Origin of the sequence: Lentzea sp. NPDC005914 (assembly GCF_040629405.1) — a bacterium.
GTDB lineage: Bacteria > Actinomycetota > Actinomycetes > Mycobacteriales > Pseudonocardiaceae > Lentzea.
This window is the reverse complement of sequence record NZ_JBEXVQ010000017.1, coordinates 57,672-114,089: the sequence shown is the minus strand read 5'-3', so window position 1 is coordinate 114,089 and position 56,418 is coordinate 57,672. Positions and strand designations below refer to the sequence as shown.

Below are 56,418 nucleotides of genomic sequence, written 5' to 3'. Positions count from 1 at the left end.
AGCGTCGCCGCGGGCTCATGTCAGCGGTTGCCCAGCACGGCGTGGACCTGGTGGATCTCGGACCGTTCGCGCCGCGCTACGAGGGCGGGTTGCAGGCGGCTGATCTCGCCGTGGCGGCCGACACGACCGCGATCGTGGCTTACAACGACATCATGGCGCTCGGCGTGCTGGCACGCCTGCGGGACCGCGGGATCTCCGTTCCCGGCGACGTGTCGGTGACGGGGTTCGACGACCTGACGTACGCGGCGCTGTGCTCGCCCGCGCTGACAACGGTGGCAATGCCTGTGGCGCAGGCAGGACGCACGGCCGTGAACCTGTTGCTGGACTGGCTCGACTCGGACAACACGGAAGTTCCGCAGATAGTGGCGGAAACCCAACTGATCGTGCGCGGCACGACGACGCCGCCGCGCAAATAGGGCTGGAGATGCAAGGCGGCCCCGGCAAGGGCGTCTGGGGGGAGTACGCCGTGAGCCGGGGCCGCGAAGCGGCTGGGCCCGAGGGGGGAGGGGGCCTAGCGCCGCTTGGTTCTCCACTTTGCCCTGCCCGGACCGAATCCGCCAGGGTGGATGTACCTGTTTTTGGATTTCTCGTACGTACGGGTTACTCGTAGAGCCCTTCGTACAACCCAGAGTGAACGCGGTGCACCACGTTGCGCTTGACCTTCAGGGTGGGGGTGAGCTCGCCCTCCTCCTGGGACAGATCCCGGCTGAGCAGGCCGAACTTCTTCACCTGGGAAACACTGGCGAAGTGCGAGTTCGCTTCGTCAACAACTTCCTGCACGAGCGTTCGCACGTCCGGGTGACCCACCAAAGATTCGACATCGCCGGGCAAGCCGCGCGCGGTCGCCCACGGCACGATCTCGTCGGCGTCGAGTGTGAGCAGAGCCACACAGTAGGGCTTGCGGTCGCCGAACAGGACCGCGTGCGAGATCCAGCGGGACTGGCGCAGCACGTTCTCCACGTTGGCCGGCGCGATGTTCTTGCCGCCCGCGGTGATGATGATGTCCTTCTTGCGCCCCGTGATCGTCACGAAACCGTCCGCGTCGATCTCGCCGAGGTCGCCGGTGTGCAGCCAGCCGTCCTGGATCGTGGCCGCGGTCGCCTCGTCGTTGCGCCAGTAGCCCGCGAAGACGTGCGGGCCGCGCATCAGGAGCTCGCCGTCCTCCCCCAGGGACATCTCCAGGCCCGCCACACCGGACGCTCCCACCGAGCCGAGCTTGAAACGTTCCAACGTGTTTATCGTTCCCACAGCGGTGGATTCGGTCATGCCGTAGCCCTCCAGCACCGGCACGCCGGCCGCGTGGAAGAACTGCAACACCTCACGTGAGATCGGCGCGGCACCGGACAACGCCTGCACGAGCCGGCCGCCGAACACCGCGCGCACCTTGGCGAACATCGCGTCGACCTGCTCGAACGCCGCGGCCATCTCGGCGGAAACGGGCTCGCCCACCGCACGCCGGCGCCGCACCTCGAGGCCCAGGGTCACCGCCTGACCCAGCTGCTCCGGCGGCACCGCGGCCGTGACGAACGTGTAGATCTTTTCGAAAATCCGCGGCACGGAAGGCAGGAAGGTCGGGCGGACCTCCGCCAGCTCCGGCACGATCGCCGTCATGTCGCCGCCGAAGTAGGCGAGCGCGCCACCGCGGTACATCGTGCCGAACATGACGATCTGCGCGAAAACGTGCGCCAGCGGCAGGAACAGGTAGACGGTGCCGGTCATCGCGTCGATGCGGGCTTCCTCGGCGACACGGCACAGCGCGACCCAGTTCGCGTTGGTCAGGATGCAGCCCTTGGGCGGACCGGTGGTGCCCGAGGTGTAGATGATCAGGCTCGGGTCCTCGGGCTTGATCGCGGCACGGCGCGAGTCCAGCTCCTCCGCCAGCGGTGAGGTGCGGCCGGTGTCCTGCAGTTCGGCCACGCTCGGCCGGTCGCCCGCCGGGTCGATGGTGAACACTGTTCGCAGTTCAGGAAGTTCTGCTTGAACGACCTCGACCTTGACGCACTGCGACTCGTTCTCGGCCACCACGATCGACGCGCCGGAGTTGCCCACGACCCAGGCGATCTCTTCCGACGTGCTCGACGGGTAGATCGGCACGACGATGCCGCCCGCCGCCAGCACCGCGAGCTCGACCGCCGTCCACTCAGGACGCGTGTTCGCGAGCACGCAGACCCGGTCACCCGGCTTCAGTCCGGCGTGGACGAACCCGGACGCCAGGTCCAGCACCTGCTCGGAGACCTCGGCGTAGGTCTGCTCACGCCACTCGCCGTTCTGCTTGAACCGCCACGCCACCGCGTCCCCGTAAGCCTGCTCCGCGAGGAACGGCAGGTCGGCTATCCGGCGGACGGATCGCACCGCGTTGGGGCTGGTGACTCCGGCGGTCATGGCGGCTCCTAGTGACAATTGTGGCAACCTCGGGGGGATCTTCAGGCGGGCACGACCTGCACTCGGGTGCCGTTCAGCACGGCGGTGCCCGAGAGCGGGTCGATGCGGAGGTCGTCGGTGAGGAGGTTGACGTTCACGCCGGCGTGCTCCCGGGCGACGGTCAGCTGCGTGCCGGGCTGGTCGTGGCCCCAGCCGTGCGGCATCGAGACCACACCGGGCGCGATGTCGCCGGTGACCTCGACCAGCACCTCGATCTTGCCGACGCGCGAGGTGACCTGAGCCGTCGCACCGTCGACCAGGCCGATTCGCGTGGCGTCGCCGGGATTGACCAGCAGCGTGCACAACGGCTTGCCCTTCACCAGCGCGGGCACGTTGTGCATCCAGGAGTTGTTGGTGCGCAGGTGCCTGCGGCCGACGAGCACCATGTCGGTCTCGGGCGTCTCCAGCGCCATCAGCACGCGCGGCAGGTCGTTCATGATCGGCTCAGGCGTCAGCTCGATCTTCCCGGAGACGGTGCGCAGGATCTCCGGCAGCCGCGAGGTGAGCGGGCCGAGGTCGATGCCGTGCGGGTTGTCGAGCAACTGTTGCAGCGAAACCCCGTACGGGCCGGTGCGGAGTTTGAGATCCAGCAACCGTTCCTCGCGCGTCTCGCCCTCGGGCTCGAAGTCGACGCCGAGCTGCTGCTTGAGCCCGGCCAGCTGCATCGCGGCGATGGCGCCGAGATCGGCTTCCGGACCCAGACCGCTGAAGATCGTGGCGAGCCGGAAGAAGATGTCCGTCTCGTCGACCCTGCCCTCCTCCAACGGAATGGCCGCGCGCGAGTACTTCACGACGTTGCGCACCGAGTTGTTGAGGAACGCGATGTCGTAGTGGTCGCGCCGGGACGGTGGCGGCGTCGGCAGGATGACGTCCGCGTGCCGGGTGGTCTCGTTGAGGTACGGGTCGACGCTGACCATGAAGTCCAAACCGGACAGCGCTTCGTTCACCCTCGCCGAGTTCGGCAACGACAGCGCGGGGTTGCCGCCGATCGTGAACAGCGCCCGGACCTGTCCCTCGCCGGGCGTCTCGATCTCGTCGGCCATCGTGACGGCCGGGTACTCCCCCATCACCTCGGGGTGTCCCTTGACCCGGCTGTGCCAGCGGCCGATGCCGAAACCCTTGCCCCGCCCCGGTCCGCGCTTGCTGTGCGCGGGCAGCGGCCACATCACGCCGCCGGGCCGGTCGAGGTTGCCGGTGAGGATGTTGAGCGTGTCGACCGCCCACGACGCGACCGTGCCGAACTCGACGGTCGTCGTGCCGATGCGTCCGTACACAGCAGCACGTTCCGCACTGGCCAACTGCTGTGCGAGTGCACGAATCGTGTCAGCCTCAACGCCCGTGCGTTCCGCAACGGTTTCGGGGCTGAACGGCATGACGCGCTCGCTGATCACCGTGTGGTCCGTGACGTGCTCGGCGAGTTCCTTGAGATCGACCAGGTCCTGCCGGAACAGCTCGTGGATCAACGCCAGCAGCAGGAACACGTCCGTGCCCGGTCGGATCACGATGTGCTGGTCGGCGGCCTGCGCTGTGCGGCTGCGACGCGGGTCGACGACGACGAACTTGCCGCCGCGCTTCTGCAGGTCCTTGAACCTGCCGGGCGCGTCCGGGACCGTCCACAGACTGCCGTTGGACGAGAACGGGTCCGCGCCCAGCACCAGCATGAAGTCGGTGCGGTCGATGTCGGGCACCGGGATCGAGAAGATGCTGCCGTACATGTGGCCGACCTGGACGTGCTTGGGCATCTGGTCGACCGTGCTGGCGGTGAAGACGTTGCGGCTGTTCAGAGCCTTGCGCAACGGCCCGGCGTAGAGGCCGCCGGCCAGCGAGTGGACCACGGGGTTGCCCAGGTACATCGCGATCGCATTGCGGTCGGGAAAGTCCTTCAGCCGCTCATCGATGTAGCGGAACGCCTCGTCCCAGGTCGCCTCCTGGAACTCGCCGTCGCGCTTGATCAACGGCTTGCTCAGGCGGTCCGGGTCGGCGTCCAGCGTGCCGAGCGACGCGCCCTTGGGGCAGATGAAGCCCCGGCTGAAGTCGTCCTCACGGTCGCCGCGCACCTTCGTGATGCGGTCGCCCTCGACCGTCAGCTCCAGCCCGCACGTCGCTTCACAGAGCGGGCAGGTCGTGAACACGGTCCTCATGGGTCCCCTTAAGCAGCTTGTTACCAACGAGTACTAGTCCTCTGCCATCGGACGCAATCGCCCAGCCGAGGTCAACCCGAACAGCTCACTGACAGCTCTCGCGATCATGTCGGGTCGTTCGAGGGTGTGCTCGAAACGGAACCCGATGACCGCGCGCGAGCCGCCGAGCAGACCGGTCAGCTTGATGGATTCGTCCTGGTCAGCGCCGTAGCAGACGACCCGGCCGAACGGCGCGAGGGCGTCCAGCGAGGCCTTGAGCGCGCCACCCGGATCGAGCACCACATCGACCTGTTTGCCCTCGTTCGCGCTCACCAGGCGTTCCGCCAGACCGTCTTGATCGGCGTCGACGGCCACGTCCGCGCCGAGCTTCATCGCCCTGCGCCGGCGGGACTGGCTGGAGTCGGTCGCGATCACGCGTCCGGCGGCGAAACTGCGCGCGAGCTGGACCGCGATCGCGCCCACCTCGCTCGCGGCGTCGTGCACGACGATCGACTCGCCCGGCCTGAGGTGCGCGCACGTGCGGAGGAGGTGCCACGCGGTGGTGCCCGCTCTGGCCAGCGTCAGCGCCTGGGCGTCGGTGACACCCGCGGAGACCGGGAGGTGGAGACGGCCGGCGACCACCACCACGCGACGTCCGCCGTCCTCGACCCGGACCTCGTCGGCCGCCTCGGCTGTGCGCATGTAGCCCATCTCACGTTCTGCGGCTCGTGGGCTGTAGTGCGGCTTCCACGACAACTAAGAATCGGCGCTGCTCAGAGACCTGTAGTACACGAATGCGAGCTTGGCGAGCGAGGTCAGTTCCGGCGATCCGGTCTTCTCGACGAACGTCAGCGCGAGGTCGACGCGGCGGTGGATCTCGGACTCCGCCCACTGCCGGGCGCCGGTCCGTTCGACGAGGGCGGTGGCGCGGCGGGTCTGGGTCTCGTCCAGTTCGACGCCGTGCGCGTAGAGCTCGGCCAGCTGATCTCCCGCCGCGGTCCCGGACTGCAACGCGCGGAGGATCGGGAGGGTCTTCTTGAGGCGGGAGAGGTCGGACCCGGTGGGCTTGCCGGTCGCCCGCTCGTCGCCCCAGATGCCGAGCAGGTCGTTGGCGAACTGGAAGGCGATACCGATCTCGATGCCGAAGTCGTCGAACGCCTGCACCACGTCGTCGCCGGCACCGGCGTTGAGGGCGGTGAGGGCGCAGGCGCAGCCGAGCAGGACGCCGGTCTTGCCCGCGGACATCCTCAGGCACTCGTCGAGACCGACCTCCTGGCGCTGTTCGAAGTCGATGTCCATGCTCTGGCCTTCGCACAGGTCAGTGACGCACCGCGCGAGCCGGCCGACGCCGTTGAGGTCCGCCAGGGTCTCGATCCCCAGCGCGCACAACGCGTTGCCCGCCAGCAGTGCTTCCGAGGTGCCGCAGACCGTCCACAGCGCGGGCCGGCCGTGCCGTTCGGTGTCCTGGTCGTGGACGTCGTCGTGGATCAGCGTGAAGTTGTGCACGAGCTCGACGGCGGCGGCCACGGTGAGCGCCGTGGTGAGGCCGGCGCCGACGGCTCGGGCGGTCGCGAGCACGAGCGCGGGCCGCACGGCCTTGCCCGTACCGCTCGCCGGGTCGTCCCAGCCGAAGTGGTGGACGGCACGCTGCCTCAAGGTGGTGGGCAGGGTGTCGACGCGTTGCCTGAGCACGGGCTCAACAGCCCGGCGGGCGTCGTCGAGCAGAGCCACCTTCACCACGTGTTCACGCCCGGCAGCGCGAGATCCGTCAGCACCTTCAGCGCCTCCGCACCCGTCTCGTGGAACGGCGCGTCCACGAGCACGTCGAGCGCCTGCTGCCTGCGGTTCACGATCATCTGCCGTACCTCGGTCACCGCACCAGTCTCGGCGATCAACCGTTGCGCGGTGCGCACACCCTCGTCGTCGAGGTGCCTGTCCCCCACCAGGTGCATGAGCTGGTCGCGTTGGGACGGCGTGGCGCGCTCGATCGCTCGGGCCAGCACGACCGTCGGCTTGCCCTCGCGCAGATCGCCGGGGCGGGTCGGCGGGTACCGGACGGGATCACGTCCTCAGGTCGTCGAGCAGCTGGAACGCCTCCCCCAGCGGCTGCGCGCAGGCGGTGCAGGCGGCCAGCACGTCGTCGTCCGCCCCCGCCATCGCCGCGCCGATCCGCAACGGCCTGTGCACGGTGTACTGCGTGGTCTTGTAGTGGATCACCTCGAACGGCTGCGCGGCGCCGCACAGGTCGAGCAGCTGTCCGATCAGCACGTCCTCGCGCATCTGGTGGACCTGTTCGAGCGCCGCCGCGCCGAGCCCGCCGAGCAGCTGCGCCGACCACGCCTCGCACAGGTCGCCGAGCAGGATCGTGGTGCTGACCGCGGTCCAGTCGACCTCGCCGAGGCCGTTGGCGCCACAGTTCGGTTGATCCACGAACGCGCGGGAGCGTTGCGGGATGCCGTCGCGTCGCTGCGGGAGGGCGATCCGGTGTTCCGTTGCGCCACAGCGGTGTGTGACTGGGTGGCGGGATCGAACCACTGGCACGCGGGCGGAACTGACCGGTATGGACCAGCGGAGTGAGTCCGAGTGGGTACGCTCTGTTGCGAGGTCTGGCGGACACGTGTGCACGGGTGGAGCATGTGCCGGTGAACGCCGCACTCCGCACCACCATGACGATCCTCGCGGTCGCGGTCGCCTACTACGCGACGGCGAAGGTGGGGCTGGTCCTGGCTCTGGTCAAGGGCCAGGTCACTCCACTGTGGCTGCCGACGGGGATCTCGGTGGCGGCACTGCTGATGTCGGGCCGCAAGATCTGGCCGGGCATCGCCCTCGGCGCGCTGACCGCCAACATCTCTCTCGGCGCGGGCCCCGCCGGGCTCGTGCTGATCACCATCGGCAACACCGCCGCGCCGCTGGCCGCCTGGTACCTGCTGACCGGGTTCGGGTTCAGACAGCAGCTGGACCGGTTGAAGGACGCACTGCTGCTCGTCTTCGCGGGCGCGCTGGGCGCGATGCTGATCAGCGCGGCGGTCGGCACGGCGGCGTTGAAGCTCACCGGCCTGATCCCGTGGCACGAGATGCCGGCCGTGATGGCGGTTTGGTGGACCGGCGACGCGATGGGCGTCCTGGTGTTCACGCCGTTGCTCTTGACGCTCCCCCGGACCTGGCACGTCTCGCCGCGCCGGCTCGTGGAGGCCGCGGGAGTGCTGATCGCCACGGCGGTTCTCGCGTCCTTCGTGACGATCTCGGAGACACGTCTGCTGTTCCTGGTGTTCCCGATGCTGATCTGGGCGGCGCTGCGGTTCCAGCACGCGATCGCCGCCCCGTGCGCGGTGATCATCTCCGTGGCCGCGGTGATGGCCGCCGCGAGCGGTCACTTCACGCAGAACGACCTGCTGACCACGATGATCGTGCTGCAGGCGTTCAACGGTTCGGTGGCGCTGACCGGGCTGATCCTGAGCGCCATCACGAGCGAGCGGAACCAGGCCCGTCAGGCCATCGAGCGCGCGTGCGAGCAACTGGCCGAGACCGTGACGCGCTACCAGGAGGACGGAGTGCGCACACGGCTCGGCCGGATGGCGCCGCCCACCTAGCGCTGCTGCATCGCGTCCAGCACTCGGGCCAGCTCCAGCCGTGACGACACGTGCAGCTTGGCGTAGATCCGCGACAGGTAGACCTCGATCGTCCTCGGGCTGTAGTGCAACGCGGCGGCGATGTCCCGGTTGCGCATTCCTTGCTGCACAAGGCGAGCGACGTTCTCCTCGGCCTCGGTCAGCAGGCCCGGCGCCTTCGAGCGGGCCCTGGGCACCTTGGCGCCCAGCGTCCTGAGCCGGTTGCCCGCCTGACGGCGCAACCCGTGCGCGCCGAGCCGTTGGAAGGTCGTGTAGGCCTCGACGAGCGTGGGCACCTCGTCCTTGGTGGCCTCGCCGAGTGCGAGCTGCGCGCGGGCCTTCTCGAACTCCAGCCCTCCCAGTGCGGCCTCGGACACGGCTTCCCGCAACAGGTCCGTGTCCTGCCGGACCACGCCGGTCACCCGGCGGATCGTGGTGCGCGACCACGGCGACACGCGCGTCGCGGACACGGCGGACAGCCGGTCCAACGCCTCCAGAGCCTTGTCGGAGTGGCCTCGTTCCAGGTCGAGCTCGACCATCCGCGCGACCAGGACGCACGAGTAGGCGGCTTCCAGGCGTGAGCCGATCGCGGTGCCCAGCACCGCGTAGGCCTCGTCCGCCTCGCCGCGCGCGATCAGGTATTCGGCCAGGGCCGCGGCGTGCAGCTTCGAGATGTTCACCGACCGCGGCGCGGGCAGGGAGGCCAGCCGCGCGGCGACGTCGAGCTCACCGCGCCAGGTGCGGATCGACAGTTCGATCGCGTGCAGGACACCGAGGGCCTGGTCGGCTTGGGCGGCCTCCACGTCCGGGAGCCAGCGGCCGATGCCGTCCAGAGCCGCGTCCCAGCGGCCGCCCAGCCAGTCCAGCGCCACGCGTGAGGCGGCGCGTTCGGCCCGGAATCCGTGCGAGCCGACCTGGTCGACCAGTTCCTCGGCCCGGCGGACCCGCCACGACGCGTCGTGCACGAGGCCGGCGAGAGCGGTGATCGACGCGCAGACGGACAACGCCTGCAGTTCGAGCATCGGCTGGCCGTCGCTGTAGGACAGCGCGCGGTTGGCGTACTCGACGGTGCGGTCGTGCAGGAAGAGCAACGAGGAGAGCATGGCCAGGTGCTCGAAGACGATCACGCCTTCGGCCGGCGAGCTGATCGGGAGGGCCTCGATGCGGGCCACCTCGGACACCGCGTCGGCGTGGCGGTTGTTGTAGATGAGGAGCACGGCGCGTTGGGCTTCCAACGACGCGGGGACGGGACCGCGCGCGACCTCGTCATCGGCCAGTTCCATGGCTTCTACCGTGCGTCCGACGGAGAAGAGGGACGAGATGACGGCCGTGGCGACCCGCGTGCGTTCTTGGCCGGGCTCCAAGGATTCGAGCGCGGCAAGGCCCGGTTCGATGGCCAGGGCCGGGCGGGAGGCTCTCGCGAGCACCCGGCACTGCAACGCCAGCAGCTCTGAACGTTCGGGAGCGTTGCGCGGCAACAGCTGCAGGGCTTTGGAGCACAGGGCGGCCGCGGTTTCCGGGGCCGTTGCGCGAGCCACGGAAGCTGCTTCGGCCAGGACGCCGACGGCCACGCGGTCGCCGGGCGCGGCGGACTCGGCGAGGTGCCAGGCGAGTTGGAGCAGGTCCACCGAGAGGCCCTGAGAGCGATCCTCCAGCAGGCGTGCGGAGATCAGGGAGTGCAGGTGGCGGCGCTGCGCCGGGCCCACCTCGTGGTAGAGCGCCTCGCCCACGAGTGCGTGGGAGAAGCGGTAACCGCGCTCGTCGTCGTGGACCACGATGTGCGCGCGCAGGAGTTCGTCGAACGCGGAGACCACGGTCGACTCGGGGAGGCTCGCGACGCGGGCCAGCAGCGAGATCTGGTCGAGCCGGACTCTGCGGAACACGGCGACAGCGCGCGCTACGAGGCGTGTGTCGTTCTCGAGCGGCGCAACCCGGCGCAGGACGGCCTCGCGGCGGGTCAGCCGGATGGCGTCCGGGGACACGGCCAGGCGGGCCCGGTTGTTGTCGACCGTCACCAGATCGAGTTCTCTCAACGACCGCGCGATCTCGGTGACGAAGAAGGGGTTGCCGTCGGATCGTTGCTTGACTTCACGGGCGAGGGCGTCGTCGACGGAGGTCTGCAGGACGGACTCGACGATGCGGGCCACGTCGGCGCCGGACAGCGGGGCGAGGTCGATGCGCATAACCTCCGCGTGCTGTTCCACGCGGTCCAGCAGGCCCTCGGCACCCGGTTCGCTCGTGTGCGAACGGCTGGCGGTGACCAGCACCAGCGGGGCGGCCGAGACCCGCCGCAGCACCAGCGTCAGAAGGGCCAGGGAGTCGTCGTCGACATGGTCGAGGTCGTCGATCAGCAACGCCGCGGGGCGCGTCGCCGTGAGCTCGGTCAGCAGTCGCACCACCCGGTCGCAGGCCCGGCCGAACCAGGCGCCGGAGTCCTCGGTCACGGAGATCTCCAGCGCGGCCAAGGCATCCGAGCGGGTCTTGTCCAGTGGCGGGGGAACGCCGAGCGAGCGGATCAGCGCCACCACCGCGCCGTACGGGATGCGCTTGCCGAGCACGTCGGACGCCGAGGCCAGCACGCCGCACTGACGTTCGCGCAGCCGCCGGGCGATCTCGGCGAGCAACGAGGTCTTGCCGATGCCCGGCTCTCCGCTCACCTGGACCACGACGAGGCCGGTCGCGGGCGCGGCGTCCACGCAGTCGAGCACGGCGCGCAGTTCCGGTTCCCGTCCCACGACGGCGGAACGGAGCGGAGTGTCGGCGATGACGGCCTCCCGGCGAGCTTCGGCGGAGCAGCGCTGAGTCTTCCATGTGGGTGTCTCGACTCGGCAAGGCCCGCTTTCCGTACGCGATCACTCACTCTCAGTAGAACGACTGCTCTGTGTGAGGTCGAACACGTTAGCCGCTAAGTGTTCCCTACTAATCCGTGGTTCCTCTCAGTGATGCCCTTGGTGTGGTCACCGCACCGCCACCGCCGCTCCCCCCGACGAGGAGGGTCCATGTCGATCCAGGGAACCTGCGCCCCGCAGTTCGCAGAGGTCCGCGCCGAGTTCGAACGCAACTTCGCCGAGCGCGGGGAGGTGGGCGCCTCCGTGCACGTGACCCTGGACGGCGAGCCCGTCGTCGACCTGTGGGGCGGTGTCGCCGACCCCGTCACCGGTCAGCCGTGGTCCGAGGAGACCATCGTGCACGTGTGGTCGTGCACCAAGGCCGCGACCTCTTTGTGCGCCCACATCCTCGCCTCGCGCGGTGTCCTGGACTTGAACGCGCCCGTGGTTCGCTACTGGCCGGAGTACGGCGCCGAGGGCAAGGACACGACTTTGGTCCGGCACGTCCTGTCGCACCAGGCAGGCCTGCCCGCGCTGACCTCGTGGCTGCCCGCGGGCGCCTTCTACGACTGGGAGCTGGTCACTTCCTCGCTCGCCGCCCAGAAGCCTCTCTGGGAACCCGGCACCAGGCACGGCTACCACGGCCTGACGTTCGGCTTCCTGGTCGGCGAGATCGTCCGCCGCGTCACGGGCCTCACGCTGGGCCAGTTCTTCGAAAAGGAGGTCTCCGGCCCGCTCGGCCTCGACTTCTGGATGGGCCTGCCCGAGGACCTCGAACCCCACGTCGCGCACACGATCCCGGTCGACCCCACCGAGCCGGGCCTCCTGCTGCCGTCGCTGTTCGTCACCGCGATGACCCAGCCCGAGTCGGTGCCGGGCCTGATGCTGCTCAACAACGGCGGCTACATGGCCCCGGGCGAGTCGGACTCCCGCGCCGCGCACACAGCCGAGATGGGCGCGATCGGCGGCATCTCCAACGCCCGCGGCCTCGCCGGCATGTACCGGCCGCTGGCTCTGGGCGGCTCCTACAACGGTGTGCGCCTGGTCGAGGAGTCGCAGATCCCGCAGATGTCGAACGTCGCGGTGTCCGGGCTCGACGCCGTGGTCGGTGTGCCGTCGCGGTTCGCGCTCGGGTTCCAGAAGCAGGTGGACAACTCGTACCTGCCGCCGAACGACGCCGAGGGCCTGCTGATGTCCGAGGAGGCCTTCGGGCACACCGGGATGGGCGGCTCGCTCGGGTTCGCGGACCCGAAGGCGCGGATCTCGTTCGGCTACGCGATGAACAAGCAGGGGCCAGGGCTCGCGGCCAACTCGCGCGGCCAGTCCCTTGTGGACGCGATGTACCGGGCGCTCGACTACCGGCGCAGCGGCGGGACCTGGTTCGCCTGAGAACGCTGACGCAGGGGTCCCCCTGAGCTGGGAACCCCTGCGTCACAACGTACTCGCGAGATCTGACAAGATCGTTCAGCCGATCAGAACGGCCCTCAGAACGGCTTGGTCTCCGTGGCGATCTCGCCCAGGATGTCGCTCAACGGCCGCGAGGACTGCGCCGAAAGCGAGGCGGCAGCGCCCGGAGGCACGTTCTCCGCGATGTCCGTACCGGCACACGTCACCCGCGAGGCCGGCAAAATCCCCGACACCAGGTACTTGTTGACCAGAGCGTCGACACAAGCGTTGCGGCGCAACGCGTAGTGCCCGTGCTGACCATCATTCGAAACGTTGATCAGCGGCTCGTTCAGGTGCTCCGCCATGACCCGTCCGTTGGCCAGCGGGGTCTGCGTGTCGCCGTCGGAGTTCACGACCAGCCCGGCCGGGTACTTCCGCGTGATGGCAGGAATCTTCTCCGGCCGCTTGAACGCCCGGAACGTGCAGTTGGTCGGCGCCATGTAGTCCACGGTGCCGCCGTACGGGTTGGTGTCCCGCCAGCGCTTCATGTCGTTGTAGTAGGTGTTCACGTCGGTGAACCAGTCCCACTCACAGGTCACAGCCTGGTACGTGCCGGCCGAAGTAGGCTCGATGTCGCCCTTCTTCAAAGCCGCCACGATCGCCGAGGCCTCACCAGGATCAGCGGTACCGGACACGATCGACGCGATGTGGCGCGAGAACGCCGCCCACGAACGGCGGTAGCGGGTGGCACCGACGGCGTAGTCGAAGGACGAGACGTCGGTGTAGCCACCGTACGGACCGGCCTTCAGCTTCTCGGCGATCCCGTCCAGCACCGAACGCACGGCGGCAGGCGTGGTGCCCAACCCGTAGGTGCCGTTACGAGCCGCGGTCCACTCAGTCCACTTCTTGAGGTTGTCCGTGATGGCGTCCACCACGTCGACGTCCTGCTCGTGCCAGGTCTTCAGCGGGTCCAGAGCCGAGTCGAGAACGCTGCGGTCCAGCGACTTCGGGAACATCGAGCCGAAGACCGCGCCGAGCTGGGTGCCGTACGAGTAGCCGACGTACGAGACCTTCTTCTCCCCCAACGCCCCGCGGATGACGTCCATGTCGCGCGCGGTGTTCATCGTCGAGATGAACCGGCGCATCTCACCGCCGCCGCGCTGGCAGTTCTCCTCAACGGCCCGCGCGTACTCGGACCAGTTCGCCATCTGCGCATCCGTTGGACGCGAAGGGAAAACGTCGTCGGACGGCGTGGAGATGCAACGCAGCTGGGTCGAGCGGCCGACACCGCGCGGGTCCATGCCGATGACGTCGTAGATCCGGAGAACGTCGGTCTGCGCGTTGAACCAGTGCACCGCACCGAGTCCGGACCCGCCGGGGCCGCCGGGGTTCGTCAGCAACACGCCTCTGCGGTGCGCGGGATCTGTCGCCTTCTTGCGCGAGATCGCGATTTCCAGGTTGCCGTTGCCCGGGTTCTTGTAGTCCATCGGCACGATCACCGTGGCGCACTCGACACCCGTCGTCGGCGACACCCAGCCGGCCGGGCACTCGGCCCACGCGACCGTCTGGGTGTAGTACTCGTCCAGCGGCCCCGGTTCCGCCTGGGCCGTTCCCACCAGGGACATCACCAGCGGGGCGGCCAAAGCCGCCGCGCCCCAACGCTTCCTCACCACAACACCCCTCCGGTCGATGGTCAGCGACGACGCTTCCGCAGTCGCCGTCCCGATCGGAACCCCCGAAGGTCGGGTGAATTTCACCTCACCTCGCACACCTCGTAGGTGAGGACCAGGCCGTCGAGCACGCCCTTCGCGACGGCCTGCACGCGGTTCAACCAGCGGTAGCGGTCGTCGCCGGTCTCGAACAGAGGGGCCGCGTACAGCGGCGCACCGAAGCCATTCGAGACGTCAACCCGTCCCGAGTAGTGCAGATAGATGTAAGCGTCGTCGTCGGTCCGCAGTACAGAACGGACATCGAGCGTCGCCGTGCCATCCGGGCCGATGGTCAGCCAGTCGGCGGTCGACGTGCCGTGCATCGAGCCTTGCAAACGGTCGCCTTCGAACGTCCCGGACTCGACCTCGTAGATCAGCCGGTCTCCGACGGGCGTTTTTGGTAGCAGGTAAGGCTTTCGCAGCCGAGCGGTCATCGTCCCCATTGGCACGAGCTCCATCACGCCACCGTCCCGCCGTCGACGACGATGATCGAACCGGTGGTGTACGCGGCGGCCGCCGACGCCAGGTACGCCACGGCACCGGCGACCTCGGAGGCCTCACCCACCCGTCCCAGCGCGGTTTTCGCGACCACGGAGGCGTGCAGGTCCTCGTTCGCCACGATCGCCGCCGAAAAATCGGTGCGGATCACGCCGGGCGCCACCGCGTTCACCCGGATCCCGGCAGGACCGAGCTCGCGGGCCAGCGTCCGAGTCGCACTGATCATCGCCGCCTTGGCCGCCGAGTAGAGCCCCATGTAGGGCTCGGCCTTGAGCCCCGCGGCGGACACGATGTTGATCACAGACCCGCCACCGGAACCGAGCCCGGCCGCAACGGCGGCGCGCGTCAGAGAAAGCGGCGCGCGCACGTTGACGGCCATGATCTTGTCGAACGCCTTGGCGGAGACGTCGATCAGCGGACCGAACGGCGGCGCGGCGCCGGCGTTGTTGACCAGGACGTCGATGCGACCGAACCGGTCGAGGACGGACTGCAGCACGATGCCGGGGATCTCGTCGTCGTGGCCGATGTCGGCGACGACGGGCAGTGCCTCGACCTCGAACTCGCGCTCCACGGCGGAGGCGACCTCCTTGGTGGTCTCGGCCGTGCGCGCGACCACGGCGACGCTCGCCCCCGCGCGGGCCAGCGCCCGCACCGACTCCAGACCGATGCCACGGGTGCCGCCGGTGACCAGCGCGACGTGTCCGACCAGCGAAAACGGATTGCTCGACATGGTGGCGAAATTATTCGACACGGTGTCGAGTGAGCAACGCTCACGCGCTATCTACCGGGGAACCCCGTACACGGCCCGCAGCCACACAGCAGTCAGGGTCTCGACGACCTCACGATCGCGGGCGGCCGACTTGCGAGCGAGCGAGAGGCTGTAGCACATCGTCTCGTTCATCGAGACCAGCACCGTGGCGAGCGCACGCGCGGTCGGCGGCCCCGGCACGGCCACGCCCGCCTCGCGTTCGATGTCGATCTGCTGCGCGGTCGAGTCGACGAACTTGCGAGCGACCCCCGACCAGAACCTGCGCACCAACTCGCTCGTGTCGCGGGCACGGACGGCCGCACGCAGAACGGGGCCGTGCGCCCGCCACAGCGCGACAGTCCCAGAGATCGCACGCCGGATCGAGTCCTCCGGCGGTTCGCTGCCGCGGCGCAACCAGAGCGCCGCGGAATCGTAGAGGCCTTCCGCGACCCGTTCGGACAACGCGTAGAGCACTGCCTCACGCGATTCGAAGTGGAAATAGAAGGTGGATCTGGAGATTCCCGCGCCGGAGGTCAGTTCGTCGACGGCGATCTCGTCGAGCGACTTCGTCTCGAGCAGCTGCTCGGCGGTGTCGAGAATGGCCTGCGAGGTCAGGTCACCTTTGCTCCGCTTGCGCCGCGAGCCGGCTCCGTTCGCCGGTGGGGCACCGGCCGGACGTGGGGACATGCCGAACATCATTGTGGATCGAATGAACTTTGCAAACAGAAGCGCACTCTGAGTGGATGGGGTAGGAAGAGGTATGGATCCGGTCAAGGCGTTGAAGCAGGTGGCCTTCCACCTCGAACGAGCGGGCGAGCCGACCTACCGCGTCCAGGCCTTTCGCAACGCGGCGGCCGTTCTCGCCGAGCTGGACCCGGCCGAGGTCGAAAAACGAGCGAAGCTCGGCACGCTCACCGATCTGAAAGGCGTCGGAAAATCGACGGCCGGTGTCGTGCTGGACGCGCTCGCGAACCGCGAGCCGTCCTACCTCGCGAAACTCCGGCACGTCGACATCACCGGCGGCGAAGAGATGCGGGCGTGGCTGAAAGGTGACTGCCACGTCCACTCGGACTGGTCCGACGGCGGCAGCCCGATCAGGGACATGGCGGAGGCGGCCCGCGACCTCGGCCACGAGTTCATGGTGCTGACCGACCACTCGCCGCGCCTGACCGTCGCGAACGGACTGTCCCGCGACCGGCTGGAGAAGCAGCTGGAGGTCGTCGCCGAGCTGAACGTCGAGCTGGCCCCGTTCCTGGTGCTCACCGGCATCGAGGTCGACATCCTCGACGACGGCTCGCTCGACCAGGACGAGGACCTGTTGGAACGACTGGACGTCGTGGTCGCGAGCGTCCACTCGAAACTGAAGATGCCGAAGGCGGAGATGACCTCGCGGATGATCAACGCGGTCAGGAACCCGCACGTCGACATCCTCGGCCACTGCACCGGCCGGCTCGTCGTCGGCAAGGGTCGTCCGGAGTCGCAGTTCGACGCGGAACGGGTCTTCGAGGCCTGCGCCGAGCACGGCACCGCCGTCGAGATCAACTCACGGCCGGAGCGGCTCGATCCCCCGCGCAGGCTGCTCAGCCTCGCCGTCGACGCGGGCTGCACGTTCTCGATCGACAGCGACGCCCACGCGCCCGGCCAGCTGGACTGGCTGAACTACGGCTGCGCGCGGGCGGAGGAGTGCGGTGTGACGCCGGACCTCGTGATCAACACCCGGTCCGCATCGCAGCTGCTGTCCGGGTGAGGTGCTCGTACCAGCAGACCAACGGCCCGGTGTCGGCCAGCGCCCGGCCCAGCGCGACCCGGCACAGGTCCCGGACCGGCTCGGGATCCCAGGCCCGCACCAGGTCGTCCATCGACCCGAGCGACCCCAGCGCGTAGCTCTCCAGCCCGGCGCAGATCGGCACGACCGTCCCGTCCGCCTTGACCACGAGTGGATCCACGCGCACGAACGCCGACGGGTCCGCGCGCAGCAGTGCGGCGGACGTGACGTCGAACTGGACCTCGACGGCGTCGTCCTCGGCGACGCGGTTCAGCTCCACGGCCGCGTAGACGAGGTCGACCCGGTCGACACCGTGCGGCCGCACGCGGATCTTGCGCGCGCCCTCCCCCACCGCGTCGGCCGCGATACCCCGCAGCGACGACACGGTGTCCGGCACGAGGTCGATCATCACGGTCACCCGGTGACCGTCCGCGGCGTACTCACTGACATCGTCCAGCCCGACCACGAGCTCGGCTCCCGGCACGGCGCTGAGCCAGCGAGGGTCGTGGACCTCGACTCCCATACCTGTGAGGAGCGTCCGTTCGGCCTACAAATACCTCCGTACCGCTCACCGGGCCATTTGGTTTTTCCGCCTGGCTGTATCACCGGGGCCAACGCTTCCATCGGAGTGCAAAGAAACTCGTTCCCACTCCCGTCGCAGCGGCGAATGGGCCGATCAGGGGACTTGTAGTCACACCATCGGGAACCTCGGAAACGGGTGCCGACGTCCAAGCGACGTCATCGTTGGGGAGGGAGGGAGCATGCGCCGCCAATTCATCGTGCCCGCGGAGTCGTGCGCCAGGAGCGCGGCCGAGGCACGCCGCACGGTGCTGCGCGACCTCCACGACGGTGTCGGCCCGTCACTCGCCGCTGTCGCCCTCGGGCTGCGATCGGTCCGGCAGCTGCTCACCTCCGACCCGGCCGGCGCGGCACGGTTGCTCGCGCTGCTCGAGGACGAGATGCACTCGGCGATCGACGACATCAAGTCGCTGGTGGCGAACGAGAGCCCGGCGACGGTCACCAGGCTCGGGCTGGTCGGCGCGCTCGAGCTGTTCGTCGCGGCGTTGAGGTCACGGCTGCACGTCGCGATCGACGTCGTGGTGCTCACCGAGATCCCGCCGCTGCCCGACGCGGTGAGCGTGGCGGCGTACCGGATCGTCCGCGAGGCGCTCACGAACGTCGTGACGCACGCCGACGCGCGCACGTGCGAGGTGCGGTTGTGGTTCGACGGCGAGCTGCACGTCGAGGTGCTCGACGACGGCGTCGGCGCGGCCGAGCTGTCGAACGGCGTGGGCCTGGCGTCGATGCGCCAGCGGGCCAGCGATCTCGGCGGGAACTGCCGCGTCGAGCCAGGAGCCGACGGCGGAACCAGACTCGCGGCTGCGCTACCCGTGCCATGACGTTGCGCGCGTTGGTCGTGGACGACCACCCGCTCTTCCGCCGCGGCGTGATGGCGGCTCTGTTCGACGACGGCATCGACGTCGTCGGCGAGGCTTCCGGTGGTACAGCCGCCGTGGAATCGGCCGCACGACTGCAGCCCGACGTGATCGTGATGGACCTCAACATGCCGGATCTCGGCGGAGTCGAGGCGACGCGCAGGATCGTCGCCGCACGGCCGTCCGCCCGCGTGCTCGTGCTGACGATGTTCGAGGACGACGAATCCGTGTTCGCGGCCATGAAAGCAGGCGCTCGAGGGTATTTGGTGAAGTCATCACGCCCCCAACAGATTGTGGACGCTGTGCGCGCGGTCGGCGAGGGTGAGGCGATCTTCAGCCCTGCCGTGGCCACGAGGCTGCTCGACTTCTTCGCGACGGCACCACGTCCGAGCACGCTTCCGGAGCTGACCGGGCGCGAACGCGAGGTCGCCCGGCTGATGGCGGCGGGCAAGGGCAACGCCGCGATCGCCAAAGAGTTGTTCCTGAGCAGCAAAACCGTGCGCAACCACGTGTCCAACATCCTGCGCAAGCTGCAGGTCGCGGATCGCGCTCAGGCGATAAACCTGTTCCGGGACAACTCGGGACAACTGCCCCTGTAGGCCGGGACGCTCCCAGGCCGATGATTGTTGTGCTGACGTCAGAAGGGGAGCTGATGAACGCCGAACCCGTAACCGTTGTCCTGCACGCCACCGACTCGATCACCCGCGCGGGTGTGACCGTCGCGCTGCGGTCCCGCCCGGAGATCCGGCTCGTCGAGCCGGAGACCGCGGAGAGCTGCGTCGCGCTCGTCGTCGCGGAACGTCTCGACGAGAACGTGCTGCAACTGCTGAGAAAGCTGCAGGTCCAGCCCAACCCCGGCATCGTGCTGGTCGCCGGTGACGTGGCCGACTCCGAGCTGCTCGACATCGTCGGCAGCGGGGTCTCCGCCGTGCTGCGCCGCTCCGAGGCCACACCCGACACACTGGTCCGGCTGATCCGCGCGGCCCACGCCGGGGAAGGCTCGCTGCCGGCGGACCTGCTCGGCAGGCTGCTCGGACGCGTGTCCCAGCTGCAGCGCAACGTGTTGCGCCCCAACGGGCTCAACCTCGCCGGCATGTCCAGCCGGGAGACCGAGGTGCTGCGGATGATCGCCGACGGCCTGGAGACCAGGGAGATCGCGGAGAAGCTCTGCTACTCGCAGCGGACGGTGAAGTCGATCCTGCACGACATCACCAACCGCTTCCAGTTGCGCAACCGCGCCCACGCCGTGGCTTTCGCGTTGCGCGAGGGCCTGATCTGACGCGGCGGCCGTTGCGCACGGCCGCCGCACCAGCAACCTCATTCCGCTCGCCCGTTCAGCACCACCGAAGGCGTGCACGCGCCCTTGGGCTGCGGGTTCTGGCAGCTCACCCGGAACACGATCTTCTCGCCCGGCTGGAACCGCAGCGGTTCCTGGAAGTGCTCGTCGCGGTCCCGGAAGTTCCCGAGCCCGATCACGCGAATCGTGCTGCGCGTCCCGCCCGCGTCCCGGACCAGCTGGGCCGTGCCCGCGTCGCTCTTGGCGTTCTCGAAGAAGATGTCCTTGATCAGCACGTTCTTCTTGCCGTCCAGCGGGGTCAGCGTCACCTCGGTGAACGTCCCGGCGTTGGTCACGATCGGCGAGGTGATGTCGAGCCGGAACGTCACCGGCTCGCCCTTCTCCGCGGGCTTGGGCAGCGTCGGTGTCGCGTTCGTGTCGCCCGGTTTGACGCCCAGCACGTCCAGGGCCTGCCCGGCGTTGGCCGCCGCCTGCTTCGACTCCTCCTTGGCCGCGCCGGCCGCGCTGGCCGCCTCGTCGGCCTTCTCCTTGATCTCCTTGCTCTCCTGCTGCATCGCCTCGCGTGCCGCGGACTTCACAGCCGGCGCCAGCACCGTGAGCCACAGCGCCACCAGGGCTCCCGCGAGCACCAGCAGTGCGATCAGGGCCGGCAGCAACCACTTCGGCAGCACCGGGCGTTGCACCATCGTGCCCTGAGCGAGGAGCGGCTCGCCCTGCTCCGGCGTGATCTCGACCTGGAACGGGTGGCGCTTGGGCTCGCCGCGCAGGAACGTCCTGCGGGGCTTGGCCTGCAGCCGCACGAACGCGGTGGTGCCGGGCGGCAGCGCGAGGTCGGAGCGGTCGAGCCGGAAGTCCAGCTCGTCCTCGGGGTCGACGGCCCGCAGCCGCAGCATCGCGGGCGCGTTGCCCACGTTGTCGACGGCGACCTCGTACCTGGCCCTCCTGCTGCCCTCCGCCTTGGCGGGCACCAGCTCCGCGGCCACGTCGGTGAACGCGCCGACCACGACGACGCCCTCTTCGACGACCGAGCCGTGCGGGTCCTCGCGCGAGACGACCCGGACGCCGAACGGGACGGAGCCCGCGTGGACACCCGCGTCGCGTGGTGGCGCGAACCGGATGAGCACGGGCACGGACTCACCGGGGTTGAGGTTGACCACGGCCGGTTCGGCGTGGCTCCACGGCGCGGCATCGCCGACGACGTCGATCGTGAACTGGTCCACCAGCTCGCCCGCGTTGCGCACCATCACCTGGCAGGTGACGTCCCCGCCCGGTGCGACGGCCAGGTCCGAAGTGGACAGTGTCGCTGTTGCTCCCATGACTAGCAGTCTCCTTCTTTCCCTGGCGCCGCACAGGGGCGGCGGAGGCGTGGCCGGGTGCGCTTAAATCTGCCCGTTGGGGCATCACCTTCGAGAAGCTCAGCCGCGCTCGACGAAGTCCGATGGCTGCACGGTGCTCGGCAGTGCGAGGAAGTCGCCCGACTTCACGTCGCCGAACCTCGTGCCTTCGACCGTGACGGCCTGGGCCTGCCGGATCCCTTCGGTGTCGTTGTGGAAGACCAGCATCTGCGCGGAGAACGTGCCGTCCGCGGTGGTGAGCTCTCCCGGTGTCTCGGAGATGCCGAGGGTCCAGCCGAGCCTCACCTTGGCGTTGGGCGGGAAGTCCTTGCCCTGCACCGAGACCACACCGCCGAGCGGTCCGGCCTGCTGGTCCACGGTCAGCGTCGGCTGCTTGATGACGATCCGGGTCGTGGCGACGTTGTCCCGCGCGTTCTCGTCCGGGCCGGTGGCGATCACGACGCCGGTCAGCTCCCGGTCGACGGCCGCGGTGGCCGGGATCGTGAACCTCACCTCGGCCTGGCCGTCGGGCCCGAGCGTGCCGGCCGCGCACTCCGGCTGACAGCCGAACGCCGAGGCGTTCACCCGCACGTCCGTCAGCGTCGAGCCGGAGCTGTTGAGCAGATTGAAGATCACGGTCACGTCGTCACCGCCGACGAACGACGGCTGCGGGCTCGCCGCCACCGTCAGCGACAGCGATCCCGTTCGTTCCAGCACCTTCACGGTGACCTTGGACGTGAGCGCGCCCACAGCCGCGGTGACGGTGTGCTCTCCCGCGGTGATGCCTTTGGCCTCACCGCTGATGACTTTTCGTTCTCCCGGCGCGATCGGGCCGACGTCGCCGCCCGCAGGACCGCCGGTCAGGCCCGGTGGCATGGTCACGGTGAGCGTGGCGGGTGCCGGCGCGAAGCCGGTGTTCGAAACGGCGACCTCGATCGTCGTGGTGCCGTTGAACGGGATCTCGGCCGGGCCGGCCGTCGTGGTCACCGCGAGGCGCGGAAGTCGTTGCACCGCGGGCTGACCGGCGTTCTCGGTCAGGATCTTCGGCGTGCCGTTCTGGATCGGCACGGTGTAGAGGTCCGGTGGCGTCTCGAAGTTCGAAGTCTCGAACACGATCCTCGTACCGTCCGGGAGCCACACCGGGCTTGCCGGGTGCGGGACGTTCGCGGTGGTGCGCACGATCACGCGGGCGCCGGTGCCGTCCGCGTTGACGGCGCAGATCTGGTCGTCCTGGGTGATGGCGAGGGTTTTGCCGTCCGGGGACCACGCCGGGTCCTGGCTGTAGTTGTTCTTGCACGGGTCGGTGAACCGAGGGGACAGGTCGACCTGGCTGCTGCCGTCCGGTGCGACGAGCCAGATCTCGGATCCCGGCGGATTGGGCGCCGTGACCGTGACGATCGCGGTGTCGGTGCCGGTGTTGCCCCTGGCGTCGGTCGCCGTGCAGGTCACGCGGGTGACACCGATCGGGAACTTCGTGCCGGAGGGCGGGACGCACGCCGGGGTGAGCGGTCGTCCCTGGCTGTCCGTGGCGGTCGCCCGGTAGGTGACGCTCGCGTCGGTGCCGCCCTGGGGCGCCTGCGCGGTGATGTCGTCCACGCGCACCACCGGTTTGACCAGGTCGGCCACCTGGACGGTGACGGTTTGGGTGTGGCCGGGGCGGACCTCGGTCTCCTTGTTGAGCCGGAACTCGATGGTGCAGCGCAGGGTGCTGCCCGGGGTGGCGGTCGGTGCCACGGTGAACTTCTCGGCGAACGTGAAGTCCTGACCGCTGGGCCCCCCGGCCGGGCCGGGCGGGGTGAGCTCGACGCCGAGCCCGGTGTCGCACCTGGGCACCGGTGTGACGGTGACGTCGAGGTCCTTGATGCCGTCGAGGATCGCCTTGCTGATCTCCTCTTCGCCGCCCTTGACGTAGTGCTGCAGCGAGCCCTTGGGGTCCTTGATGATCTCGGTGATCTGGTTCTCCGAGTTCAGGCCGCGCTCGACGTCACCGCTGTCCACGCCGACGGTGCGGATGTTGGCGCGCTTGAGCACCGCGATGGCGTTGTTCACCGTGTCCTCACCCGTCATCAGCCCCTCCGCGGTCGGCTCGTCACCGATGACCACGAAGACCTTGCTGGCGTCGGGGCGGAACGCGAACTCGCCGGTGGCGGACTTGATCAGCGCGTGAGCCCAGACCTCCGTGGAGTTGGCGTCCTTGACCAGCTCGATCTTCCCGACGGCCGCGACGGCCTCCGCGACCTTGTCGGTCAGCACCTGGTGGCGGGTGAACACCTTGTCGCCGTTCTCGCTGCCCGCGTAGGTGGCGACGCCGAACCGGGTGTCCGGCTGGACCTTCTTGACCTCCTCCATGATCTTTCCCAGCTGTCCCTGGACGCCTTCCAGCTCGTCGCGCATCGAGCGGCTGATGTCGATGAGCAGCACGATGTCCGGCTTCGGCGGGAAGCGCGGCGTGTGCACGACCTGGGAGAGGTCGAACGTGCTGCCCTGGCGGGCCGGGAGCTCGGTGTCGGGCTCGGGGACCGGTGGCGGCGGCACGACGATGTTGCTGGAGCGCCTGGTGATCGCGATGGTCTTGCCGTCCGGTGACCAGTCTGGCTGGCTGTCGTCCGCGTCGAGGTGCTTCGGGATCGGGATCCCACCGGTCCTCGCACCGTCGGACACGCGGTAGATGTCGATCACCGACCTGGAGCCGTCGCCGTCCGGGATCCGGGTGACGACCGCGATCATCGTACCGTCCGGGGACCACGCGGGCTGCGTCTGCGCGCGGGTCTCGTTGGTGAGCCGCTTGGGGTTCGTGCCGTCGGCGTTGGCGATCATGACGCGGCCGTTGTCGACGTACGCGAGCCTGGTGCCGTCGAGCGAGAACGCCGGCTCCTGCTGGAAGCCGGGGCTCTTCGTGAGGTTCGTACGCGCGCTTCCGAAGCTGTCGACGGTGAAGATGTTGTAGTCGTCGTTCTCCAAGCTGGAGAAACCGATCTTGAAAGGCTCGGGTTCTGGTGCCGGTTGGGCCGATGCCGGTACGGGAACCAGCAGCAACGCCACGAGCAGCAACGGAAGTGCGCGCACGGTCAACTCACCTGCTTCTCGAACAGCTCGATCTCGCTGATCACCGTGTCGGTGCTCTCCGAGGACGGGTAGACATCGGCGATGAGCACCTGGACCTCCCTGATGCCGTCGCCGCCCTCGATGGCGTGCTCCTGCTGGTCGGGCTTGTCGGTGAGCGTGATGTCGTCGGTCTTCCCGGTGTCGAACACCAGCGTCAGGCGCCGGGGCCGCTGGGAACCCAGGTACTTCTTGCCGTCGCCGCTGTAGACGATCATTCGCCGCAGGTCGGTGACGTGGTCGAAGTGGATGGTCAGCGCCGCGGTCTTCGAGTCGGTCGGGGCCGCCCAGAAGGTGCCGTAGTCGTTGTCCATCGCGAGCTTGGCCGGGTGGCCGGGCAGCTCCCGCCCGGCCGAGATCGAGCTCTGCCGCACCGGCACCAACTGCTGGGAGAAGACACTCGCGACCTTGTTCTTGACCGAGATCGCGCGAGTGTTGACGTCGCTGCGGAACGGCTGTGAAAGCCCGTAGAGGCCGGCGAACAGCAGGACCGCGATCGCCAGCGTCCACCGGAACGCCTTGCCGGCGCCCTGACGGACCTTGGCGGCCCGCCTGACCCGGCGCGGGCGGCTGCCGCGTTCCCTGACCTTCGGGCCCTTGGACGGCAACCAGCGCTTCCACCACGGCTGCTTCTGGGTGACGGCGTCGATCAGCGAGTGGCCGCAGACGGCGCAGAACCTGCGGGTCGGGACGTTGCCGGACCCGCACTGCCCGCAGATCAGGTCGCCGGGCTGCGCCTCGCGTATCAGCGTCTGCTGTGGACGGTGGTGGGGCTGCGGGTGCTGGGGTGCGTCCGGGCGGACCGGCCCCGCCTGCACCTGGGCGCCCGTCCACTTCAGGAAGTCGCCGCAGTTGCCGCAGAACTCGGCGTTGGGCGCGTTGTGCTCCCCGCAGGTCTGGCAGACGATCATGTGGTCACCTCGATGGTCGTGGCGACGTGGGCGGGCACCATCCGGCGCACCGCCGCCGTGATCCGCGCCCGGTCGACCGCGTCCGGGTTCGTCACCCGGATGCGGATCAGCACGTGCGCGGGGGAACTCCCCGGGATCGGTCCCCCTGGGCGCTGGGAGACCGCGGTTCCGCCGCTGTCCGCGATGTCGACGCGGCCACCGGTGAGGAGCCAGACGTGCTCGGCCAGGCCCCTTCTGGTGCCGCGGAACCGGTGCAGCCGGACGGCTCTGGCGACGAGCTCACGGCGTTGGGGGGCCGACCAGCTCTCGTCGAGGTCGAGCGCCACCCACTGCGCGAGCCAGTCGACGAAGTCCGCCGGGGCCAGCCGCGGGTCGAGGTAGGCGGCGAAGCAGTCGAGCACCGTGAAGATCGGGGCGACGACCTCGTCGAGGGCCTGGGTGAAGCGCTGGGTGAAGTCGTCGTCGGTGTAGACCGACGGCATCCGCTCGCCGAGGGGATGCGGAGAGATGAGGTCGTCGACGGCACTGCGCATCTCAGCTCCTCACCACTCTCACCTGGTGCCCGTAGGAGAAGGCCAGTCCGTTCGGCGGCAGGTCGACCCGCTGCACCGCCTGTCCTCTCTCACCGGTCAGCAGATTGGCCGCGAACAGCCGCACGTCCTCGACCAGTTCCACGCCCTGGATCCGTTGCAGCACGGCGTAAACCTCGCCCGAGTGCACCGGCCGCCCGAACGGCCACCCGTCCCCGTCCGCCCCTCCGCGAATGGGATCCAGGTAGTCGCCCAACGCGTCCATCGCCCGCGCCCGGACCGCTTCGGCCGGCGTTCCTGTGCGAGCCTTGAGGTCCGCGACGACCGTGACCCCCTGGTAGAACGGCGGTTCCACGCTCACCCGCGCCCCGACGCACCTTCGCGCGTCGAGGTGGTGCGCTATCCGTTCGAGCGTCTCCTGGTCGACTTGGAAGGCCGCGAAGTTCGGTTCCTCGTGCTCTGGAACAGCCGGCACGACGAGCACCCGCACCCCGTCATCACCCGGCGCGCACCGCACCCGTGCGACCTCCGGAGCGGCCTCCCTCGCGAGAATCTCGTAGTCCTCGGCCGTCACCGCGCGGTCGCGTGTCCGCAACGACAGCGGGCCTCGCAGCGCCGCGTCCTCGACCGACTCCCCCGCCACACCGCCCCTGCCGGGCTTGCGGTTGGTCACGTTGCTCACGAACGGCACAGGATCGCGTTGCACGGTCACGAGGTTGCGCGCGACGTTGCCCCGCAGCCCGCCACCGGTGCGGTACTCGGGCACGCGGATCGCCGCCGACTTCATGGGCACCGCGCCGTAGTGGCGCAGAGTTCCGTCCTGCTGGCGCACCGCCGGGCCGAAGATGATCTGGCCCTCGATGTTGTCCAGCAGGAAGTGCCGGTCCTCCGGCCCCGACTCGACGAACGTCGGCACCTCGGTCCACTCGTCCCAGCCGTCGGTGGTCGCGACCTCGACGGTGATCGGCGGGCCCGCGACGACCGGCGTGCGGGCGAGCGGGAACCGTTGTCCGGCAACGCCTTCCGAGACACCGAGGGTCTCGGCCCGCACCACGTCGGCGTGCACGGCCTCGGTGGTGCCGCCGATCGTGACCGCGGTGACGTCGCGGATCTTCGGTGAGCGCTGGTAGAACGGCTGGCCCTGCCAGACTTCGGCGGCACGGCACCGCAGCCAGCCCGCGCGTTGCCGGACCATGATCGACGTGGTGTGCTCGCGTGGGACGTGCACGACGACGTCGCCGGAGGAGTTGAAGCCTCCGTTGGTGAAGTGGTCGACCTCGCAGGCGGTCCAGCCGTCGCTCGTCCAGGCCTCCCACACCCACGGCGGGTCGGCCGGGTTGATGCCGGAGCCCATCGGCTCGCAGTCGAACCTGAGCAGCACCGCGCAGCCCGGCACCGCGGCGGAGAGCCCGAACAGCACGGCGTCGCCCGCTTCCGGCTGCTCGCTGAACGCCTGCGGTTCCTTGGCGGCCTTGAGGTCGTCGGTGCGGTCGACGGGCTGGCCGTTCGCGGCGGCCGTGGCCAGGTGCGAGAGCTCGCAGGGCACGATCGTGAGCGGGCGGTCGACCGTGAAGACGACCGGATCCTCGAGGCCTTTTCGTTGCGTCGCGATCTGGTTGCCCTGCGGCACTTCGACAGGTGCGGGCTGCGGTGCGGAGAGCCAGTAGGTGACGTCCACGCGCGCGGCGGTCGGCGCGAACAGCTCGACGCCGATGAGGTCCAGGAACTTGAGGTAGTGCAGCTTCGGTACGCGGTTGAGCCGGTACATCAGCTCGTCGACCATGTGCGCGAAGGCCTCGATCAACGTGACGCCGGGGTCGGAAACGTTGTGGTCGGTCCACTCCGGACAGTGCTGCTGGACGCGGCGCTTGGCCTCGTCGACGAGCTGCTGGAACCGGCGGTCGTCCAGGTTCGGCAAGGGAAGCGGCATCACGCACCGTCCTCGTGCGGCGGAATGACGTAGAACGGGAACACGAGGTTGCGCGGGTCGTTGGTGTTGCGCAGGACGTAGCGGATGTCGATCAGCAGGGTGCCGTTGTCAGCCTCGGCGAAGTCGACGATGACGTCGGTGAGGTCGATGCGCGGCTCCCACCGCTCCAGCGACTGCCGCACCTCGTAGGCCATCTGCCCGGCCGTCGAGGAGTCGGCGGGCGCGAACACCAGGTCGTGGATCGCGCAGCCGAACTCGGGCCGCATCGGGCGTTCTCCGGGAGCGGTCGCGAGGATCAGCCGGATGCTCTCCACGATCTCGCGGTCGCCGTCGACGAGCGCCACCGAACCCGTCGCGTCGGTGCGGACGGGAAAGCTCAGTCCCCTGCCGATGAAGTCCACCGCTCACCCTCCGATCAGGACGGTCGGGCAGCCGGGCGGCAGGATCGGCGCGCCGCAGCCGCTCATGTCACCCACGCGGGCCGCGGGCCTGCCGCCGATCAGCACCGTCGGGCAGCCCGGCGGGATGATCGGCGTCGGCGGGTGCACGGCGGGCGGCGGGAACGAGCAGGTGTGCATGTTCCCGACCGTCGCGGCCGGCAGTCCGCCGATGAGCACGGTCGGGACACCGGGCGGCATGATGACGCCGGGATGCCCGGTCATGTCTCCGACTCTTGCTGCGGGTGGCATGTGCGCTTCCTCAGTTGATCTTGACGATGGAGCCCTTGACGGTGAGGACACCGCTGGAGGTCACCTCGGTCTGCGCCTGGCCCGCGATCTTGACCTGGGCGCCTTCGGCTTTCAGTTCGGTCTGCGCTGTGACGGTGACCTTCTGGCCCTTGAGCTCCAGTGGCCCGGTGCCGGCGTCGACGGTGATGCCGTTCTGCGCCTTGACGTTGATGGTCTTGCCGCTGGTGATCTCGATGTTCTGCGACTTCTGGTCGAGCTTGACGACGAACTTCCCGTCACCGCTGGAGATCACGATGCCGTCGTCCTCGACGAACTCGACCTTGTGGCCTTTGCGGCTCACGAACCCCCTGGCCGCGATCTGGCCGTTGCCGCCGTCGACCGGTGGCTTGCCGAGCTTGGGCGGTTTGTCCTTGCCGTTGTAGAGGCCGCCGAGCACGTACGGCGCGTCGAAGTCGCCGTGTTCGAAGCCGACCAGCACCTCGTCGCCGACCTCCGGCAGGATCACCGTGCCGCGGCCGGCCCCGGCTCCCTGTTGCACCGTCCTGGCCCAGACGCTGGTGAGATCCGGTGACAGCCAGGGGAACTTGACCTGGACGCGGCCGATCTCCAGCGGGTCCTTGGCGTTCGTGACGACCGCGGGCACAAGACCGTTGAGCGGCTTGGTGGCGGTGCTGTGGACCAGGCCGTAGAGCGAGCGTTCCTGCTTGCCCGACACCGTGAACTCGGTGGTGTAGCCGGTGTGCTCGGCGAACAGATGCCTGGTGCTGGTCAGCGTGTACTTGCCCTGGAACGGCTCGCCGACGTTGGCCAGCGCCACCGCCACTCCTGCCTTCAGCTCCGGGTTTCCCCGTGCCACGCCGGTGAGTTCCGCGCACGAGCCGCCGAGCTGTGCCGCCAGCGCCTCCGCCGCCGTCTTGGCCTCGGCGTGCGTCCGGTAGGGCAGGCCGGCCTCGAGGTGAGGTGGCGCCTGGAACTTGCCCGCGAGCGCGACGGGATCCGCCTGCGGTACCTCGACTCCCGCGGTGGTCGGCTTGGCCGTGGCCAGGACCTCCTGCTTGTTCTCGAAGTCCCAGCCCCTGACCTGGACCTCGGGCACCTGGCCCGCGGTCGTGATGCCGGCCCTGAGTGCGACCAGGGTGCTGTGCATCTCGAGGACGAGCGGGTTGGACTTGGCTTTGGCGTTGGGTTGCGGGGCTTTGGCCGGTGACTCGGGCAGCTTGAAGTCGAGCTTGCCGTCCCTGACCGCGATCTGCGCGCCGACCGTTCTGGCGAGCCGGCTCAGGAACTCCCAGTCGCTGACGTTGTCCTGGCTGAGCTGGGTGTCCGGCCGGCCGCCGAAGCCCGGCACGTTGTCGATCGCGCCCGTTTTGATCTTCGCGCGTTCGGCGACCTTCTTGACGACGTCGCTGACCGTCATGCCGGGGTAGACCGCGACGCGCTTGCCCCGGAACAGCCGGTGCGCCTCGTCGTAGCCTCTGACCTCGGTGAACGTGCCCTGTCCGTCGAGCTCGATCCCCACGGCCGTGATCTCGCCGCTCATCAACGGTTTCGGGCCGCCGGGGTCCGCGGTCTGGACTTTCAGCGTGGCCTTCGCGCCGATCGTGAAGTGGCCCTTGGTGAGCACGACGTGGCCGGGGTCGCGGAACTTGAGCACGAACATGTCCGGCAGGTTCCGGCTGTCGTCGACGTAGGCGTAGGTGAGCAGCAGCTTGACGTCTTGTGGCAGTGGCTGCCCTTCGACCTCTACGACGAGGTTGTTGGCGAAGCTCTCGTTAGCCATGCTGGATCTCCTCCAACGCCGGAACGAGGACGGCCGAGCCGAGCTTGAGCCGCATCGGGTCGTCGATGTCGTTGGCCTCGGCGATGTGCCGCCACAGCTCGGGGTTGCCGTACGCCTTGTAGGCCAAGCTTTGGAGGCTGTCTCCTGCCGTGAGCGTGTGCGAGTCTCGTGCGGCCAGTGCGCCACTGGTCGGGTTCTGGCCGCCGGGTTCGCCGCTGACCTCTTCGAGGTTGACCGTGCAGACCGCCCGGACCGGCATGCCGCCGGGCGTGAAGAGCGTGTACTTGGCCGTGACGCTGGAGACGTAGCTCGCGAAGCCCGTCGTCGTGCCCCACTTGAAGATGACCCACGGCGGACTGCCTTTGCCGTGCGTACGACTGTCCCTTGTGGGCACGGTGAGGTTGAACAGGTGCTCGACCATCTTGACGGTCGCGTCGCCCATGTCCTTGGTGGAGTCGAGGAAGACCTCGAGGCTCAGCTTCGCGGGTTCGGCGCCCTTGAACTCCGGCACGCCCGCCTTGGCCGCGTTCGGTTGCGTCTGCCGCTGCCACTTGGCGTTCTTGGCGAGCGTCAGTTCCTTGGGGTTGAACTGAAACTCGATCTTGAACAGCTCGGCGCCCGGCTTCTGGAGCCCACCTGGCTTGGGCGGCTCGTGCGCGATGAGGACGGCGTGCACCATCTTCGTGGCCGCGGCGCCTACCCCGGCGCTCGTGAAGGTGACGGTCATCGCGCGTCCAGGAATCCGTGGTGTGCCAGCTCGAGCGTCTCCGTCGCGACCTTGGCCTGCTCCGCGCTCAACTGCGGCCCCGTCCACCTGACCGGGACGACCTCGGCCAGCGACCACCTGGCGATCGTCTTGCCTTCGAGGGTTTTCGCCTCGATGACGGCTGTTCTGCGCTTGATCCCCGCCGCCATGCCCGCGATCCAGCTGGTGATCTTCTGGCTGTCCCGAGTGACCGGCCTGCTGAGCTTCACGTTGGGGTACTTGATGCGCGTGGGCAACTGCCACACCATCCCGTTGTTGCCGCCCTCTTCCCGCTGCTCGATGACGAACTCGCACCCGAGCCCCTCACAGCTGTTGAACGACCCCAGGTCGTCCTTGTCCACCGACACGCTGAAGCAGACGGCGACGGCTTCCTCTGGTGCGGTCATGGCATGTCCTCACAGGTCGGTGAGCGCCCCACGACGCTCACGGTCGAGCCACAGGTCGGCCTTGAGCCGGCGCAGCAGTGGGTCGTACAACTTGCGCAGCAACTCCTCAGCGTTCTGCTGCCCTTGCGGCTGCGCTACGGGCTGCGGCGCTTCTGGAGGCGGCGCTTCGGCCCGTTGCACCACCGGCACTTCGACGGTCCGCTGCACCGGTTCGGGTGCGGGGGTGCGCTCCACCACCTGCTCCGCGGGCGGGGCCACCGCGACCGGCATGGCCGCGGCCGGTTGCGCTTGAGCAGGTGGCGCCGCGAGTACCCGCTGGACCACCGGGGCTTCACTTCTGCGACCTGCGCCCGTGCCGTACTGGAACGCCGGACTGAATTTGTCGACGGCCCGGTGGACGATCGGCGGCGCGGAGCCGACGAGCGCTACCTGCCTCGCCACTCCCTGGCTGTGATCGACGGACCGCTGAAGGACATCGGCCTGCGCAATCGCTTGCGAGTCGTCTGCGACCGCCCCACCGAAGTCGATGACGGGCAGTTGCTCCGCATAGCCGGCAAGTGGGGCCGAGGCGCTGACGTGGTCGGCCGGGGCTGGTCGCGCGTGACCGGACTCGGCGGGTGGCCTCACGACGGGCATGCCTGGTCCCGTGGCCCGCTGCACCGCGGGCGCGTCCGGACCAACAACCCTCTGCACGGCCGAAACCTCAGGCCCAGCGAAGGGTGCCGCACCACCGGTTCCGGAGTCGGTGGACGCCTCCGCCCCCACAAGCGGCGCCACAACACTCGTCCCCGAGCTCACAGGCGAGTCGGTGCCGACAGCTCGCTGCACCGCGGACACGCTCGATCCAGCGGATGGCTCGGCGGTTCGCTGCACGACAGGCGCCGGCACATCCTGGCCGACGGTCCGCTGCACCACACGGGCTGGCACATCCTGGCCGGCGGTGCGCTGCACAAGGGGTGGACCCGACCCCGCGAGTGGCGCCACCGCGGCGGTTCCAGCGTCACCGGACACCTCCGGTTCCAAGGCCGACGGTGCCGCCCCGATGAGCGGCCGCATCGCCGACTCCGCACCTGGATCGGGGCCGATGTCACGTTGCGCCACCGACTCGCTGACTCCAGCCGATGGCGCCTCACCGGAGTCAGCTGCCCGCTGCACCATCGCCCCACTGGAATCAGTTGCTCGCTGCACCACTGGCCCCGCCGGCGACGCGGTGGCAGAACTGGCGGGCTCGGTGGATCGCTGCAGCACCGACGAGATCGGCTCGCCGAGTCCCAGCCTCCGCGGCCTGACAGGGCGCGGATCCTCCGGCACCGACCGCTGCACCGCAGGAGCCGACCCACTCACAACTGGAGCCGGCCCGCTCACAGCTGGAGCCGGCCCGCGCAGGGCGGCGTCCGCTCCAAGGGTGGGCACCGACTCGCTGATCGCGACCATCTCGGTGTGCGCTTGAGGCACGGCCCCCTCGCCGTCAGACGCCAGGGCCTCGGGCAGCGGGTTCTCGGCGAGTGGCATCGGTACCGGAGCGTCCGGTGGTGCAGTCTCGGCTTCCGCGACACTCCGCGACACCACAACGGACTCCGCACCACCCCGCAACGGCATCTCCGGCCCCGCACCACTCCGCGGCGTCACCTCGGGCTCTACGACACGCTGCGACACCGCCTCAGGCCTCGCGATACTCCGCGACGCCACCACGGGCTCCACGACGCTCCGCAGCGGTGTCAGAGGCTCGCCAACACTCCGCGAAACCGCTACCGGCTCCACAACACCCCGCGATGTCACCTCAGGCTCGGCAACACTCCGCGACACCGCCACGGGCTCCACACCACCCCGCGACACCACCTCGGGTTCCACAGCCCCTCGTGACGTCACCTCGCGCTCCGCAAAAACCTGCGGCGTCACCTCGGGCTTCACGACATCCGGGGGCGACGCCATCTCGGGCTCCGCAACAGCCCGCTGCGCGACCACGGGCTTCGCAACACTTCGCGGCGCCACCTCAGGCTCCGCAAAAACCCGCGACACCATCACAGGCTCCGCAACACCTCGCGGTGCCACCTCAGGCTCCACAGCACCTCGCGGCACCGTCTCGGGCCCCGCAGCACTTCGCGGCGCCACCTCAGGCTCCGCGACACTCTCCAACGCCGCCGGCCCCTCCGCGACACTCCGCGACACCACAACGGGTTCAGGACCTGACGACGCGACCGCACGAGAACCCGACGGACCCCACACCGACTTCCATCCGGAAGGCTCAGGCGCCGCGGGAGCCGCCACGTCCGAGATCGACCCGGACGGCTCGGCAGGCCCCACCGCGTGCGCCAGAGGTGCGAGAAACGACGGGTTCTGCCAGGAGGTCAACCCACCGGAGAACGACGACACGGGGTTGATCAACGGATGCGGCGCGACGACCCGCTGCAGAGGCGGCAACGTCCGCCAGTCGGCCCGGACAACGGGCAATGAAGGCGCGGCAGCACGCCGCCGAAAGGGCCACACAGCAAGTCACCTCCCCGAACCGGAACTGAACCCCAAACCCGAACCGAACCCAGAACCCGACCGCGAGCCCGAGCCCGAACCCGCACCCGACCCGGCGGAAATCCGCGTGTTGATGCGGCCGATCTCCTCCACGTACCGCAACCGCTCCCCGTGCTCCAGGTCCAAAATGGAGTCGAGCGACCAGTGGAAGTGGTAGGCGACGTACGCGACCTCCGAGTACAGCTGCGACGGCGCGTACGTCACGATTCCCCCAGGCGCCCGCCCGAGATGTCGACCTCGAACCCGTGTCCGCACGAGGGGCACGCGACAGCGGACCGCGTGTGCCCCTCGCTGTTGATCCGGCGGTACATGTCCTGCAGGAACGCGAGATCCGAGGCGAACAGGTTCTCGATGATCCCGGCGTGCACATCGACAACCGACCCGATGCGCACCACCACCCGGCCCAGCAGCACGACCGTCAGGAACGCGGAGTTCTCGCGAACCCGGTCGTCCCGCAACGGGATCAGCTCGTCGCGAGCCGTCGCCAGCCGCATCACGCCGTCGCGGTGAACGACACCCGAGTCGTCCACGTACCCGCGCGGCAGCGAGAACGCGAACTCGGTCTGCATGACAGGAGCAGCAGCGACAGCAGTCGTAGAAGAAGAGCGCTTCACTCGACTTCCATCTCCTCGTAGGTGACCGTGAGCTTCTCGGTCAGCACGGAGGTGTCGCCGGCCTTCAACGAGCCGATCTCCAGCGACTTCGGCCAGCAGCGCACGATCTTGTAGCGCTTGATGGCGTGGCCCTCGTAGTCGTAGACGACGACCACGCCGTTCTTGCGGGCGTTGCCCATCTTGCCGAAGCGGGCGTCCTTCACCCACTTCTCGAACGAGTTGTCGCCCGTCAGGCCACGCGTGAAGACGACCTCGCCCGCCTTCTGGCGGCCGGGGAGCTTCTTGATGACGTACTTGCCGTCGGCCATGTTCTGCTTGAGCTCGATGACGTCCTGTTCCATCTTCAGGCCGGTCACCTCGGAGATCTGCTTGATCGTGATGCCGTCGACTTCGAGGCCGAACGAGTGGCCTACCGACGTGTCGAGATCGGGGAGTGCCATGTCGATGAACCGCCTCTACTCGTTGACCAGACTGGTGCCGCCCTGAAGCTGGGCGAGCCGGAAGATGACGAACTCCGCGGGCTTCACGGGTGCGATGCCGACCTCGCACACGACCTGGCCGAGGTCGATGCCCTCCGCCGGGTTGGTCTCGCGGTCGCACTTGACGTAGAACGCCTCGTCGGGCGTCAGGCCGAACAGCGCGCCCTTGCGCCACTCCATCACCAGGAACGCCGAGATCGTCCGGCGAATCCGGGCCCACAGAGCGTCGTCGTTGGGCTCGAAGACGACCCACTGCGTTCCGTCCAGAATGGACTCTTCCAGGTAGTTGAAGAGCCGCCGGACGTTCAGGTAGCGCCACGCCGGGTCGGACGACAACGTGCGGGCACCCCAGACGCGGATGCCGCGACCGGTGAACGCGCGGATGCAGTTCACGCCGATCGGGTTCAGCAGCTCCTGCTCGGCCTTCGTCAACTGGGTCTGCAACGCGACCGCACCGCGCACGGTCTCGTTCGCCGGAGCCTTGTGCACGCCGCGGGAAGCGTCGTTGCGCGCCCACACACCGGCCATGTGACCCGACGGCGGCACGAAGATGTTGTCCGAAGTGGACGGGTCGTAGACCTTGATCCACGGGTAGTACAGCGTCGCGTACTTGGAGTCGTAGCCCGCCTCGGTCTGCTTCCAGTTCTTCACCTGGTCCGGCGAGAGGTCCGGCGGCGGGTCGAGGATCGCCATGCGGTCGCCCATGAGCTCGCAGTGCGAGATGATCGCCGACTGCACGGTCTTGACGGCCTCCAGCGTGATCAGCCCGCGCTGGTAGGAGCTCATCAGGTCGGGCACCGCGACCATCGTGACCTCGTCGATCGCCTCCAGGCCACCGAACCCGGTGCGGTCGGCGACATCGCCCACGTAGTCGTCGGGCACCACCTTGCGCGGCACCGGCGGCGGCGCGGGAGCCTCGCGCAGCGCCGCGGAGGCCTTGTCGGGACGAGCCAGCGACGCCCCGGCGACCTCCTCGATCGTGATCAGCTTCGAGGCCGCGTTCACGACGGTGACCACGTTCTCCTTGCCGCGCTTGGCGGACACCTGGTGCGTCTCGACGACCTTGCCGTTGTCCTTGACCGTCAACGAGAAGCGGTCGTCCGGCTGGTTCTCCCCCGCCGGCTCGCCGACCTCGACGACCAGCGAACCCGCGCCGAGCTCGCGAGACGAGACCCGATATCCACCCAGCTGGGCCTGCGGACCCGCGGGCAGCGCGGCGGTGGACTTGGAGCCGCCCACGCGGACGACGTAGCAGTTGGTGCCACCGTTGAGGAAGTAGCCGTAGACGGCCAGCGGCAGGTAGCAGCCCTCGGCGAAGTCGCCGAACTTCTCGGTGTACTGCGCCCAGTTCGAGACCAGCGTCGGGGTGTTGTAGTCACCCTTGGCCGCGAATCCGACGAACGCGGCGACGGCGGTGCCCACGCCCTCGATCGGGCGGGCACCTGCCTCCACCTCCTCGACGTACACGCCCGGCGAGAGATAGGTGGGCATCGACGGCCTCCCATGTCGTACGGAACCCTGTACGACACATGCTGCGGCGACCGCACAAAACCCGACACGACCCCGCGACGGTGCTGGAGGGAGCCGGTGGCTGCCCGAAAGGGCAACCACCCCACAGGGGGATTTCCCGCCCGTTCACCAAACTGCCGCCGAACGATCACCGCACAGGTCTCATTTGAGCCCTACCCTTCGCGACGGTCCATGTCCGCCAACAAGGAAGTGCGCTGGCATGAAACGTCGCAGGGCTCCCTTAGCCGTGCTCACCACCGTCGTCGTCACGGCGGCCACCCTCACCGCCTCGACCGCGGCTCACGCTGCCACCACCACGTTCACGCCCACCGCCGACACCTACGTCGACAACTCCGCCACCGGCACGAACTACGGCACGTCCGGCCAGCTCGGCGCCGACAACTCGCCGGTCAAGCGGACGTTCCTCAAGTTCGCCGTCTCCGGTATCAGCGGCAGTGTCGCCAACGCCAAGCTGCGCGTCCACACCGACGACGTCGCCGGTGCGGAAAGCCCGAGCGGCGGCACGTTCCGGTCCACGTCCAACGTCAGCTGGACCGAGACCGGTGTCACCTGGAACAACCAGCCCGCCGTCGACGGCGCCACGCTCGGCTCCCTCGGGGCGGTCGCCCGCAACGCCTGGTACGAGATCGACGTGACCAGCTACGTCACGGGCAACGGCACGTTCAGCATCGCGATCACGTCCACCAGCTCGGACGGCGCCGACTACGACTCGCGGGAGAGCGGTGCCACGGCTCCGCAGCTCGTGGTCACCGACGGCACGACGCCACCACCCGGCGACCCGGTGTGGGTCGGTGCCGGTGACATCGCGGACTCCGGTTCGGGCGACACCGCGACCGCCGCGCTGCTGGACAACATCCAGGGCACGGTGTTCACCGCGGGCGACAACGTCTACAACAGCGGTACCGCGTCGGAGTTCACCAGCTACTACGAGCCCACGTGGGGCCGGCACAAGGCGCGCACCAAGCCCTCGCCCGGCAACCACGACTACGTCACCAGTGGCGCCACGGGGTACTACAACTACTTCGGTGCGCTGGCCGGTCCGTCGGGGCGGGGTTACTACTCCTACGACCTCGGCAACTGGCACATCGTGTCGCTGAACTCCAACGTCAGCATGTCGGCCGGAAGCGCGCAGGAGCAGTGGCTGCGGCAGGACCTGGCGGCGAGCACGAAGCCGTGCACCGCGGCGTACTGGCACCACCCGCTGTTCACCAGCGGTGCCAACCACGCCCCGGAAACGGCCACCAGGCCGTTGTTCCAGGCGCTGTACGACGCCAACGCCGACCTCGTGGTCACCGGGCACAACCACCAGTACGAGCGGTTCGCCCCGCAGAACCCCACCGGCGGACTGGACAACGCACGCGGCATCCGCGAGTTCGTCGTGGGCATGGGCGGCGCCGGTGCCTACAGCTTCGGCACGATCAAGCCGAACAGCGAGGCGCGCAACACCGGTACCCGCGGCGTGCTGAAGTTCACGTTGCACAGCAACAGCTTCGACTGGCAGTTCGTCCCCGAAGCCGGCAAGACCTACACCGACAGCGGCACCACGAACTGCCACTGACGGGCTGCTGGAGGCCGATGTGTACCTGTCCACGATAGACAAGCCCAAGTCGGCGAACTGGAAAGGGCTGAGCGGCAACGTCTTCGCGCTCGGTGCGGTCAGCCTCATCACCGACGTCTCGTCGGAGATGGTGGCCGCGATCCTGCCGCTGTACCTGGTCATCGGTCTCCAGCTCAGCCCGGCCGCGTACGGGCTGATCGACGGCGTCTACACGGGCGCCACCACACTGCTCAGGCTCGCCGGCGGGTACCTCGCCGACCGGACGAACCGGCGCAAGGCGGTCGCGGGCTTCGGTTACGGCATCTCCGCCGTGGCCAAGCTCGGGCTGCTGGCCGCGGGCAGCTCCCTGACCGCGCTCGGCTTCGTGATCACCGCGGACCGCGCGGGCAAGGGCCTGCGCACCGCACCACGCGACGCGCTGATCACGTTGTCCACCCCCAGCGGTGACCTGGGCCGGGCGTTCGGCGTGCACCGGGCGATGGACGGAATCGGCGCCTTCGCCGGGCCGCTCGTCGCCATGGCCGTCCTCGCGGCGTCAGCGCAGTCGTTCGACGCCGTGTTCGTCACCAGCTTCTGCATCGCCGCGTTCGGCGTGCTGGTCCTCGTGCTCTACGTGCGCGACCGGCCAGAACCGCTGGAGCGCAAGGAACCCCTCAAGCTCGCTCTGCTCAAGGACCCGGCCGTCCGCAGGATCGTGCTGGCCGCGTCACTGCTCGGCCTCGTCACGATCGGCGACGGGTTCGTGTACCTGCTGCTGCAGAAACGGGAAGGGCTGGCGTTCGGCTGGTTCCCGCTGCTCGCCGTCGGCACGAGCCTGGTCTACCTGCTGCTCGCCGCACCGCTGGGCGCACTGGCGGACCGCGTCGGACGACTCAAGGTGATGCTGTCCGGGTACGGCGCGCTGACCGTCGTCTACCTGCTGCTCTTCGGCCCACTCGGCGGCTGGCCGCTGATGGTGCTGGTCGTGGCGCTGTACGGCGTCTTCTACGCCTGCACCGACGGCGTGCTGATGGCGCTCGCGGGCCCGGTCCTGCCGGAACGCCTGCGCACCACCGGAATCGCGCTGATCCAAAGTGGACAGGCGCTCGCCTACCTCGGCTCCTCCGTGCTGTTCGGCCTGGCCTGGCAGTTCTGGAGCCCCGAAGCCGCCACCAGGACCGCCGCCGTCGCGGTCGTCCTCGCCCTGATCACCACCGCCGCACTGCTGGGACGTCGCACCCCGTGAAGAACCGCCTGCTGATCACCGTCATCGCCGCCGTGCTGCTCGCCGGCGTCGCCATCGGCTACACCGTGCTGTCCGGCGCGTCTCCCGGCGAGGCGGCGAACTCGATCGCCGTCAACTCCGGCCCGCGGCTGATGGTGCTCAGCAACGGCAGGCTCTCCACCGTGTCCCGCCAGGATCCGGCCGGGTCGCGCGAGGTCACCGAGCAGCGCTGCGACCGCGTGTACTCCGCGGCCGGAACCATCTCCTGCCTGCGTCCGGTCGGCGCTCTCAAAGCAGGTGAGCTCGTCGTGCTGGACAACCAGCTCAAGGAGCTCCGAACCGTCGCGCTGACCGGCTTCCCGAACCGCACCCGCGTGTCCTCGAGCGGCCGGATGGTGGGCTGGACGCTGTTCGTCGACGGGCATTCCTACGCCGCCAACGGTTTCTCGACGAGCACGGGCATCCTCGACACGGTGACAGGGACGGTCGTGCAGTCGCTGGAGGAGTTCGCCGTCGAGGGCATGCCACAACGGCCCGCCGACTCGAACTTCTGGGGCGTCACGTTCACCGCCGACGGCAACCGCTTCTACGCCACCATGTCCACCGGCCCGCACCGCTACCTGATCGAGGGCGACTTCGCGGCCAGGCACCTCAAGCCGCTGACGGACCTGGACAACGTCGAGTGCCCATCGCTGTCCCCGGACGGCACCCGCATCGCCTACAAGAAGGCTGTCGACGGCGACCCGCAGAAGGGCTGGCGTGTCTCGGTGCTCGACCTCGCCACGAAGAAGATCACGCAGCTCGCCGAGACCCGCAGCGTCGACGACCAGCCGGCCTGGATCGACGACAGGACCGTCGCCTACGGGATCCAGCGCGACGACGGCCTCAACGACGTGTGGTCCGTGCCCGCCGACGGCACCGGCACACCAGCGATTCTGGTACCCGAAGCCAGCTCGCCCGCACCGATCAGCTGACTATTCGGCGGCCTCTTCCTCCTCCTCGGCCCGCTGCACGAACGTCTGCGCGGTCTCCTCTTCCTCGGCAGGCGCCTCTTCGCGCTGCACATGAGCCTCGTCGCCGTGACTGCCGTGGTCCTCGCACCGCTGCACGGGAGCGGCCGGAGCAGCCATGACCCGATCCGCGTTCGCCACCGCGTCCCGCTCGAACCGGTCGGACGGATCGCTCACCTTCACCCCGCCACCGGTGTCGGTGCCGTCGACGGGCCCGGACCGCTGCTGCACCACGTGCGTGAGCTCGTGCGCCAGCATGTGCTTGCCGGAGTCCGAGCCGGGATCGAACTTGTCGCGCTGGAACACGATGTTCGAGCCGACGGTGTACGCCTGCGCGTTCACCGACTTCGCCGAGTCGTGCGCGGCCGAGTCGGTGTGCACGCGGACGTCCGAGAAGTCCTGCCCGAAGCGGCCCTCCATGTCGGAACGCACGTCGGCGCCCAAAGGCGTGCCTCCCGAGGTGATGACATCATGCACCGGCGAGCGTTCCTCTTCCACGACGGCAGCGACACCCGCGTTGCCCACGGCGCGTTGCAGGCCGAGCATTCCGGCCGGGCCCAGGACGTCGGGGCGGCCGGCAGCGGCCGCGCGGCCCATCAGGTCCGTTTCCTCGTGCTGGATCCTGTCGCCCTTGGGGCGGAAGGAAGTCTCGGAGTCGTGTTCGTGTCCGTGCATCTCCTGCTCCTTGGTCCCTAACCCACCAGACGTTCGGTGGCCAGTTCGAAGTACCGGCCGAACTCGCGTTCTCCCACCAGGCGGCCGAGCTTGCGATATTCACGGGCGACCGCGCCGATCAGCTCGACCATGCCGATGACGTGCCCGGCCGCAGCAGCCAGGTAGGCCGCCGTCACCGCCGCCGACCGGATGTGGCCGCCCGCCAGTTCGAACGACGCCGCCATGAAGTCCAGGTCCACATCGGACGATCGAGGCACCGCACCGCCGAGGCACCGGTCCCACAGCCCGCGGCGCAGATCCGCGTCGGGCAGCGGGAAGTCCACGATCACGTCGATCCGCCGCGTGAAAGCGTCGTCGAGGTTCGCGCGCAGGTTGGTCGCGAGCACCGCGATGCCGTCGAAGGACTCCATGCGCTGCAACAGGTACGCGCTCTCGATGTTGGCGTACCGGTCGTGTGCGTCACGAACCTCCGACCGCTTGCCGAAGATCGCGTCGGCCTCGTCGAACAGCAGCACCCCGTTGACACCCGCGGCCTCGACGAAGATCCGCTCCAGGTTCTTCTCGGTCTCGCCGACGTACTTGTCCACGACCGTCGCGAGGTTCACCGTGTACAGGTCCAGTCCGAGCGACGCGGCGATCACCTCGGCCGACATCGTCTTGCCGGTGCCGGAGTCGCCCGCGAACAACGCCGTGACGCCCCGGCCACGACCACCGCCGGGCCGCATGCGCCACTCGTCGATCACCCGGTCGCGGTGCTTCGCGCGAGCAGCCAACTCGCGCAGCAGGGACGTGATGGGCGCGGGCAGAACGAGATCCGGCCACGACACCGCGGGTTCGATGCGCCGGGCCAGCCGTTGCAGGCCGCCCGCGTTCTGGCTGCGCGCGCCGGACCGCAGGTGCGCCGCGTCGACCAGCCCGTCGTCGGCCAGCGCGGACACCGTGGCGGCATGAGCGGCTCTGCTGATCTGGGTCGGGCCGAGCACGAAGTGCGCGGTCACCTCGGCCGGGTCGATGCCCCGCGCCAGCTTGCCGTCGAGCTCCGTGCGCCACAACGAGACCCGCACGTCGAACGGCACCTGCACCGCGTCGTGCTGCAACGGCGGCATCCGCGTCCAGCGCGGCTCCCACGCGCCCGGCCCGTACGCGATGACCGGAATCTCGTCGTGCAGCAACGGGTCCAGCGTGAAGTTCGAGTCGACCGGGCCGATCGTGACCCCCGCGCCTCGCAGCAGCGCCTCGCGAGTGACCGCCAGCGCGTCCGTCATCCGTGCCGCGTCCACCAGCAACGCCGGGAAACCCGCCCGTGCCAGCGCGGAGACGGCCAGCTCCGCCGCACCACCGCCGGGGTGCTCGCGCAGGTAGACGAGCTTGACGCCGCGTTCGATGCCGCGCGCCAGCCTCTCCGCGCCCGGCATCGGCACCGGATCTCCTGACAGCGTCACGAAATCCGTGAGCGACGGGTCCGGCCTGTCGTCACCGAGCAGGTGCGCGCCGACCCGGTCCGGCACCCTCAGCGACCGGCTCAGCAGCGGCCGTTCCGAGTCCTCCACGGTGATCAGCCCGCACCTGACCAGCGGACTGCCCTGGTCGAGCCTCGCCCTGCCCTGCGACGAGGCCTCGGCGAGCCCGCACAACCGCAACGCCAGGCCGACCGTGGCCCGGCGCCGCGTCACGTCGTCGTTCAGGTACCCGTAGAACTGCTCGAACCTGCTGTCCACGTCCGGTGCCAGCGCGACCAGCAGCAGCTCCACGTCCGCTTCGGACAGATGGGCCTTGCGGGCGAGCCGCCCGAGCCGACCGTCCGCCGTCGTCTCGACGAACGGCGCGAACGGCTCCCTGCCGCTGTCCAGCAACGCCTCGATGACCTCGTCCGACAGGTAGAGTCCGCGAAACGGGTCGTCCGGGTTCGGGTCCGTGGCCCGGCGCGCCGACACCGCCGCCCGGATGCGCCGCTCCAGCCCTGCCATCCGCTCGAAGATCATCGCGCCACCCTGCGCATCCCCACACCGTCCGCGGAGACGTTGTGCCGCACCCGTTCCTCGCCGGTGTGCAGCTGCACGCCCTCACGCGCGGGCGGCCCGGCCGCGATCCTGCGCCCGGTCGACACCGGCGCCGACACCACGACGTCCAGCGACGGCTTCAGCTCGCCGCCCAGCGCACTCCACACGTCCGCGAACGCCCGGTCCTCCGGCGGCGGCAGGGCGACGGTCATCGGCACCGGCAGTGCCAGCTCCTGCAGCGACCCGCCCAGCAACGCCGGCGGCACCGCGTCGTACCCGAGGAACCCGACCAGCAGGTCCGACAGCAGCCGGTGCTCGTCCTCCGGCCGCTGCGTCCACGCCGTGACCAGGTACGACAGCTTCATGTGCCGCGGCGGCAGATGACGCGCCGCCACCTGTCCCTGCGCGTCGTACTCGTTGAGCAGACCTCGCTGCCGACGCCGCATGTCCTCGCGGATGTCGTAGAGGTAGATGTTGACCGTGGGCGCGTTCCGCCGCGCCGCCCAGTCCTTGGTCGGCGCGTCGAACGCGACGTCCAGATCGGAACCGCGCAGCGCCTCGTCGCGGACCAGGCGGCGCAAAGCCTCGTCAACCTCGTGGATCACGCCGTCCACGATCGTCCGTCAGGCGCCGCTGGACGACCAGCGCGGTGACGTCCCGGAGGACACGATCGGCTGCCCCAACGGGCAGCCGGCCAGGACTTCAGACCGGTAGCGGCCTCATCCGGTCCGGCATGTGCGCCCGTAACGTGTCGTGCAGGAGGGTGACGTCCTCGGCGTCCAGGACGACCGTCCCGGTCGCACACGCCAGCACAGCCTCACCGGTGCGCTGGTCGGGCACGTACCGGAGTGCCACATCAGGCACAGCGCACGACTCCGCCTGACGAATCGCGGTCAGCAGCTCCGACACCCGTTCGTACCCCAGCCGCGCGCTCCACCGCAGCGCGGCCGGGGGACGAACGAACAACCTGAGGCCTCCTGCGGCTCGGCGAACCTCGACGCACGTCAACACCGCACAACCTCCTACAACGTCCTCACCAGCGAGACTAGCCAGAAACCCCGGGCATCAGCGGTGCGTGTCACCCGTTCGGTTCACTGGTAGCAGGGCTTCTCGAACTTGAAATCTTTTGCTGTCGAGCCGGTGAAAAAGTCCTCTACCAGCGTCACTCCGGTCGGAGCGGCGTCGTCCGGGCGGTAGATGAGTGACTGACGGAACAGTGCATCCTGCGCAGAAGCGGAGAAATTGCCTGCACCCGAAGGAAGCATGCCTTCGTAGTCCACCGAGGTGAGCTGGCGCACCGCGGCGAGCAGTCCGGCACGCGTCAGGTCCTTGTTCGACGCGGCCTTGTCGAGCGCCGCCTTCAACGGGTACGCCCACACCCAACCGGCCGTGTAGCCGTCGTTCGGCGTGACGCCGGGCAGCGCCGCACGCATCGCGGTGTGGCCGACGGACTCGGTCGCCCACGCCTTCCACGGCGCCGACTGCATGTACAGCGCCTTGATCGCGGGAGCGGCCGGCGACTTCAGCAGACCGGGGTTCCACGTCGGCGAGGTGCCGATGAACTTGCCCTTGTACCCGCGCGCCGCGGCCTGTCCGACGATCACGGCCGCATCCGTCGGGCCGGTCGTCAGGATCACGAGATCGGGCTTCTTCGACGCCACGGCGTCGATCGCGCCGCCCTGGTTGTCCTGGCCGCTCTGGGTGGTCACGTTCTCGAACGAGAGCCCGCGCTTCTCGGCGGCGATCTTCGCTCCGGCGGCCGCGTCGTCGCCGTAGTCACCGGCGAGGTGCACGGCCATCACGGACTTCACGCCGAGCTTCTCGACGGCGTAGTCGACGCTGTTCATCGACTCGACGCAGTAGTTCGTGCCGGACTCCAGCACCACTTCCTCGAAGCCCCACAACGAGGTCCACGACGCCGGCACCGACACCATCTGCGTGTTCTCGAGGTCCGGCAGGATCGCCACGGTCGTGGGCGAGCCCAGCGTCTGGGTCAGCGCCAGGATCTTGCCCTTGATCTCCTGGTAGACCTGGTTGTGGATCTGCGGGTTGTACTTGTTGTCCTTCACGTACGTCGTCACGTCGATCTCGTAGCCGCCGATGCCGCCGCGGTCGTTCACGCGCTTCCAGAACGCCTTCTGCGCGTCGGTGATCGGCACGGCCAGCGTCTTGAACGGGCCCTCGGTGAGGTCCGAGATGGTGCCCAGGTAGATGCAGCCCTTGGCCTTGTCGACGGCCTGCGGGCACGCCTCCTTGGTGACGCCGAAGTCGACCTTGATCCCGCCCGCGCCCTCCTGCGGCGCGGCGCCGTCCCCGCCCCGGCACGCTGCCAGAAAAAGAACCAGTACCCCGACTGACAGTGTCGATTTTTTGGAGCAGCTCAATCGCTTACCAGACATGGGGATTCTCCTCAGTACGAGAACGGCCAGGTGCGCCAGTAGTTGCGGACGCGCACCCAGATGCCGAACAACCCGCGTGGCTCGACGATCAGGAACACGATGATGAGCACGCCGTAGAGCACGGCCTCCACCTGGAAGACCGTGACCACACCGGTGGCGTCACCACTGATGAACGGCAGCACCGCGGGCAGTTCCCTGGTGATGCGTGGCAGCAGCGTGATGAACAGCGCGCCCATGATCGCGCCGGAGATGGTGCCCGCGCCGCCGATGAGCACCATCGCGATGTACTGCACTGACAACAGCAGGCTGAACGAGCCGGGGTCGAAGAACCCGTTCATCACGAACAGCAGCGCGCCCGCGACACCCGCGTAGAACGAGGACACCGCGAACGCCAGGACCTTGTACTTCGTCAGGTCCACGCCGATCACCGACGCGGCCAGGTCCCGGTCCCGCACCGCCGCGAACGCCCGCCCCACGCGTGAGCGCACCAGATTCCGTGCCAGCACACCGAAAATCACCAGCAGCACGAACATCACGAGATACAACTGCTGTGCCGCCGTGAACACCGCGTTGTCCCGGTCCAGCCGCACCCCGAACAGCTCGGGCACGGCAGCGGGCCGCCCGACTCCCGGCCCGCCGGTCAGCGACGTCCACTCCCGGAACACGTGCTCTCCCAGGAAGACCAGCCCCAAAGTCACGATCGCGAGGTACAACCCGCGCAACCGCACCGCCACCGGCGCGACCAGCACGCCGAAGAACGCGGCCACCAGCCCCGAGGCCAGCAACCAGATCGGCAGCGACGTGATGCCGAACCCGATCACCCGCCCGGTCTCGGGCCCGCTCAAAGCCGCACCCGTGTACGCACCGATCGCGAGGAAGAACGCGTGCCCCAACGACACCTGGCCCGCGTAGCCCGTCACGATGTTCAGCCCGATCGCCCCGATCGCAGCCACGAACCCGGTCGCGAGCAGCTGCAGCAGGTCGTCCGTGATGGCGAACGGCAGTACCAACGCCAGGACGACGAGTCCGCCGGTCCAGGCACGCTTCGGACGCGTGTTCAGGAACGCCATGTCTTGGGCGTAAGAGGTGTACAGCTCAGGACGACCCTTCACAGCCGTTCCACCTCCCGCTTGCCGAACAACCCGTAAGGTCTGACGAGCAACACCAGCAGCATCAACGCGTACGGCGCGACCAGCCCGAAGTTCGGCCCGAGCCACGGCGCGAAATCACCCTGGTAGGTCCCGAAAAGCGACTCGACAACGCCGACCGCGAGCCCACCGACGACCGCGCCGCCCAACGACTCCAGGCCGCCGAGGATGATCGCGGGCAACGCCTTCAACGCCACGATCCACAGTTGCTGGTCAACGCCCGCGCCCGTCGCCACGAACACACCCGCCAGCGCGGCCAGTCCACCGGCCAGTGCCCACGACAACGCGAACACCGACCCGACCGAAATCCCCTGGGCCAGCGCGACTTCCTGGTCGTACGCGACCGCGCGCATCGCGAGCCCGATCCGCGAGTACCGGAAGAACGCGAACAACGCGACCGTCACGACAGCGGTCGTCCCGATCATCACGAGATACCGCTGCTGCACCTCGGCGCCCAGGAAGTTCATCGTCGTCAGGCCCCACGGATCGCCGACCTGCCGCACCTCCAGCCCGATGAACGCGTTCGTCACCACCCTGACCACGACGTCCACGCCGATCGTGATGATCGCGACCACGAACACGGGTTTGCCGACCATCGGCCGCAGCACAGTGCGTTCGACACCCAACGCCAGCACCGCGATCACCACGGCCGCCACCAGAACAGCGCCGAAGAACGACACCTGCGGGGCCAGGTACGAGACCAGCACGGCGCCTGCCAGCATGAACGCGGGCTGCGCGAAGCTGATCACCTGCGTCGACTTGTAGATGATCACGAAGCCGAGCGCGAGCAGGGAGTAGATCGATCCGGTGCCGAGGCCGCGGATCAACGACTGCAGGAACTCATCCATACATCGACTCCACGAGGTCGTCGAACATCTTGCCCAGCGCGGATCTCTTGACCTTCTGCGTCGCGGTCAGCTCGCCGTCCTCGTGGTCGAGCTCCTTGGGGAACATGCGGAACTTCTTGATCTGCTCGACGGAAGCGAACTTCGCGTTCACCTCGGTCACGATCTTCTGCACCAGTTCGAGGACCTCGGGCTTCTCCGACAGGTCCCGGTAGGTGGTGTAGGGCAGCTTTCGTTGCTGGGCCCAGTGCCCGACCGTCTCGTACTCGATGCCGATCAACGCCACCAGGTACGCCCGCTGGTCGCCGATCACCACGGCTTCCTTGATGTACGGCGAGGTCTTCAGCGCGTTCTCCAGCTCGGACGGCGCGATGTTCTTGCCGCCCGCGGTGATGATGATGTCCTTCATCCGGTCGGTGATCTTCACGTGCGTGCCGTCGACCCACTCGCCGACGTCGCCGGTGTGCAGCCAGCCGTCGGTCACCACCTGAGCGGTGGACTCGGGATCACGCCAGTAGCCCGCGAACGTCCCGCCATGACGAGTGAGGATCTCGCCGGTCTCCTCGTCGATCCGCAGCTCGATACCGGGCTGTGGTTCGCCGACAGTCCCGACCTTGACTCGACCGGGACGGTTTCCCGTTGCCACGGCGGTGTTCTCGGTCATGCCGTAGACCTCGTGCATCGGAACTCCGATGCCCATGAAGAACTTCAGCACGTCCGGCGCGATCGGCGCGGCACCGGACGAGGCGTACCTGACGTGCCGCATGCCGATCCGGGCCTTCAACGCCCGGAAGCAGAACAGCCATCCCAGCGCGTACATAGCCCGGCTGGAACCCGTGTGCCTGCCGCCCGTCGCCACCAGCGTCGAACCGATGGACTCCGCGCGACGAAGCCAGAACCGCGTGACCGTGCGCTTGAGCCAGGAAGCTGACGACACCCCGATCGTGACGCCCGCCAGCACCTTCTCCCAGATGCGCGGCACTCCGAACAGGATCGTCGGCTGCACCTCGCGCAGGTTCGCCTGCACGGTCTCGATGGACTCCGCGAAGTGCACCTGCACGCCGGAAGCCGCGCTGAACCACGTCGTGAAGATGCGTTCGGCAACGTGGCACAACGGCAGGTACGACAGCGTGACATCGGTGGAGGACGGTGGCGGCGAAGTGAAGCCACCGCCCTCCACCAGCACGTGGACGGCGAACTCGACGTTCGCCACCGTGAGCATCGCGCCCTTGGGCGGTCCGGTGGTGCCGGACGTGTAGATCAACGTCATCACGTCGTCCGGCGACGTCTGCGCCATCCGTGACGCCAGCTCGTCGCCGTGCGAGTCCCGGTACCGCGCCCCCATCGCGAGGAAGTCGTCCCACCACACGAGTTTCGGGTTGTCGTAGCGCCCCCGGATGCCGCGTGGTTCGAGGTAGACGATCCACTCGAGGTCCGGGGTGTCCTCCAGGACCAGCAACGCCTTGTCGACCTGTTCCTGGTCCTCGGCGATGAGGATCCGCGCACCTGAATGCGACAGCAGGTAGGCGACTTCGGACGCCGGGTTCGTCGGGTACAGCCCGACCGTGATGCCGCGCGCCGCGACCACTCCCAGATCGGCGTAGAGCCACTCGCGACGGTTCTCGGAGTGGATCGCCACCCGGTCGCCGGGCTCCAGGCCCAGTGACAGCAGCGCGTCGCCGACCAGTTCGACGTTCGCCCAGTACTGCGCCCACGAGACTTCCTGCCAGATGCCGAAGTCCTTGGCGCGCATGGCGATCTGGTCCGGCGTGTTGGTCGCTCGGTCCCTCACGCGGGTAACGACGGTGGTGGTCATGTCGTCACGCTCTTGTGCTGCTCGCCGAGGTAGGCGCGGATGACGTCCGGATCGGCCTGCACCTCGGCCGGCGTGCCGGTGCGGATCGGGCGGCCGAAGTCCATCACCATCACGCGGTCGGCGAGATCCATCACGAGGCCCATGTCGTGCTCGACCATGATCATCGGGATGGACAGCTCCTCGCGGACGTCGAGGATGTACCGGGCCATGTCCTCGGTCTCCTCGACGTTCATGCCCGCGACCGGCTCGTCGAGCAGCAACAACTTGGGTTCCATCGCGAGCGCACGGCCCAGCTCGACGCGCTTCTGCACGCCGTAGGGCAGCAGACCTACCGGGAAGCGGCGCCACTGCTCCAGCTCCAGGAAGTCGATCACGTCCTCGACCGCCGACCGGTTCTTCAGCTCCTCGTTGCGGGCTTTACCGAGCCAGAGGAACGCGGACAGCGCGCCGTAACGCATGTGGTTGTGGCGGCCCAGCATGAGGTTGTCGACGACGGTGAGGTGCGAGAACAGCTCGATGTTCTGGAACGTGCGGGACATCCCGCGAGCGGCGATCCGGTGCGGCCGCATACCCAGCAGGTCCTCGCCGTTGAACCGCACAGAGCCCCCTTGCGGCCGGTAGACGCCGCTCAGGACGTTGAAGATAGACGTCTTGCCGGCGCCGTTCGGGCCGATGATCGCGAAGAGTTCGCTCTCCCCGACCTCGAACGACACCCCGTCGACGGCCACGACGCCGTCGAACGCCAGGCGGATCCCGTCGACGCTCAGGACAGCCATCGTTTCCTCCGCTTGTAGTGCTTGACCGCGCGGAACGAGGAGGTGCCGAGGCCGAGGTAGAACTCGCGGATGTCGTCGTCGGCGAGGAGCGCCGCGGCGGGCTTGTCCATGACGACCTTGCCGGTCTCCAGGACGTAGCCGTGGTCGGCGATGGACAGCGCCATGCTGGCGTTCTGCTCGACCAGCAGGACCGTGGTGCCCTGTTCGTTGATCTTCACGACGAGGTCGCGGATCTGCTGGACGAGCAGCGGTGCGAGCCCGAGGCTGGGTTCGTCGAGCAGCAGGTATTCGGGTTCGGACATCAACGCCCGGCCGATCGACAGCATCTGCTGCTCGCCGCCGGACAGATAGCCCGCACTCCGTCTTCGCCGCTCGAGAAGCCGCGGGAAGAGCTCGTAGCAGCGCTCGAGGTTGCTCTTGAGGCTCCTGGGGCGGGCGTGGCCACCGACCTTGAGGTTCTCCTCGACGGTGAGCTCGGCGAGGATTCTGCGGCCTTCCAGCGCCTGCTTGATGCCCCGGTCCGCGATTTTCGCTGGTGAGAGCTTGTGGATCGGTTCACCGTCGAGCGTGATCGAGCCCTTGGTGACCTTGCCGTCGTGCACGTCCAGCAGGCCGCTGAAGGCCCTCATCAGCGTTGTTTTCCCAGCTCCGTTGGCTCCGAGCAGGGCCACTACCTGGCCTTTGGGCACCGTGAGGCTCACGCCGCGGAGCACCAGCATCACGTCGTCGTAGACAACCTCAAGGTTGTTCGCCTCGAGCACCGGCGCCTCCTAGGGCCTGCGATGCCGATCAGTATGACGTGGATCACAGTCAGTTTGACCACTCTGGGCGATTTCGTGATGCGCAGATCGCGAGTGGTCCACCACTCTCCGTGTCTGTCCAGAATGGACCGAACACGATGTGTAACAGCGCGTGTCACGGGTACTCACCTGGTGCAAGCAACTTCATGAGGAGGAGGTTTCGTGACCACCATTGAGAAGTCGGTGGACGTCCACGTGCCGGTGAGCACGGCGTACAACCAGTGGACCCAGTTCGAATCCTTCCCGGCGTTCATGGACGGCGTCGAGAAGATCGACCAGGTCACGCCGACCAGGACCCACTGGACCACGAAGATCGGCGGTGTCGTGCGCGAGTTCGACGCCGAGATCACCGAGCAGCACGCCGACGAGCGCGTCGCTTGGACCACGGTCGACGGGCCGCCACAGGGTGGCGTGGTGACGTTCCACCGTCTCGACAACGACACGACTCGGGTGCACCTCCAGATGGAGTACGACCCCGAGACCTTCACCGAGAAGGCCGGTGCCGCGCTCGGCGTGGTCGGGCATCGCATCGAGGGTGACCTGAAGCGGTTCAAGGAGTTCATCGAGAACCGCGGCGTCGAGACCGGCGCCTGGCGGGGCGACGTCACGCCTCCGCCCCAGGTCTGATCGCGGTGCGAGTTGACGCCAGATCAACACGCGGCGTTCGAGGAGCTCTCCCGCACCGGACGTGACTCACAGCGCTACTACGCGCTGCGAGACCTCCTGGTGCGGGAGTACCTCCCGCTCGCCCGTCACATCGCTCGCCGGTTCAGCGAACGCGGCGAGCCCATGGAAGACCTGGCACAGGTGGCCGCGGTCGGGTTGATCAACGCCATCGACCGGTTCGACGTGGGGCGGCAGACGGACTTCCTGTCCTATGCCGTCCCCACGATCACCGGCGAGGTGCGCCGGCACTTCCGCGACCAGTGCTGGGCGGTACGGGTGCCGCGCAGGTTGAAAGAGCTGTGCGACTCCATCGACGGCGCCACCGCCGAGTTGTCGCACAAGACCGGGCGATCTCCTACTCCCTCCGAGATCGCCCGGCACCTGGCGGTCCCGCTGTCCGACGTCTACGAGGGTCTGCGCGTGGAGAAGAACGTCGCCTTCGCGCCGCTGGACTCGCTGGAGTCCTCGACCGTCGACGACCCGGCGCTGGAAGGTGTCGAGATCCACGAGGCCCTGCAGCCGATGCTGCGGGGCCTCCCCCGGCGCGAACGGACCATCGTGGTGCTGCGGTTCTTCGGCCGGCTGACCCAGACGGAGATCGCGCGCCGCGTCGGGATCTCCCAGATGCACGTCTCGCGCCTGCTCACCAAGTCGCTGGAACAGCTGCGCCACGATCTTCTGGCAGAGGAATGAGAATGGGCGAGCGGGAATGTCCGGTTTTCGCGATACTCGGGGAATGAACCGGTTGCGGTGGCCCCAGAAGCTGGCGATCAGCACTGGTGCCCTGCTCGCGCTCTGGGGAGTGGCCGGGTTCTTCGTGACCGGCTTCTCGTCCTTCGCCGGCGAGTCCGACACCTCGATCCTGCTGCTGCGGGTGAACCCGCTCCAGAACACCATCCACCTCGTGTTCGGTGTCGCGCTGGCGCTGGCGGCCTTCCGGCTCAAGGCGCTGAGCGGCGTCGGGCTGCTGACGGCGATCATGTTCCTGGTGATCTTCGGGCTCGGGCTGGCCCGCTACGACGACCAGGTCGTCAACTTCCTCAACGTCAACCCCGGCAGCAACGCGCTGCACCTGTTCGCCGGGTTCGCTGCCCTGGCGGCGGCTCAGGGCGCCGCGTGGTGCCGGCAGTGCGACCGGGTGGCGGCGCTCAAGACTTCTTGAGCAGCTTGCGCACCGCCCGTTCCGGATCTCCGTTGCCGATGACCTCGCCGCTCTCGAACGCCTCGACCAGGTGTGGGTCCACGTAGGACTTCCGCGCGACCGCCGCCGTGTTGCCCAGGCTTTCCGCCACTTCCTTCATCACCGCGCTGATGGCGCGCTTCGACGGTTTGCCGCGTTCCTTCAACGCGTGCGCGAACGCCTGGGCCGCTCGGACCGTCGCGTGCCACGTGCGGAGGTCCTTCACGCTGAACTCGTCGCCGACCAGTTCGCGGAAGCGTTCGTTGATGTCGTCGGCGGTGAGGTCGAAGACGCGGCAGTCCGGGGTCTGGTCCTTGAGCAGCGAGCGGACGGCCCGCGCGAGCTTCGGGTCGGTGATCTCCTCGTCCACCTCGACGCCGTGCTTGGCGGGAAACCGGAACCTGACGCGGTCGCCGCGCACGCTGAGGTGCTCGCACAGCAGGGTCGCGACGCCGTGGGTGCCGTTGTCCTCGGCGTACTCCTCGTGGCCGACGCGGAAGACGCCGAGGTCGAGCATGCGCAGGGCAATGGCCAGCAACCGCTTGCGGCCGCGCGACCTCATGTCCTTCTCGATCTGCTCGCGGAAGCCCCGCAGGCGTGGGGCGAGCGTGAGCACGCGGTCGAACTTCTCGGCGTCGCGGTCGGTGCGCCACTTCTCGTGGTAGAGGTACTGGCGGCGTCCCGCGTCGTCGTAGCCGATGGCCTGGATGTGACCGTTGGGGTGCGGGGAGATCCAGACTTCCTGCCACGCGGGTGGGATGACCAGGGCTTTCACCCTCTTCACGTCGTCCGCGGTGAGGGTCTTCCCCTGTGCGTCGACGTAGCGGAACCCGCTGCCGTGACGCTTGCGGGTCCAGCCCGGTCCCGCCGGGTCGCTGCGGCGCAGTCTCATTCGGCCACCTCGTGGTTGATCAGCACGAAAGGCGGGTACCCGCTCGCCGATGAATGACTACACGGTCGGTGTGGAACAAGAGTTCCTCCTCGTTGATCCCGAGTCGCGGCGGCCGGTAGCACTGGCACCCCGAGTCCGGGAACTCTCCCGCGCGCCCGGTGATCTCGACGTCCAGGGTGAGCTGACCCCGTTCCAGATCGAGATCGCCACCGGGATCACGCACAGCTTCGAGGAACTCGGCGAGCAGGTGAGGCGCGGCCGGCAGGTGTTGGTCGAGGCCGCCGACAAGGCCGGGTGCCGGTTGGTGGCCACAGGCATGCCGCCGATCGGGAAGGCCGGTCCCCCTCCCGGAACCGATGACCCCAGATATCACCAGATCGAGTACTCGCACCGAAGACTCGTGATCGGGCAGGGTGCGTGCGGGCTGCACGTGCACGTGGGTGTGGAGAACAAGGGCGAAGCGCTGGCGGCGTCGAACAAGCTGCGGGCGTGGCTGCCGACGCTGCTGGCGTTGAGCGCGAACTCCGCGATCTACGAAGGGGAAGACACCGGGTACGCGAGCTGGCGGTCGATGGTGTGGTCGCGCTGGCCGGTGAGCGGGCCGCCGCCGTCGTGGGAGGGTCCCGAGCACTACGACCGGACCGTCGAGGCGATCATCTCGACGCAGGCGTTGCTGGACCGGGCGATGGTGTACTGGGACGTGCGCCCGTCGGCCGATCATCCGACGGTTGAAGTGCGCGTTGCGGACATTCCGCAGCTGGCAACGGAAGTAGTCGTTCTCGCGGAGCTGATCCGGGCCCTCGTCGTGACGGAACCCTCCGAACAGCGGGTGGACGATTCCGTGCTGCGGGCGGCATATTGGCGGGCGTCGCGCGACGGGGTCGACGGACTGGCCGCCGATCCACACACCGGAAAACTCTCCCCCGCGTTCGACCGGGCAGAACAGCTCGTTGAGCACGTTGCGGTCGCGCTGCGCGATCGCGGCACTCTGTCTACTGTGGAGCAGCAGTTGGACTGGTTGCGCCACAACGGCTGCGGTGCCGCTCGGCAACGACGCTGCCCGGACCCCGAGTCCCTTGTGGACATGCTGATCGCCCGAACGCGTGAGGAAACCTGATGCGCCTCCCCGCACCCCGCGGCCACATGAGCTCCGCCCTGGTCGCCGCACTCAGTGAACCGCCGGTCCCGCGCCCGGCGTTGCTCGTCAGCGGGGGCACGAGGGAGGCTTTTCTCGACGACGACCTGCAGCTGTCGTTGTGGATCTGCTACGAGCTGCGGATGCGCGGCTTCGACGACGTCGCCCCCGGCTGGGAGGACAACGCGGTCCTGGCCCAGTTCCACGCGGCCCTGGAGGCGCGCTGGGAGGAGGCGCTGCGGACGTTGTCGGAGGTGACGCAGCCCGCGGTCATGTCCACCGACGGCCTCGACGAGCTGCGCAGGCACCACGCGTTCTGGCAGCCGCGCCGTGAGATGCGCTCGGTGCTGCGCGACATCCAGGGCGACGCCTACGGCACCCGCTCGGAGCGCGCCCACTCGGTGCTCTTCGCCGTGACGCTGCGCGACGCCGACCCGGCCGGCGTGGACGAGATGCCCGCCCTGACCCTGTCCCTGGTGAACGCCCTGTCGTTGTTCGGCCTGCACCAACGGCTGGTGGGCTGCCTGGTCGGCTTCCTGACCGCCGTGGACACGATCGGCGGCGACCCGTTCGCCCAGCTGCTGCCCGTCCAGTGCCCGCCGGACGACGTCCGCCTCGGCTTCACCGTGTGCCACGAGCTGCACGCCCGCCTGACCCAGCACGTCGACGTCTGCCTCGCTCAGGGCCGCACCTCGCTGAGGGGGCGTTGGCTGGTGTCGCAGGACAGGGTTAACGTGGGCTGTTGAATTTTGCTCTGAAGGGAGAACCGTGCCCGACCCCACCGCTCTGGCCTCCGTGGTCGTCGACCGGATCGCACCGGACGTCGTGGTGCTGCACGTGTCCGGCGAGCTCGACACCACGAGCAGCAGCGAGCTGACCACGCCCCTGGACAGTCACGTGGTGTCCGCGAACCGGGCAGTCGTGGTCGATCTCGGGGGCGTGAAGTTCCTCGGGTCCGCCGGGCTGGAGGCGCTCGTGCTGGGGCAGCAACGGGCAACCGCTGCCGGCGTGGACTTCGTGGTGGTGGCTTCCGCCCGCGCGGCGTTGCGGCCGATCGAGGCGACCGGGCTGAACTCGGTGTTCACGATCCTGGGGACGATGGACGAGGCGGCGGAGCGCTACGCGTAGCCGTTACCAGGGAAGCGTGCCCTCGGCGTCGAAGTAGCCGCCGGTCGGTCCGTCCTGCCCGATCTGCGCCATCCGCACGATGATCTCGGCACCCTGTTCGACGGTCTGCCGCCCGCTGCCTCGGTTCAGGTCAGTGGCGGTGAAGCCGGGCTCGACGGCGTTGATGCGCATCCGCGGGAACGCCTTCGCGTACTGCACCGTGACCATGTTGACCGCGGCCTTCGACACCGGATACGCGACACCGGGATAGCCGCTGCCCTCGGCGGCCGTGGCCAGCGAGGCGAGCCGGCTGCTGACGTTCACCACGACCGGCGACGACGACCGTTCCAGCAGCGGCAGGAAGGCGTGCAGCACCCGGACGATGCCGAAGAGGTTGACCTCGAACGTCTCCCGCATCAGTTCGGCCGTGACCTCACCGGCCCCCACCACACCCTGCTCGGTCCACTCCGGAGCGATGCCGGCGTTGTTGACCAGCACGTCCAGCTCCCCCACGACCTTCGCCGCCGCGGCGACCGACTCGTCCGAGGTGACGTCGAGCTGCACGAACCGGGCGCCCACCTCGGACGCGGCCGCCTCCCCTCGCGAGGAGTCGCGGCTGCCCAGCCACACGGTGTGGCCTGCGAGGACGAGCTGGCGGGCGGTCTCCAGGCCGAGGCCCTTGTTCGCGCCGGTGATGAGCACAGAAGCCATGCCGTCACGCTACGACCTGGAGCGCGCTCCAGCGCAAAGCATTAATCCTGGCCGATGTCCTCGTACCAGAGCTCGGGGTGCTGGGCGATGAACGACGTCATCA

56 protein-coding genes (2 of these 56 running past the window's edge) are annotated in these 56,418 nt (G+C 68.7%); 16 read left to right on the top strand and 40 right to left on the bottom strand.

Annotated features, from left to right (window positions below):
• A protein-coding gene (locus ABZ345_RS24360) for a LacI family DNA-binding transcriptional regulator (RefSeq protein WP_045314629.1) crosses the window boundary here: on the top strand, positions 1-416 show its 3' portion. The gene continues 568 nt to the left of window position 1, outside the view; 416 of the gene's 984 nt are visible here — the last part of the coding sequence; its start codon lies off the left edge, out of view; it ends in the stop codon at positions 414-416.
• Between the two features lie 184 nt (positions 417-600).
• On the opposite strand, the gene ABZ345_RS24355 is transcribed toward ABZ345_RS24360, so the two are convergent.
• Genes ABZ345_RS24355 through ABZ345_RS24330 form a run of 6 tightly spaced genes read right to left on the bottom strand, consistent with a single transcriptional unit; the run spans position 601 to position 6,971 of the window.
• A complete protein-coding gene (locus ABZ345_RS24355; RefSeq protein WP_359852874.1) occupies positions 601-2,382 on the bottom strand; it encodes an AMP-dependent synthetase/ligase in 1,782 nt (593 codons plus the stop codon).
• A gap of 41 nt (positions 2,383-2,423) precedes the next feature.
• Positions 2,424-4,562 carry a molybdopterin oxidoreductase family protein gene (locus tag ABZ345_RS24350; RefSeq protein ID WP_359852872.1) on the bottom strand — a complete coding sequence of 713 codons (2,139 nt, stop codon included), beginning with the start codon at positions 4,560-4,562 and terminating at the stop codon, positions 2,424-2,426.
• Positions 4,563-4,595: 33 nt separating this feature from the next.
• Positions 4,596-5,243, bottom strand: a complete 648-nt coding sequence (locus tag ABZ345_RS24345) for a zinc-binding dehydrogenase (protein ID WP_359852870.1) — start codon at positions 5,241-5,243, stop codon at positions 4,596-4,598.
• Between the two features lie 54 nt (positions 5,244-5,297).
• Positions 5,298-6,281, bottom strand: a complete 984-nt coding sequence (locus ABZ345_RS24340) for a polyprenyl synthetase family protein (RefSeq protein ID WP_359852868.1) — start codon at positions 6,279-6,281, stop codon at positions 5,298-5,300.
• Entirely contained in the window at positions 6,275-6,544 is a 270-nt protein-coding gene (locus ABZ345_RS24335; RefSeq protein ID WP_359852865.1) for a hypothetical protein, read from the bottom strand. The genes ABZ345_RS24340 and ABZ345_RS24335 overlap by 7 nt, the downstream gene beginning before the upstream one ends.
• A gap of 58 nt (positions 6,545-6,602) precedes the next feature.
• Complete coding sequence (locus ABZ345_RS24330) at positions 6,603-6,971, bottom strand: polyprenyl synthetase family protein (protein WP_359852862.1); 369 nt, start codon at positions 6,969-6,971, stop codon at positions 6,603-6,605.
• Positions 6,972-7,183: 212 nt separating this feature from the next.
• On the opposite strand from ABZ345_RS24330, the gene ABZ345_RS24325 reads away from it, so the two are divergent.
• A complete protein-coding gene (locus ABZ345_RS24325; protein WP_359852859.1) occupies positions 7,184-8,131 on the top strand; it encodes an MASE1 domain-containing protein in 948 nt (315 codons plus the stop codon).
• Here the strand turns inward: ABZ345_RS24325 and ABZ345_RS24320 are convergent.
• Complete coding sequence (locus ABZ345_RS24320) at positions 8,128-10,884, bottom strand: AAA family ATPase (protein ID WP_359852857.1); 2,757 nt, start codon at positions 10,882-10,884, stop codon at positions 8,128-8,130. The two genes, ABZ345_RS24325 and ABZ345_RS24320, sit on opposite strands and share 4 nt — an antisense overlap.
• 264 nt (positions 10,885-11,148) lie before the next feature.
• Here ABZ345_RS24320 and ABZ345_RS24315 point away from each other — a divergent pair, with 264 nt between their 5' ends.
• Positions 11,149-12,366, top strand: a complete 1,218-nt coding sequence (locus ABZ345_RS24315) for a serine hydrolase domain-containing protein (protein ID WP_359852855.1) — start codon at positions 11,149-11,151, stop codon at positions 12,364-12,366.
• 95 nt (positions 12,367-12,461) lie between these two features.
• Here the strand turns inward: ABZ345_RS24315 and ABZ345_RS24310 are convergent, their stop codons facing one another.
• From ABZ345_RS24310 to ABZ345_RS24295, 4 genes are all read right to left on the bottom strand, one after another.
• On the bottom strand, positions 12,462-14,033 hold the full coding sequence (locus tag ABZ345_RS24310) for an alpha/beta fold hydrolase (protein WP_359852852.1): 1,572 nt from the start codon (positions 14,031-14,033) through the stop codon (positions 12,462-12,464).
• A gap of 83 nt (positions 14,034-14,116) precedes the next feature.
• A complete protein-coding gene (locus ABZ345_RS24305; RefSeq protein ID WP_359852849.1) occupies positions 14,117-14,530 on the bottom strand; it encodes a DUF3237 domain-containing protein in 414 nt (137 codons plus the stop codon).
• The gene (locus tag ABZ345_RS24300) at positions 14,530-15,300 is read right to left on the bottom strand and encodes a glucose 1-dehydrogenase (protein ID WP_359852846.1); all 771 of its coding nucleotides are present in this window, start codon (positions 15,298-15,300) and stop codon (positions 14,530-14,532) included. Before ABZ345_RS24300 ends, ABZ345_RS24305 begins: the two co-directional genes overlap by 1 nt.
• Before the next feature lie 51 nt (positions 15,301-15,351).
• Positions 15,352-16,005 (bottom strand): TetR/AcrR family transcriptional regulator, encoded by a 654-nt coding sequence (locus ABZ345_RS24295; protein ID WP_359852843.1) that lies wholly within the window; start codon positions 16,003-16,005, stop codon positions 15,352-15,354.
• Between the two features lie 73 nt (positions 16,006-16,078).
• On the opposite strand from ABZ345_RS24295, the gene ABZ345_RS24290 reads away from it, so the two are divergent.
• Positions 16,079-17,065, top strand: a complete 987-nt coding sequence (locus ABZ345_RS24290; RefSeq protein ID WP_359852840.1) for a PHP domain-containing protein — start codon at positions 16,079-16,081, stop codon at positions 17,063-17,065.
• Here the strand turns inward: ABZ345_RS24290 and ABZ345_RS24285 are convergent.
• Positions 17,028-17,606, bottom strand: coding sequence for a hypothetical protein (locus tag ABZ345_RS24285; RefSeq protein WP_359852837.1), 579 nt, complete (start codon positions 17,604-17,606; stop codon positions 17,028-17,030). The genes ABZ345_RS24290 and ABZ345_RS24285 overlap by 38 nt on opposite strands.
• Positions 17,607-17,844: 238 nt before the next feature.
• Here ABZ345_RS24285 and ABZ345_RS24280 point away from each other — a divergent pair, with 238 nt between their 5' ends.
• The 3 genes from ABZ345_RS24280 to ABZ345_RS24270 are packed head-to-tail and all read left to right on the top strand — an operon-like array spanning position 17,845 to position 19,798.
• Positions 17,845-18,483 carry an ATP-binding protein gene (locus tag ABZ345_RS24280; protein WP_359852835.1) on the top strand — a complete coding sequence of 213 codons (639 nt, stop codon included), beginning with the start codon at positions 17,845-17,847 and terminating at the stop codon, positions 18,481-18,483.
• On the top strand, positions 18,480-19,118 hold the full coding sequence (locus ABZ345_RS24275; protein WP_359852832.1) for a response regulator transcription factor: 639 nt from the start codon (positions 18,480-18,482) through the stop codon (positions 19,116-19,118). The genes ABZ345_RS24280 and ABZ345_RS24275 overlap by 4 nt, the downstream gene beginning before the upstream one ends.
• Before the next feature lie 53 nt (positions 19,119-19,171).
• Complete coding sequence (locus tag ABZ345_RS24270) at positions 19,172-19,798, top strand: response regulator transcription factor (RefSeq protein WP_359852829.1); 627 nt, start codon at positions 19,172-19,174, stop codon at positions 19,796-19,798.
• A gap of 38 nt (positions 19,799-19,836) precedes the next feature.
• On the opposite strand, the gene ABZ345_RS24265 is transcribed toward ABZ345_RS24270, so the two are convergent.
• From ABZ345_RS24265 to ABZ345_RS24195, 15 genes are all read right to left on the bottom strand, one after another.
• On the bottom strand, positions 19,837-21,132 hold the full coding sequence (locus ABZ345_RS24265) for a hypothetical protein (protein WP_359852826.1): 1,296 nt from the start codon (positions 21,130-21,132) through the stop codon (positions 19,837-19,839).
• A 99-nt stretch (positions 21,133-21,231) separates the two neighbouring features.
• Positions 21,232-24,216 carry a VWA domain-containing protein gene (locus ABZ345_RS24260; protein ID WP_359852823.1) on the bottom strand — a complete coding sequence of 995 codons (2,985 nt, stop codon included), beginning with the start codon at positions 24,214-24,216 and terminating at the stop codon, positions 21,232-21,234.
• Between the two features lie 2 nt (positions 24,217-24,218).
• Positions 24,219-25,163, bottom strand: a complete 945-nt coding sequence (locus ABZ345_RS24255) for a zinc ribbon domain-containing protein (RefSeq protein ID WP_359852821.1) — start codon at positions 25,161-25,163, stop codon at positions 24,219-24,221.
• Entirely contained in the window at positions 25,160-25,696 is a 537-nt protein-coding gene (locus ABZ345_RS24250) for a phage tail protein (protein ID WP_359852818.1), read from the bottom strand. The genes ABZ345_RS24255 and ABZ345_RS24250 overlap by 4 nt, the downstream gene beginning before the upstream one ends.
• 1 nt (position 25,697) lies before the next feature.
• Complete coding sequence (locus ABZ345_RS24245; RefSeq protein WP_359853150.1) at positions 25,698-27,623, bottom strand: putative baseplate assembly protein; 1,926 nt, start codon at positions 27,621-27,623, stop codon at positions 25,698-25,700.
• The gene (locus tag ABZ345_RS24240) at positions 27,623-28,024 is read right to left on the bottom strand and encodes a GPW/gp25 family protein (RefSeq protein ID WP_359852815.1); all 402 of its coding nucleotides are present in this window, start codon (positions 28,022-28,024) and stop codon (positions 27,623-27,625) included. The genes ABZ345_RS24245 and ABZ345_RS24240 overlap by 1 nt, the downstream gene beginning before the upstream one ends.
• Before the next feature lie 3 nt (positions 28,025-28,027).
• The gene (locus tag ABZ345_RS24235; protein ID WP_359852812.1) at positions 28,028-28,312 is read right to left on the bottom strand and encodes a PAAR domain-containing protein; all 285 of its coding nucleotides are present in this window, start codon (positions 28,310-28,312) and stop codon (positions 28,028-28,030) included.
• 10 nt (positions 28,313-28,322) lie between these two features.
• On the bottom strand, positions 28,323-30,092 hold the full coding sequence (locus ABZ345_RS24230; RefSeq protein WP_359852810.1) for a VgrG-related protein: 1,770 nt from the start codon (positions 30,090-30,092) through the stop codon (positions 28,323-28,325).
• Entirely contained in the window at positions 30,085-30,819 is a 735-nt protein-coding gene (locus tag ABZ345_RS24225; RefSeq protein ID WP_359852807.1) for a peptidase M23, read from the bottom strand. Before ABZ345_RS24225 ends, ABZ345_RS24230 begins: the two co-directional genes overlap by 8 nt.
• Positions 30,816-31,244 carry a phage tail protein gene (locus tag ABZ345_RS24220; protein WP_359852804.1) on the bottom strand — a complete coding sequence of 143 codons (429 nt, stop codon included), beginning with the start codon at positions 31,242-31,244 and terminating at the stop codon, positions 30,816-30,818. Before ABZ345_RS24220 ends, ABZ345_RS24225 begins: the two co-directional genes overlap by 4 nt.
• A gap of 9 nt (positions 31,245-31,253) precedes the next feature.
• Positions 31,254-31,937 carry a hypothetical protein gene (locus ABZ345_RS24215; RefSeq protein WP_359852802.1) on the bottom strand — a complete coding sequence of 228 codons (684 nt, stop codon included), beginning with the start codon at positions 31,935-31,937 and terminating at the stop codon, positions 31,254-31,256.
• A 1,800-nt stretch (positions 31,938-33,737) separates the two neighbouring features.
• The gene (locus ABZ345_RS24210) at positions 33,738-33,974 is read right to left on the bottom strand and encodes a DUF6760 family protein (RefSeq protein ID WP_359852800.1); all 237 of its coding nucleotides are present in this window, start codon (positions 33,972-33,974) and stop codon (positions 33,738-33,740) included.
• Positions 33,971-34,339: a hypothetical protein gene (locus ABZ345_RS24205; RefSeq protein WP_359852797.1), complete on the bottom strand. Its 369-nt coding sequence runs from the start codon at positions 34,337-34,339 to the stop codon at positions 33,971-33,973. Before ABZ345_RS24205 ends, ABZ345_RS24210 begins: the two co-directional genes overlap by 4 nt.
• Positions 34,340-34,380: 41 nt before the next feature.
• Entirely contained in the window at positions 34,381-34,824 is a 444-nt protein-coding gene (locus tag ABZ345_RS24200; RefSeq protein WP_359852794.1) for a phage tail protein, read from the bottom strand.
• Positions 34,825-34,839: 15 nt separating this feature from the next.
• Positions 34,840-36,354, bottom strand: a complete 1,515-nt coding sequence (locus ABZ345_RS24195; RefSeq protein WP_359852792.1) for a phage tail sheath subtilisin-like domain-containing protein — start codon at positions 36,352-36,354, stop codon at positions 34,840-34,842.
• Between the two features lie 238 nt (positions 36,355-36,592).
• Here ABZ345_RS24195 and ABZ345_RS24190 point away from each other — a divergent pair, with 238 nt between their 5' ends.
• Genes ABZ345_RS24190 through ABZ345_RS24180 form a run of 3 tightly spaced genes read left to right on the top strand, consistent with a single transcriptional unit; the run spans position 36,593 to position 40,129 of the window.
• Positions 36,593-37,951: a DNRLRE domain-containing protein gene (locus tag ABZ345_RS24190; RefSeq protein ID WP_359852790.1), complete on the top strand. Its 1,359-nt coding sequence runs from the start codon at positions 36,593-36,595 to the stop codon at positions 37,949-37,951.
• A 19-nt stretch (positions 37,952-37,970) separates the two neighbouring features.
• Positions 37,971-39,176 carry an MFS transporter gene (locus tag ABZ345_RS24185; protein ID WP_359852788.1) on the top strand — a complete coding sequence of 402 codons (1,206 nt, stop codon included), beginning with the start codon at positions 37,971-37,973 and terminating at the stop codon, positions 39,174-39,176.
• Positions 39,173-40,129, top strand: coding sequence for a hypothetical protein (locus tag ABZ345_RS24180; RefSeq protein ID WP_359852785.1), 957 nt, complete (start codon positions 39,173-39,175; stop codon positions 40,127-40,129). The genes ABZ345_RS24185 and ABZ345_RS24180 overlap by 4 nt, the downstream gene beginning before the upstream one ends.
• On the opposite strand, the gene ABZ345_RS24175 is transcribed toward ABZ345_RS24180, so the two are convergent.
• The 10 genes from ABZ345_RS24175 to ABZ345_RS24130 form a co-directional block, all read right to left on the bottom strand.
• A complete protein-coding gene (locus tag ABZ345_RS24175; protein ID WP_359852782.1) occupies positions 40,130-40,840 on the bottom strand; it encodes a DUF4157 domain-containing protein in 711 nt (236 codons plus the stop codon).
• 17 nt (positions 40,841-40,857) lie between these two features.
• Positions 40,858-42,822 (bottom strand): ATP-binding protein, encoded by a 1,965-nt coding sequence (locus ABZ345_RS24170; protein ID WP_359852779.1) that lies wholly within the window; start codon positions 42,820-42,822, stop codon positions 40,858-40,860.
• The gene (locus ABZ345_RS24165) at positions 42,819-43,445 is read right to left on the bottom strand and encodes a DUF4255 domain-containing protein (protein WP_359852776.1); all 627 of its coding nucleotides are present in this window, start codon (positions 43,443-43,445) and stop codon (positions 42,819-42,821) included. Before ABZ345_RS24165 ends, ABZ345_RS24170 begins: the two co-directional genes overlap by 4 nt.
• A 97-nt stretch (positions 43,446-43,542) precedes the next feature.
• Positions 43,543-43,806: a hypothetical protein gene (locus tag ABZ345_RS24160; protein WP_359852774.1), complete on the bottom strand. Its 264-nt coding sequence runs from the start codon at positions 43,804-43,806 to the stop codon at positions 43,543-43,545.
• Between the two features lie 125 nt (positions 43,807-43,931).
• Complete coding sequence (locus ABZ345_RS24155) at positions 43,932-45,239, bottom strand: ABC transporter substrate-binding protein (protein WP_359852771.1); 1,308 nt, start codon at positions 45,237-45,239, stop codon at positions 43,932-43,934.
• 11 nt (positions 45,240-45,250) lie between these two features.
• Positions 45,251-46,351, bottom strand: coding sequence for a branched-chain amino acid ABC transporter permease (locus ABZ345_RS24150; protein ID WP_359852768.1), 1,101 nt, complete (start codon positions 46,349-46,351; stop codon positions 45,251-45,253).
• A complete protein-coding gene (locus ABZ345_RS24145; protein ID WP_359852765.1) occupies positions 46,348-47,235 on the bottom strand; it encodes a branched-chain amino acid ABC transporter permease in 888 nt (295 codons plus the stop codon). The genes ABZ345_RS24150 and ABZ345_RS24145 overlap by 4 nt, the downstream gene beginning before the upstream one ends.
• On the bottom strand, positions 47,228-49,048 hold the full coding sequence (locus ABZ345_RS24140; protein WP_359852762.1) for an AMP-binding protein: 1,821 nt from the start codon (positions 49,046-49,048) through the stop codon (positions 47,228-47,230). Before ABZ345_RS24140 ends, ABZ345_RS24145 begins: the two co-directional genes overlap by 8 nt.
• The gene (locus tag ABZ345_RS24135; RefSeq protein ID WP_359852759.1) at positions 49,045-49,824 is read right to left on the bottom strand and encodes an ABC transporter ATP-binding protein; all 780 of its coding nucleotides are present in this window, start codon (positions 49,822-49,824) and stop codon (positions 49,045-49,047) included. The genes ABZ345_RS24140 and ABZ345_RS24135 overlap by 4 nt, the downstream gene beginning before the upstream one ends.
• Entirely contained in the window at positions 49,812-50,585 is a 774-nt protein-coding gene (locus ABZ345_RS24130) for an ABC transporter ATP-binding protein (protein WP_359852756.1), read from the bottom strand. Before ABZ345_RS24130 ends, ABZ345_RS24135 begins: the two co-directional genes overlap by 13 nt.
• Positions 50,586-50,786: 201 nt before the next feature.
• Here ABZ345_RS24130 and ABZ345_RS24125 point away from each other — a divergent pair, with 201 nt between their 5' ends.
• The 3 genes from ABZ345_RS24125 to ABZ345_RS24115 are packed head-to-tail and all read left to right on the top strand — an operon-like array spanning position 50,787 to position 52,452.
• Positions 50,787-51,251, top strand: coding sequence for an SRPBCC family protein (locus ABZ345_RS24125; protein ID WP_359852753.1), 465 nt, complete (start codon positions 50,787-50,789; stop codon positions 51,249-51,251).
• A gap of 12 nt (positions 51,252-51,263) precedes the next feature.
• Entirely contained in the window at positions 51,264-51,983 is a 720-nt protein-coding gene (locus ABZ345_RS24120; RefSeq protein WP_359852751.1) for a SigB/SigF/SigG family RNA polymerase sigma factor, read from the top strand.
• Positions 51,984-52,026: 43 nt separating this feature from the next.
• Entirely contained in the window at positions 52,027-52,452 is a 426-nt protein-coding gene (locus ABZ345_RS24115) for a DUF4383 domain-containing protein (protein WP_359852748.1), read from the top strand.
• Here ABZ345_RS24115 and ABZ345_RS24110 read toward each other — a convergent pair.
• A complete protein-coding gene (locus ABZ345_RS24110) occupies positions 52,439-53,362 on the bottom strand; it encodes a DNA topoisomerase IB (protein ID WP_359852746.1) in 924 nt (307 codons plus the stop codon). The two genes, ABZ345_RS24115 and ABZ345_RS24110, sit on opposite strands and share 14 nt — an antisense overlap.
• Positions 53,363-53,411: 49 nt before the next feature.
• On the opposite strand from ABZ345_RS24110, the gene ABZ345_RS24105 reads away from it, so the two are divergent.
• From ABZ345_RS24105 to ABZ345_RS24095, 3 genes are read left to right on the top strand one after another with little or no spacing between them, the layout of a single operon-like run.
• On the top strand, positions 53,412-54,479 hold the full coding sequence (locus ABZ345_RS24105; RefSeq protein ID WP_359852744.1) for a glutamate--cysteine ligase: 1,068 nt from the start codon (positions 53,412-53,414) through the stop codon (positions 54,477-54,479).
• Entirely contained in the window at positions 54,479-55,243 is a 765-nt protein-coding gene (locus ABZ345_RS24100; RefSeq protein ID WP_359852742.1) for an iron-containing redox enzyme family protein, read from the top strand. The genes ABZ345_RS24105 and ABZ345_RS24100 overlap by 1 nt, the downstream gene beginning before the upstream one ends.
• Positions 55,244-55,265: 22 nt before the next feature.
• Positions 55,266-55,625, top strand: a complete 360-nt coding sequence (locus tag ABZ345_RS24095; protein WP_359852739.1) for an STAS domain-containing protein — start codon at positions 55,266-55,268, stop codon at positions 55,623-55,625.
• Between the two features lie 3 nt (positions 55,626-55,628).
• Here the strand turns inward: ABZ345_RS24095 and ABZ345_RS24090 are convergent, their stop codons facing one another.
• Together ABZ345_RS24090 and ABZ345_RS24085 are read right to left on the bottom strand one after the other, a co-directional pair.
• A complete protein-coding gene (locus ABZ345_RS24090; protein WP_359852736.1) occupies positions 55,629-56,315 on the bottom strand; it encodes an SDR family NAD(P)-dependent oxidoreductase in 687 nt (228 codons plus the stop codon).
• A 41-nt stretch (positions 56,316-56,356) separates the two neighbouring features.
• Positions 56,357-56,418, bottom strand: the final stretch of a protein-coding gene (locus ABZ345_RS24085; RefSeq protein WP_359852733.1) for a nucleoside deaminase. 382 nt of this gene lie beyond the right edge of the window; the window shows 62 of its 444 coding nt (coding positions 383-444); its start codon lies beyond the right edge, outside the window; the stop codon is at positions 56,357-56,359.

Coding starts and splice junctions, on each gene's coding strand:
- ABZ345_RS24190 (WP_359852790.1), top strand. CDS start 36,593: ATGAAACGTCGCAGGGCTCCCTTAGCCGTGCTCACCACCGTCGTCGTC.
- ABZ345_RS24175 (WP_359852782.1), bottom strand. CDS start 40,840: ATGCACGGACACGAACACGACTCCGAGACTTCCTTCCGCCCCAAGGGC.
- ABZ345_RS24115 (WP_359852748.1), top strand. CDS start 52,027: ATGAACCGGTTGCGGTGGCCCCAGAAGCTGGCGATCAGCACTGGTGCC.
- ABZ345_RS24245 (WP_359853150.1), bottom strand. CDS start 27,623: ATGCCGCTTCCCTTGCCGAACCTGGACGACCGCCGGTTCCAGCAGCTC.
- ABZ345_RS24105 (WP_359852744.1), top strand. CDS start 53,412: ATGAATGACTACACGGTCGGTGTGGAACAAGAGTTCCTCCTCGTTGAT.
- ABZ345_RS24270 (WP_359852829.1), top strand. CDS start 19,172: ATGAACGCCGAACCCGTAACCGTTGTCCTGCACGCCACCGACTCGATC.
- ABZ345_RS24315 (WP_359852855.1), top strand. CDS start 11,149: ATGTCGATCCAGGGAACCTGCGCCCCGCAGTTCGCAGAGGTCCGCGCC.
- ABZ345_RS24265 (WP_359852826.1), bottom strand. CDS start 21,132: ATGGGAGCAACAGCGACACTGTCCACTTCGGACCTGGCCGTCGCACCG.
- ABZ345_RS24305 (WP_359852849.1), bottom strand. CDS start 14,530: ATGGAGCTCGTGCCAATGGGGACGATGACCGCTCGGCTGCGAAAGCCT.
- ABZ345_RS24290 (WP_359852840.1), top strand. CDS start 16,079: ATGGATCCGGTCAAGGCGTTGAAGCAGGTGGCCTTCCACCTCGAACGA.
- ABZ345_RS24295 (WP_359852843.1), bottom strand. CDS start 16,005: ATGTCCCCACGTCCGGCCGGTGCCCCACCGGCGAACGGAGCCGGCTCG.
- ABZ345_RS24155 (WP_359852771.1), bottom strand. CDS start 45,239: ATGTCTGGTAAGCGATTGAGCTGCTCCAAAAAATCGACACTGTCAGTC.
- ABZ345_RS24225 (WP_359852807.1), bottom strand. CDS start 30,819: ATGACCGTCACCTTCACGAGCGCCGGGGTAGGCGCCGCGGCCACGAAG.
- ABZ345_RS24300 (WP_359852846.1), bottom strand. CDS start 15,300: ATGTCGAGCAATCCGTTTTCGCTGGTCGGACACGTCGCGCTGGTCACC.
- ABZ345_RS24110 (WP_359852746.1), bottom strand. CDS start 53,362: ATGAGACTGCGCCGCAGCGACCCGGCGGGACCGGGCTGGACCCGCAAG.
- ABZ345_RS24280 (WP_359852835.1), top strand. CDS start 17,845: ATGCGCCGCCAATTCATCGTGCCCGCGGAGTCGTGCGCCAGGAGCGCG.
- ABZ345_RS24140 (WP_359852762.1), bottom strand. CDS start 49,048: ATGACCACCACCGTCGTTACCCGCGTGAGGGACCGAGCGACCAACACG.
- ABZ345_RS24135 (WP_359852759.1), bottom strand. CDS start 49,824: ATGGCTGTCCTGAGCGTCGACGGGATCCGCCTGGCGTTCGACGGCGTC.
- ABZ345_RS24345 (WP_359852870.1), bottom strand. CDS start 5,243: ATGCGCACAGCCGAGGCGGCCGACGAGGTCCGGGTCGAGGACGGCGGA.
- ABZ345_RS24355 (WP_359852874.1), bottom strand. CDS start 2,382: ATGACCGCCGGAGTCACCAGCCCCAACGCGGTGCGATCCGTCCGCCGG.
- ABZ345_RS24145 (WP_359852765.1), bottom strand. CDS start 47,235: ATGGATGAGTTCCTGCAGTCGTTGATCCGCGGCCTCGGCACCGGATCG.
- ABZ345_RS24350 (WP_359852872.1), bottom strand. CDS start 4,562: ATGAGGACCGTGTTCACGACCTGCCCGCTCTGTGAAGCGACGTGCGGG.
- ABZ345_RS24235 (WP_359852812.1), bottom strand. CDS start 28,312: ATGCCACCCGCAGCAAGAGTCGGAGACATGACCGGGCATCCCGGCGTC.
- ABZ345_RS24230 (WP_359852810.1), bottom strand. CDS start 30,092: ATGGCTAACGAGAGCTTCGCCAACAACCTCGTCGTAGAGGTCGAAGGG.
- ABZ345_RS24170 (WP_359852779.1), bottom strand. CDS start 42,822: ATGATCTTCGAGCGGATGGCAGGGCTGGAGCGGCGCATCCGGGCGGCG.
- ABZ345_RS24285 (WP_359852837.1), bottom strand. CDS start 17,606: ATGGGAGTCGAGGTCCACGACCCTCGCTGGCTCAGCGCCGTGCCGGGA.
- ABZ345_RS24195 (WP_359852792.1), bottom strand. CDS start 36,354: ATGCCCACCTATCTCTCGCCGGGCGTGTACGTCGAGGAGGTGGAGGCA.
- ABZ345_RS24275 (WP_359852832.1), top strand. CDS start 18,480: ATGACGTTGCGCGCGTTGGTCGTGGACGACCACCCGCTCTTCCGCCGC.
- ABZ345_RS24090 (WP_359852736.1), bottom strand. CDS start 56,315: ATGGCTTCTGTGCTCATCACCGGCGCGAACAAGGGCCTCGGCCTGGAG.
- ABZ345_RS24100 (WP_359852742.1), top strand. CDS start 54,479: ATGCGCCTCCCCGCACCCCGCGGCCACATGAGCTCCGCCCTGGTCGCC.
- ABZ345_RS24200 (WP_359852794.1), bottom strand. CDS start 34,824: ATGGCACTCCCCGATCTCGACACGTCGGTAGGCCACTCGTTCGGCCTC.
- ABZ345_RS24205 (WP_359852797.1), bottom strand. CDS start 34,339: ATGCAGACCGAGTTCGCGTTCTCGCTGCCGCGCGGGTACGTGGACGAC.
- ABZ345_RS24250 (WP_359852818.1), bottom strand. CDS start 25,696: ATGCGCAGTGCCGTCGACGACCTCATCTCTCCGCATCCCCTCGGCGAG.
- ABZ345_RS24220 (WP_359852804.1), bottom strand. CDS start 31,244: ATGACCGCACCAGAGGAAGCCGTCGCCGTCTGCTTCAGCGTGTCGGTG.
- ABZ345_RS24255 (WP_359852821.1), bottom strand. CDS start 25,163: ATGATCGTCTGCCAGACCTGCGGGGAGCACAACGCGCCCAACGCCGAG.